General features: G+C 71.8%; 50 protein-coding genes (2 of these 50 cut by a window edge). 13 read left to right on the top strand and 37 right to left on the bottom strand.

Features of this window, described 5'->3' with window-relative positions; genetic code table 11:
• From AB0M59_RS20150 to AB0M59_RS20125, 6 genes are all read right to left on the bottom strand, one after another.
• Positions 1-918, bottom strand: the 5' portion of a protein-coding gene (locus tag AB0M59_RS20150; protein WP_364617009.1) for a BadF/BadG/BcrA/BcrD ATPase family protein. It extends 51 nt beyond the left edge of the window; 918 of the gene's 969 nt are visible here — the first part of the coding sequence; its start codon is at positions 916-918; its stop codon lies off the left edge, out of view.
• Positions 915-2,180: a 6-phospho-beta-glucosidase gene (locus AB0M59_RS20145; RefSeq protein WP_364617007.1), complete on the bottom strand. Its 1,266-nt coding sequence runs from the start codon at positions 2,178-2,180 to the stop codon at positions 915-917. The genes AB0M59_RS20150 and AB0M59_RS20145 overlap by 4 nt, the downstream gene beginning before the upstream one ends.
• Positions 2,177-3,067: a carbohydrate ABC transporter permease gene (locus AB0M59_RS20140; RefSeq protein ID WP_364617005.1), complete on the bottom strand. Its 891-nt coding sequence runs from the start codon at positions 3,065-3,067 to the stop codon at positions 2,177-2,179. Before AB0M59_RS20140 ends, AB0M59_RS20145 begins: the two co-directional genes overlap by 4 nt.
• Positions 3,064-3,951, bottom strand: coding sequence for a sugar ABC transporter permease (locus AB0M59_RS20135; RefSeq protein WP_155549517.1), 888 nt, complete (start codon positions 3,949-3,951; stop codon positions 3,064-3,066). Before AB0M59_RS20135 ends, AB0M59_RS20140 begins: the two co-directional genes overlap by 4 nt.
• Before the next feature lie 140 nt (positions 3,952-4,091).
• Positions 4,092-5,453, bottom strand: coding sequence for an extracellular solute-binding protein (locus tag AB0M59_RS20130; protein WP_364617003.1), 1,362 nt, complete (start codon positions 5,451-5,453; stop codon positions 4,092-4,094).
• A gap of 24 nt (positions 5,454-5,477) precedes the next feature.
• On the bottom strand, positions 5,478-6,719 hold the full coding sequence (locus AB0M59_RS20125) for an ROK family transcriptional regulator (protein ID WP_364617140.1): 1,242 nt from the start codon (positions 6,717-6,719) through the stop codon (positions 5,478-5,480).
• A 232-nt stretch (positions 6,720-6,951) separates the two neighbouring features.
• On the opposite strand from AB0M59_RS20125, the gene AB0M59_RS20120 reads away from it, so the two are divergent.
• Positions 6,952-7,425, top strand: coding sequence for a hypothetical protein (locus tag AB0M59_RS20120; RefSeq protein ID WP_364617001.1), 474 nt, complete (start codon positions 6,952-6,954; stop codon positions 7,423-7,425).
• On the opposite strand, the gene nudC is transcribed toward AB0M59_RS20120, so the two are convergent.
• From nudC to AB0M59_RS20095, 5 genes are read right to left on the bottom strand one after another with little or no spacing between them, the layout of a single operon-like run.
• Positions 7,397-8,416, bottom strand: a complete 1,020-nt coding sequence (gene nudC / locus AB0M59_RS20115) for an NAD(+) diphosphatase (protein WP_364616999.1) — start codon at positions 8,414-8,416, stop codon at positions 7,397-7,399. The genes AB0M59_RS20120 and nudC overlap by 29 nt on opposite strands.
• On the bottom strand, positions 8,416-9,795 hold the full coding sequence (locus AB0M59_RS20110) for a pitrilysin family protein (protein ID WP_364616997.1): 1,380 nt from the start codon (positions 9,793-9,795) through the stop codon (positions 8,416-8,418). Before AB0M59_RS20110 ends, nudC begins: the two co-directional genes overlap by 1 nt.
• Complete coding sequence (locus AB0M59_RS20105; protein WP_364616995.1) at positions 9,792-11,084, bottom strand: pitrilysin family protein; 1,293 nt, start codon at positions 11,082-11,084, stop codon at positions 9,792-9,794. Before AB0M59_RS20105 ends, AB0M59_RS20110 begins: the two co-directional genes overlap by 4 nt.
• A gap of 9 nt (positions 11,085-11,093) precedes the next feature.
• Entirely contained in the window at positions 11,094-12,692 is a 1,599-nt protein-coding gene (locus AB0M59_RS20100) for a DUF2207 domain-containing protein (RefSeq protein ID WP_364616993.1), read from the bottom strand.
• 2 nt (positions 12,693-12,694) lie between these two features.
• Positions 12,695-14,425, bottom strand: a complete 1,731-nt coding sequence (locus tag AB0M59_RS20095) for a DUF2207 domain-containing protein (protein WP_364616991.1) — start codon at positions 14,423-14,425, stop codon at positions 12,695-12,697.
• A 780-nt stretch (positions 14,426-15,205) separates the two neighbouring features.
• Between AB0M59_RS20095 and AB0M59_RS20090 the strand changes: the two genes are divergently transcribed.
• Positions 15,206-16,093, top strand: coding sequence for a neutral zinc metallopeptidase (locus AB0M59_RS20090; RefSeq protein ID WP_364616989.1), 888 nt, complete (start codon positions 15,206-15,208; stop codon positions 16,091-16,093).
• 97 nt (positions 16,094-16,190) lie between these two features.
• On the opposite strand, the gene AB0M59_RS20085 is transcribed toward AB0M59_RS20090, so the two are convergent.
• Positions 16,191-17,210 carry an RDD family protein gene (locus tag AB0M59_RS20085; RefSeq protein WP_364616987.1) on the bottom strand — a complete coding sequence of 340 codons (1,020 nt, stop codon included), beginning with the start codon at positions 17,208-17,210 and terminating at the stop codon, positions 16,191-16,193.
• Positions 17,211-17,243: 33 nt separating this feature from the next.
• On the opposite strand from AB0M59_RS20085, the gene AB0M59_RS20080 reads away from it, so the two are divergent.
• Positions 17,244-18,251, top strand: a complete 1,008-nt coding sequence (locus AB0M59_RS20080) for a stage II sporulation protein M (protein ID WP_364616985.1) — start codon at positions 17,244-17,246, stop codon at positions 18,249-18,251.
• Here AB0M59_RS20080 and AB0M59_RS20075 read toward each other — a convergent pair.
• Genes AB0M59_RS20075 through AB0M59_RS20050 form a run of 6 tightly spaced genes read right to left on the bottom strand, consistent with a single transcriptional unit; the run spans position 18,243 to position 24,282 of the window.
• On the bottom strand, positions 18,243-19,001 hold the full coding sequence (locus AB0M59_RS20075; RefSeq protein WP_364616983.1) for an RICIN domain-containing protein: 759 nt from the start codon (positions 18,999-19,001) through the stop codon (positions 18,243-18,245). The genes AB0M59_RS20080 and AB0M59_RS20075 overlap by 9 nt on opposite strands.
• A 48-nt stretch (positions 19,002-19,049) precedes the next feature.
• A complete protein-coding gene (locus tag AB0M59_RS20070; RefSeq protein WP_364616981.1) occupies positions 19,050-20,342 on the bottom strand; it encodes a DUF58 domain-containing protein in 1,293 nt (430 codons plus the stop codon).
• A gap of 1 nt (position 20,343) precedes the next feature.
• Positions 20,344-21,315, bottom strand: a complete 972-nt coding sequence (locus AB0M59_RS20065; RefSeq protein WP_364616979.1) for a MoxR family ATPase — start codon at positions 21,313-21,315, stop codon at positions 20,344-20,346.
• On the bottom strand, positions 21,312-22,451 hold the full coding sequence (locus tag AB0M59_RS20060; RefSeq protein WP_364616977.1) for a DUF4350 domain-containing protein: 1,140 nt from the start codon (positions 22,449-22,451) through the stop codon (positions 21,312-21,314). Before AB0M59_RS20060 ends, AB0M59_RS20065 begins: the two co-directional genes overlap by 4 nt.
• The gene (locus AB0M59_RS20055) at positions 22,448-23,089 is read right to left on the bottom strand and encodes a DUF4129 domain-containing protein (RefSeq protein WP_364616976.1); all 642 of its coding nucleotides are present in this window, start codon (positions 23,087-23,089) and stop codon (positions 22,448-22,450) included. Before AB0M59_RS20055 ends, AB0M59_RS20060 begins: the two co-directional genes overlap by 4 nt.
• Entirely contained in the window at positions 23,083-24,282 is a 1,200-nt protein-coding gene (locus AB0M59_RS20050; RefSeq protein ID WP_364616974.1) for a hypothetical protein, read from the bottom strand. Before AB0M59_RS20050 ends, AB0M59_RS20055 begins: the two co-directional genes overlap by 7 nt.
• 250 nt (positions 24,283-24,532) lie before the next feature.
• On the opposite strand from AB0M59_RS20050, the gene AB0M59_RS20045 reads away from it, so the two are divergent.
• Positions 24,533-25,549, top strand: a complete 1,017-nt coding sequence (locus AB0M59_RS20045) for a neutral zinc metallopeptidase (RefSeq protein WP_364616972.1) — start codon at positions 24,533-24,535, stop codon at positions 25,547-25,549.
• On the opposite strand, the gene AB0M59_RS20040 is transcribed toward AB0M59_RS20045, so the two are convergent.
• From AB0M59_RS20040 to AB0M59_RS20025, 4 genes are all read right to left on the bottom strand, one after another.
• Positions 25,542-25,970: a hypothetical protein gene (locus AB0M59_RS20040; protein WP_364617138.1), complete on the bottom strand. Its 429-nt coding sequence runs from the start codon at positions 25,968-25,970 to the stop codon at positions 25,542-25,544. The genes AB0M59_RS20045 and AB0M59_RS20040 overlap by 8 nt on opposite strands.
• A 104-nt stretch (positions 25,971-26,074) precedes the next feature.
• Entirely contained in the window at positions 26,075-27,154 is a 1,080-nt protein-coding gene (locus tag AB0M59_RS20035; RefSeq protein WP_364616970.1) for a potassium channel family protein, read from the bottom strand.
• Positions 27,155-27,422: 268 nt separating this feature from the next.
• Complete coding sequence (locus AB0M59_RS20030) at positions 27,423-30,665, bottom strand: ATP-dependent DNA helicase (RefSeq protein WP_364616968.1); 3,243 nt, start codon at positions 30,663-30,665, stop codon at positions 27,423-27,425.
• Between the two features lie 76 nt (positions 30,666-30,741).
• Positions 30,742-33,915 (bottom strand): ATP-dependent DNA helicase, encoded by a 3,174-nt coding sequence (locus tag AB0M59_RS20025; protein ID WP_364617136.1) that lies wholly within the window; start codon positions 33,913-33,915, stop codon positions 30,742-30,744.
• 173 nt (positions 33,916-34,088) lie between these two features.
• Here AB0M59_RS20025 and AB0M59_RS20020 point away from each other — a divergent pair, with 173 nt between their 5' ends.
• The 6 genes from AB0M59_RS20020 (at position 34,089) to AB0M59_RS19995 (ending at position 38,132) form a co-directional block, all read left to right on the top strand.
• Positions 34,089-34,412 carry an MGMT family protein gene (locus AB0M59_RS20020; protein WP_364616966.1) on the top strand — a complete coding sequence of 108 codons (324 nt, stop codon included), beginning with the start codon at positions 34,089-34,091 and terminating at the stop codon, positions 34,410-34,412.
• A gap of 28 nt (positions 34,413-34,440) precedes the next feature.
• A complete protein-coding gene (locus AB0M59_RS20015; protein WP_364616964.1) occupies positions 34,441-35,298 on the top strand; it encodes a siderophore-interacting protein in 858 nt (285 codons plus the stop codon).
• 70 nt (positions 35,299-35,368) lie between these two features.
• On the top strand, positions 35,369-35,803 hold the full coding sequence (locus AB0M59_RS20010) for an SRPBCC domain-containing protein (RefSeq protein ID WP_364616962.1): 435 nt from the start codon (positions 35,369-35,371) through the stop codon (positions 35,801-35,803).
• Positions 35,800-36,123, top strand: a complete 324-nt coding sequence (locus AB0M59_RS20005) for a metalloregulator ArsR/SmtB family transcription factor (protein WP_364616960.1) — start codon at positions 35,800-35,802, stop codon at positions 36,121-36,123. The genes AB0M59_RS20010 and AB0M59_RS20005 overlap by 4 nt, the downstream gene beginning before the upstream one ends.
• A gap of 18 nt (positions 36,124-36,141) precedes the next feature.
• Positions 36,142-37,473: an MFS transporter gene (locus AB0M59_RS20000; RefSeq protein WP_364616958.1), complete on the top strand. Its 1,332-nt coding sequence runs from the start codon at positions 36,142-36,144 to the stop codon at positions 37,471-37,473.
• Positions 37,473-38,132 carry a DUF899 family protein gene (locus tag AB0M59_RS19995; protein WP_364616956.1) on the top strand — a complete coding sequence of 220 codons (660 nt, stop codon included), beginning with the start codon at positions 37,473-37,475 and terminating at the stop codon, positions 38,130-38,132. The genes AB0M59_RS20000 and AB0M59_RS19995 overlap by 1 nt, the downstream gene beginning before the upstream one ends.
• Before the next feature lie 130 nt (positions 38,133-38,262).
• Here AB0M59_RS19995 and AB0M59_RS19990 read toward each other — a convergent pair whose 3' ends face one another.
• Positions 38,263-39,084, bottom strand: coding sequence for a uroporphyrinogen-III synthase (locus AB0M59_RS19990; RefSeq protein ID WP_364616954.1), 822 nt, complete (start codon positions 39,082-39,084; stop codon positions 38,263-38,265).
• Positions 39,077-40,045: a YafY family protein gene (locus AB0M59_RS19985; protein WP_364616952.1), complete on the bottom strand. Its 969-nt coding sequence runs from the start codon at positions 40,043-40,045 to the stop codon at positions 39,077-39,079. The genes AB0M59_RS19990 and AB0M59_RS19985 overlap by 8 nt, the downstream gene beginning before the upstream one ends.
• 63 nt (positions 40,046-40,108) lie before the next feature.
• Between AB0M59_RS19985 and AB0M59_RS19980 the strand changes: the two genes are divergently transcribed.
• Both AB0M59_RS19980 and AB0M59_RS19975 read left to right on the top strand, forming a co-directional pair.
• Complete coding sequence (locus AB0M59_RS19980) at positions 40,109-40,504, top strand: DUF3224 domain-containing protein (RefSeq protein ID WP_364616950.1); 396 nt, start codon at positions 40,109-40,111, stop codon at positions 40,502-40,504.
• 9 nt (positions 40,505-40,513) lie between these two features.
• On the top strand, positions 40,514-41,611 hold the full coding sequence (locus tag AB0M59_RS19975) for a crosslink repair DNA glycosylase YcaQ family protein (RefSeq protein ID WP_364616948.1): 1,098 nt from the start codon (positions 40,514-40,516) through the stop codon (positions 41,609-41,611).
• 127 nt (positions 41,612-41,738) lie between these two features.
• On the opposite strand, the gene AB0M59_RS19970 is transcribed toward AB0M59_RS19975, so the two are convergent.
• From AB0M59_RS19970 to AB0M59_RS19920, 11 genes are all read right to left on the bottom strand, one after another.
• Complete coding sequence (locus tag AB0M59_RS19970; protein WP_364616947.1) at positions 41,739-42,836, bottom strand: uroporphyrinogen-III synthase; 1,098 nt, start codon at positions 42,834-42,836, stop codon at positions 41,739-41,741.
• On the bottom strand, positions 42,833-43,174 hold the full coding sequence (gene nirD, locus AB0M59_RS19965; protein ID WP_364616945.1) for a nitrite reductase small subunit NirD: 342 nt from the start codon (positions 43,172-43,174) through the stop codon (positions 42,833-42,835). Before nirD ends, AB0M59_RS19970 begins: the two co-directional genes overlap by 4 nt.
• Positions 43,171-45,678, bottom strand: coding sequence for a nitrite reductase large subunit NirB (gene nirB, locus AB0M59_RS19960; RefSeq protein WP_364616943.1), 2,508 nt, complete (start codon positions 45,676-45,678; stop codon positions 43,171-43,173). The genes nirD and nirB overlap by 4 nt, the downstream gene beginning before the upstream one ends.
• 1 nt (position 45,679) lies before the next feature.
• A complete protein-coding gene (locus tag AB0M59_RS19955; RefSeq protein WP_364616941.1) occupies positions 45,680-47,071 on the bottom strand; it encodes a nitrate/nitrite transporter in 1,392 nt (463 codons plus the stop codon).
• Positions 47,068-48,495: an FAD-dependent oxidoreductase gene (locus tag AB0M59_RS19950; RefSeq protein WP_364616939.1), complete on the bottom strand. Its 1,428-nt coding sequence runs from the start codon at positions 48,493-48,495 to the stop codon at positions 47,068-47,070. The genes AB0M59_RS19955 and AB0M59_RS19950 overlap by 4 nt, the downstream gene beginning before the upstream one ends.
• Positions 48,492-50,540, bottom strand: a complete 2,049-nt coding sequence (locus AB0M59_RS19945; RefSeq protein WP_364616937.1) for a molybdopterin-dependent oxidoreductase — start codon at positions 50,538-50,540, stop codon at positions 48,492-48,494. The genes AB0M59_RS19950 and AB0M59_RS19945 overlap by 4 nt, the downstream gene beginning before the upstream one ends.
• A 195-nt stretch (positions 50,541-50,735) precedes the next feature.
• On the bottom strand, positions 50,736-50,906 hold the full coding sequence (locus AB0M59_RS19940) for a hypothetical protein (protein WP_364616935.1): 171 nt from the start codon (positions 50,904-50,906) through the stop codon (positions 50,736-50,738).
• 52 nt (positions 50,907-50,958) lie between these two features.
• A complete protein-coding gene (locus tag AB0M59_RS19935; RefSeq protein ID WP_364616934.1) occupies positions 50,959-51,756 on the bottom strand; it encodes a TIGR02569 family protein in 798 nt (265 codons plus the stop codon).
• Between the two features lie 155 nt (positions 51,757-51,911).
• Positions 51,912-53,087, bottom strand: a complete 1,176-nt coding sequence (gene moeZ, locus AB0M59_RS19930) for an adenylyltransferase/sulfurtransferase MoeZ (protein WP_364616932.1) — start codon at positions 53,085-53,087, stop codon at positions 51,912-51,914.
• A 100-nt stretch (positions 53,088-53,187) separates the two neighbouring features.
• On the bottom strand, positions 53,188-54,333 hold the full coding sequence (locus AB0M59_RS19925; protein ID WP_364616930.1) for a DUF3152 domain-containing protein: 1,146 nt from the start codon (positions 54,331-54,333) through the stop codon (positions 53,188-53,190).
• A 79-nt stretch (positions 54,334-54,412) separates the two neighbouring features.
• Complete coding sequence (locus AB0M59_RS19920) at positions 54,413-55,390, bottom strand: alpha/beta fold hydrolase (protein ID WP_364616928.1); 978 nt, start codon at positions 55,388-55,390, stop codon at positions 54,413-54,415.
• A 114-nt stretch (positions 55,391-55,504) separates the two neighbouring features.
• Between AB0M59_RS19920 and AB0M59_RS19915 the strand changes: the two genes are divergently transcribed.
• Complete coding sequence (locus tag AB0M59_RS19915; RefSeq protein WP_086670799.1) at positions 55,505-56,131, top strand: TetR/AcrR family transcriptional regulator; 627 nt, start codon at positions 55,505-55,507, stop codon at positions 56,129-56,131.
• A 36-nt stretch (positions 56,132-56,167) separates the two neighbouring features.
• Here AB0M59_RS19915 and AB0M59_RS19910 read toward each other — a convergent pair whose 3' ends face one another.
• Together AB0M59_RS19910 and AB0M59_RS19905 are read right to left on the bottom strand one after the other, a co-directional pair.
• Positions 56,168-57,076 carry an alpha/beta hydrolase gene (locus tag AB0M59_RS19910; RefSeq protein WP_364616926.1) on the bottom strand — a complete coding sequence of 303 codons (909 nt, stop codon included), beginning with the start codon at positions 57,074-57,076 and terminating at the stop codon, positions 56,168-56,170.
• A protein-coding gene (locus AB0M59_RS19905; protein ID WP_364616924.1) for a diiron oxygenase crosses the window boundary here: on the bottom strand, positions 57,073-57,671 show its 3' portion. 310 nt of this gene lie beyond the right edge of the window; the window shows 599 of its 909 coding nt (coding positions 311-909); the start codon falls outside the window, past its right edge — the gene reads right to left on this strand; its stop codon occupies positions 57,073-57,075. Before AB0M59_RS19905 ends, AB0M59_RS19910 begins: the two co-directional genes overlap by 4 nt.

Here is a 57,671-nt window from a genome sequence, read left to right as displayed (position 1 = left end):
GCCCAGCGTGTCCAGTCCGAACAAAGCCGCGCCCACCACGGGGTTCACGTCGACGACGCGGACCACCGCGCGCGGCGCGACCTTGAGGCACCGGCGTTCGATCTCCGCGATCACCGGCGCGCCGACCCCGGTCAGCACCCCGCCACCGAGGACGATCTCCGGTGCTTCCGCCGTCAGGTCGAGGTTCCGCAGGATCACCGCCGCGAAGACGCTGACCTCTTCGACGAACCGGGTGACGATGTCCGACGCGACCTCGTCGCCCGCCGCCGCCACCTCGAACAGCAGCGGGCACAGCCCGTGAATCGAGGCGGCAGGGATTTCTTCGAAGTGCAGGCCCTGCACGACGTCCAGCAGCGTCGGTTTCCCGAAGTACGCCGCCACCGCCGGCATCAACGCGGTCCGCGGGCCGCGGCCGTCTTCGGCGCGCACCGCCCACCACAAGGCCTCTTCGCCGAGCCGGTAGCCGCCGCCCCAGTCGCCGGAGATCTTCCCCAGCGCGGGAAAGCGGTGCACGCGGCCGTCCGGGCCGACGCCGGCGCCGTTGATCCCGGCACCGCACACGACCGCGACGCCCACCCCCGCGCTGCCCGCCCGGAGCAGCGCGAGGGTGTCGTTGCCGACGGTCAGGGTGTCGCTCCAGCCCCGGGCCGCCAGCGCCGCGTGCAGCGTCTCCTCCTCGCGCGGGAAGTCCAGCCCGGCCAGGTAGGCGGAGGTGTGCACCGCGAACGGCTTCTCCCCGAAGGCCGGGTAGGCCTCCAGAACCAGGCCTTCCAACGCCGTGACGCACGCCGCGACGCCGATGTTCTGCGGCGACGCGCCGGGGCCGCGCGACTTGCCCAGCACGACGCCGTCTTCCGAGATCACCAGGACCTCGGTCTTGCTGTTGCCGCCGTCGATCGCGATGACAGCGGGCCTCATCCGCGCGCCCAGGGCAAGTACTCGCGGTTGATCTGCACCAGCGAATCGGCCAGCGTGTCGGCCTTCGTGTACTGCCCGACCAGCGGGTGCGCCAAGAGGGCATCCGCCACGCGGTCGCGGCCGCCCTTGACCGCCGCTTCCAGCGCGAGGAACTCGTACGCCGTCGTCGCCGAGATGAGCCCCGAGAACTGCGGCTCCACCGTCGGCTGCGGGATCGGCGTCGCGCCGGAAGAGTCCACAGTGGATCGTGACTCGATGACGGCGTCGTCCGGCAGGAACGGGAAGGTCCCGTCGTTGCGGACGTTCACGACGTGCTCCTCGGCCGGCCCGCCCGCGGTCAGCGCGTGCACCAGCTGCACCGCCGCCTCGGAGTAGTACGCCCCGCCGCGCTTCTCCAGCGACTCCGGCTTGGTGTTCTGCTCCGGGTCGAGGTAGATCTTCAGGAGCTCTTCCTCGACGTCGGACACGACGTCCGCGCGCGGGCGTTCGGTGCGCTGCTTGGTGACCTGCTCGTCGTGCGCGTAGAAGTACTTCAGGTAGTACGACGGCACGACGTTCATGCGCCGCAACCACTTCTCCGGCACGCTCACCTCGTTGGAGAGGTAGTCCAGGTGCTGGTCCAGCAGCTCCGGCAGCCGGTCGACGCCGTCGACGAGCGCGCCGCGCTCCCAGCTCAGGTGGTTGAGCCCGGTGTGGACGAGCTTGACGTCGTTCGCACCGACCCCCAGCAGCTTCCCGAACTGCCGCTGCAGGTTGATCGCGACGTTGCACAGCCCGACCGCGCGGTGCCCCTCGTTGAGCAGGGCGCGGGTGACGATGCCGACCGGGTTGGTGAAGTTGACGATCCACGTGTCGTCGCCGGCGATCTTGCGGACGCGCTCGGCGATGTCGAGCACCACCGGCACCGTGCGCAGCGCCTTCGCCAGCCCGCCGGCGCCGGTCGTCTCCTGGCCGACGCAGCCGCAGGCGTGCGGGAACGTCTCGTCGGAGCGCCGTGCCCGCTGCCCGCCGACGCGCAGCTGGATCAGCACCGCCGACGCGCCGTCGACGCCCTCTTCCAGCGACTGCGTGGTCCGCACCTGCGCAGGGTGGCCGGCGTGCGACAGGATCCGCTGGCTGAACCCGCCGACGGCCTCGACGCGGTAGGCGTCCGGGTCGACCAGCACGATCTCGTCGACGTCCAAAGTGGAGCGGCGGCCGGCGATCCCGTCGATCAGCTCCGGCGTGTAGGTGGACCCGCCACCGACGACTGCCAGCTTCATCCCTTGACTCCCGTGAATGTGATGCCCTTGACGAACGACTTCTGGGCGAAGATGAACAGCACGATGACCGGCGCCATGATCAGCGCGGTCGCCGCCATCGTCATGTTCCACTCGACGTGGTGCATGCCGCGGAAGGACGCGATCGCCAGCGAAAGCGGCCAGTGGTCCTGGTTCTCCCCGGTGTAGAGCAGCGGCCCGAAGTAGTCGTTCCAGGTGAACAGGAAGCAGAACATCGCGGTGGCGGCGATCCCCGGCTTGGCCATCGGGATCAGCACCCGGTACATCGCCTGGAACTCGTTGCAGCCGTCGATCTTCGCGGCTTCGAGGTAGTCCTTCGGAATGGTGAGGAAGAACTGCCGGAGCAGGAAGATCGAGAACGCGTCGAAGAAGAAGTAAGGCACGATCAGCGGAACGAGCGTGCCGGTGAGCCCCATCCGCACCCACAGGTCGTACAGCGGCACGATGGTGACCTGCGGCGGCAGCATCATCGCGGCCACCGTGAGCATGAAGAACAGGTTCTGCCCACGCCACCGCAGTTTCGCCAGCGCGTAGGCCGCCGGGATCGCCGAAAGCAGCGCGCCGATCGTCGCCAGCGCCGAATACAGCAGGCTGTTGCCGAAGTACTCGAGCAGCGGCGCCTTCTTGAACACCGTCACGAAGTTCTCGAAGTGCCATTCGGTCGGCCACAGGCTCGCCGTCATCGCCTGGTCGCTCTTCATCACCGCGGTGAGGAACACGAACAGCAGCGGCAGCATGAAGATCACGCCGAGCGCGATCCCGGTCGCGTGCAACGCGATCCAGGACAGCCGCTTGTCCCACGTCCGCTTGAACCGCACCCGCGGCGGGACGCCCGCCGGTTTCTGCGGCGCTTCGGCCAGTGCGGTCATGCCCCCTCCTCCTGGTGCTGGGACTTGCGCAGCTGCCTGACGAGGATCCAGGTGAAGCCCGCGCTCACGATGAACAGCAGCACCGCCATCGCCGCCGCGTAGCCCATGTTGAAGTAGCGGAAGCCCTGGACGTACAGCCAGATCGGGTACGTCAGCGTCGAGTTCTGCGGCGCGCCGATGAGCTTCGAGTTGCCGGCGACGTCGGCGGTGCCCGCCGAGGCGGACGCGGCCACAATCGCCTGCGTGAAGAACTGCAGCGCGTAGATGATCGAGTTGACCACGCCGAAGAGCAGCACCGGCGAGATCGAGGGCAGCGTGACGTGCCAGAACCGGCGGACCGGGCCGGCGCCGTCGAGCTCGGCGGCCTCGTACTGCTCGGTCGGGACGTCCAGCAGCGCGGCCAGGATGATGATCATCAGCTCGCCGGAGCCCCACAGCGCGAGCAGCGTCAGCGCGGGCTTCGACATGGCCGGGCTGTTGAACCACAGGCCGCCGTCGATGCCGATGAGCCGCAGGAACCGGTTCACCGGGCCGAATTCGGGGTTGAACACGAAGACGAACGCCAGCGTCGCCGCCGCGGGCGGGGCCAGCGTCGGCAGGTAGCACAGCGTCCGGACCAGGCCGACGCCCGACTTGAGCCGGGAGATCACCGACGCGATGCCGAGCGAGAACAGCACCCGGCACGTCGTCAGGATGACCACCAGCCACAGCGTGTTGTACGCCGCGACGCCGACGAGCGGCTCGGTGGTGAACATCCGGACGTAGTTGTCGAACCCGATGAACTGCGGCGGGTTGATCAGGTCGTACTTGGTGAAGGAGTAGTAGACCGTGGCGATCAGCGGGTAACCGAAGAAGACCAGGAACCCGATGAGTGCCGGGGCCATGAAGAAGAAGACGGTCCGGCGGCGCTTGGCCCGGCGGGCCCCCGCCCGCGCCTTTGCAGGCGCGGCCGGGGTTCCGTCGGTTTTCTCGGAGAGGGTGCGGGGCGAGGCACTCTTTACCGCCGAGGCCCCATCGGGTGGAGTCATCCGCCCGCGCCCTTTTGCTTCAGTTCGTCGTTGATCTGCGCATCCACCTTCTTCAGGCCTTCGGTCAGATCGGGGATCGAGCCGGCCTGCCACTTCTCGGCGAAGTCGTTGACGGCCTTGAGGTGCGCGTCACCGATCGGCGTGGTCTGGTTCGACACGAGCTTGCCGCTGTCGTACATGTCGAGGAACGTCTTGAACTGCGGCTGCAGGTCGAGGCGCGGCGACGTCAGCGAGGCCTTCGTGCTGGGCACGTTCTTCAGGCCGTTGGCCATGTCGACCAGGGTGTCGGTGTCCAGGGTGACCTGCTTGATCAGCTCCCACGCGGCGCCGGGGTTCTTGGCGCCCTTGGGGATCGCGATGATCGTGCCGGTGGTGAAGGCACTGCCGTACTTGTCCGCCATGGTGGTGAGCACCGGGGCGGGCGCGGTGGCGTAGTTCAGGGTCGGCGCCTGGTCCTTGATGAACGCGGTGCGGAACTCACCGTCGTAGATCATCGCCAGCTTGCCCTTCTGGAAGCCGTTGTCGGCGGAGTACTCGTCACCGAGACCGGCCTTGAACTTCTCGACCTTGTCGTGGCCACCGAGTGCGTCGATCAGCTTCTGCTGGAACTCGAACATCGCCTTCCAGCCGGGGTTGCTGGCGAGGTCCGACTTGCCGTCCGGGCCGATGAACGGCGCACCGAAGTTGGGTGCCCAGTACTGGGCCTGGTTGGCGTAGAACGGCATCGACGGCAGGAAGCCGGCGACCTTGATCGAGCCGTCCGCGTTGTACTCGGTCAGCTTCTTGGCGTCCTCGAGCAACTCGTCCGTGGTCTTCGGCGGCGAGGTGACGCCCTTCGCCGCGAACATGTCCTTGTTGTAGTAGAAGCCGTAGACGTCGGCGAGCATCGGCATCGCGCACCGCTTGCCCTGGTACTCGGTGTAGTTGCGGACCGCCTCGGGGATTTGATCGAGGTCGATCTTGTCGCGGTCGATGTAGGGCTTCAGGTCCTGGAAGCTGCCGTTGGAGCACCAGGCGCCGAGGTTGTCGGTGTAGAACGAGATCGCGACGTCGGGCGGGTTGCCACCGCGGATCGACTGGGTGAGCTTGTCGTCGTCCTGGTTGCCCTCGTGCTTGATCTCGATGTTCGGGTACTTCGCCTTGAGCTTGTTCAGGCCCGCCGTCACCACGCCGTACTCGCGGTCGGTGAACTTGCTGTAGACCGTGATCGTGATCTTGTCGTCCTTGCCGGGCGCGGCGGCCGCGTCACCACCCCCACTGGGTGCGGCGGCGCCGGAACAGGCGCTGGTCAGCAGGACGGACGCCGCGGCCACGGCGATTAACGCTGCACCGCGACGGGTCCGGGTGGTAGGGGGCATGGCCCTCCTCCTCATCGGTTGGGGCTACTCGGTTGGGGACGGGGCGGAACGGGTGTTCGGGAGGGCCTCCGGGGTCTTGCCGAGTGGCTCTCCGACCGCGGGCCTGCGCGACCCGAGGAGTGTGGGGGTGACGACGCCGAAGACGTCCTCACGGGCGGTGGCCAGCGCGGACTGCAGCGCGCCGGCGCGGACGGCGTTGCCCTGCACCGAAGCGCAGCCGACAGGCGTGCGCGGCAGGACCAGTTCGTGGAGCTTTTCCTGCACCAGCGCGGCGAAGTTCTCGCCGCCGGCGCGGCTGGTGTCGCCGCAGAGGAGCACGAGCTGCGGATCGGCGACCGCGACGAGGTTGGCGATGCCGCCGGCGACGCGCCGCGCGAGATCGTCGAGGAAGGGGTGGCTCGTGCCGGCCTGGGTGACGGCGTCCCAGGCGGTTTCGGCGGTGATGCCGTGGGCGGCGGCGAGACGGCAGACGGCGGGCGAGTCGACGAGGTTGCCGAACCGGGCGCCGGCCTCGGGCCAGACGTCGCCGGTGTCCACGGTGGCCGGGTCGGGCACGCGCATCCAGTCGATCTCGCCGCCCCCGCCGGTGGCGCCGCGCAGCAGCCGTCGCCCGATGACGACCGCGCCGCCGACGCCTTCGGACAGCCACACCATGGCGAAGTCGTCGACGTCCTGGGCCTGCCCGACGCTCATCTCCTCGACGGCGACGAGGTTGACGTCGTTCTCGATGAGAACGTCGACGCCGAGGTCCTCGCTGAGCCTCTGCGGGACGTCGAAGCCGAGCCAGCCGGGGATGTGCGGAGCGGAGGAGAGCAGGCCGGTCCGCGGGTCGAACGCGCCCTGCGCGCCGATCACGACGTGGGCCAGCTGGTCGCGGGTGATCCCGGCTTCCCCGGCGACGTGGCTGAGGGCCTCGCCGAAGGTCCCGACGACGTCGGCGCCTTCGTGGACGGGCAGCGGGATCCGGTACTCGGCGAGCACGATCCCGGCGACGTCGGCGACGACGAAGTCGGCGAGGTGCGGGGTGAGGTCCACGGCGGCGACGAAGGCGAGGCTGCCGTTGGCCGCCCAGAGCTGCGCGCGGGGACCCCTGCCACCGCCTCGGACACCGGCCTTCATGACGAGGTTGTCCAGCTCGAGCCGGGTGATGAGCTGCGCGGTGGCGGGCTTGGAGAGCCCGATGGCGAGCTCGAGCTCGGCACGCGTCAGCCGGCCCTCACGCAGGAGGACCTCGATGGCGGCGCGATCGTTGATCTCGCGCAGCATCCGCGGGCTACCGGCTCGCACTCGTCCCTCCGGACTTAATTAGGATACTTTACAGACGGTTTCGCAGGACTGTAGTGAGCCGGGGCACAGTCGTCAACGGGCTCCGGAAACGGGGAGGTAACGCTTGGGGTCGCGCTGGGCCACGTGGCGGAAACACCGGTGAACGTGTTGCGCCGGGGCGCGGGGGCCTGGTCAGCGGATTTTCGGTTGCCTCGCCGAGGATGCTGGAGGCATGGAACCGCCTGAGGATGTGCTCGGCTGCCCGGTGCCGATCGCGCGGTTCGTCGCGCGGACACCGCTCGCGGTCGTCGCCTTGCAGCACGTGGTCGCTTACCCGGGTGGCTGCAGCTTCATCGTGCACCTGTCGGTGCGGCGGGGCTCGCTGGACTTTGCGACGTGGCAAAGCATCGACGTCACGCTCACCGGCGGCTATCCCGGCACCACCGAAACCGACCTGCGGTTCCGCGTCAGCCAGGGTTCCGTGGTCGAGGTCGGCGGCGGAGCGAGCTACGACGACCGGCGATACCGGGGTGACCGGCAGCTGTGGGTGTCGCCGCTGCCAGCCGGGCCGTTCGAATTCAGCGTCGAGTGGCGGAAGGTCGGCCTCGCCCGCACCGCCACCACGATCGACGGACAGGCCATCTCCGAAGCGGCGGCGCGGGCCGAGCCGTACTGGCCTACTCCTCCGCGTCCGCCCAAGCCTTGAGCATCACGCGGGCGATGGACGAGTTGCCCGGCAGGATGATCTCCGCCGCACCGTCGGCGATCGGCGTCGGCCGCGCGCCCTCGTTGCGCAACGAACTGTTCGCGAACGCGTCGCGGACCTCAGCGCGAGAAACCCACAGCGCTTCTTCGATCTCACCGTCAGCGGGCACCAAGGGAGCAGCACGATCCGCCCGGGCCGTGAACCCCAGCATGATCGACCGCGGGAACGGCCACGGCTGGCTCCCGAGGTAACGGACGTCCGATACGACCGCCCCGACCTCCTCGCGGATCTCGCGCAGGACGCACGCCTCGAGCGACTCCCCCGCCTCCACGAACCCGGCCAGCACCGAGTACCGCCCCGCCGGCCAGATCGGCTGGCGGGCCAGCAGCACGTGCGAACCGTTGACGCCCTCCTGCGAGTGGACCAGGCAGATCACCGCCGGGTCCGTGCGGGGGTACTCCTCGCGGCCGTCGTTCGTGCACTTGCTCGCCCAGCCGAACTGGATCAGCTCCGTCGGGTGGCCGCAGCGTGTGCAGAACTTCGCCTGGCGACGCCAGTTCCGCAGCGCCTGCGCCGTCGTGAACAGGCCCGCCGACGTGTCGTCCAGCAGGTCTCCGTACCCGCGCAGCTCGACCCAGATCTCGCCGTCGGCACTCGGGACCTCCTCGACGAAGCCCCAGCTGCCCGCCATTTTCACCGTGCCGGCGTCACCGGACGGCCCGCCCGGCAGCGACCAATAATCCGTGTCCTGCCACTCGCCGAGGAACACCGCGTCCGCCGGCGGCGAAGCGCCGAAGTCGACGGCCTTGCGGAACGCCAAGACCGACGCGCCTTCGGCCACCGGGGTGCGCCCGGCGTCGTCCAGCAGGACGACCCGGGCGTCGGCCCAGCGCGACAACAGTCGCGAGGGGTTGGTGCGCAACCCTTCCTGACGGTCCACAGTGGATCGTGACAGGGTGGGCAGGTCCTCCAGGGCGAACGGGACGGACATCAGGCCGGCTCGCCCACGACGACGTCGCCGAGGGACCGGAGCTTGCGTTCCAGGACGCCCGCGTCACCGACCACCACACCCGTGAACCGCTTGGGGGCGAAGAACTTCAGCGCTGCCTCGGCCACCTCGTCGGCGGTCACCGCCGCCACCCGCGCCGGGTGCTCGGTGAGCCACTCCAGCCCGAGCCCGGTCGAGGCCAGCGCCAGCACCTGGCCGGCCAGCCCGGACTGCGACGACGTCGACGTCAGCAGCGAGCCGATCGCGTACTGCCGCACGGACTCCAGCTCGTCGCCGACCGGCGGGACCTGGCCGAGGCGGCCCAGCTCGTAGCGGGTCTCCAGCAGCGCCGGCGCGGTCGCGTCGGTCGCGGTGTCCGCGTCGACGTTGACCACCGCGGTGCCGTCGGTGAACTCGAACCCGGAGTGCGCGGAGTACGTGTACCCCTTGTTCTCGCGGATGTTCTCCACCAGCCGCGACGAGAAGTACCCGCCGTAGGCCAGGTTCGCCAGCTGCAGCGCCGCGTAACCCGGGTCGGTGCGCGGCACGGTCTGCGCCGAAAGCCGGATCTGCGACTGCACGGCCCCGGCGCGCGGCACCAGCAGCACGTCCGGCCCGGTCAGGTCCGGCAGCGGCGGCAGCCGCACGGCGGAGCGGTCGGACGCCCAGCCGCCGAGCACCTTCTCCAGCTCGCCCACGACGGCGGCCGGGTCGATGTCGCCGACCAGCACCAGCACCGCGCCGCGCGGCAGCACCGACGCCCGGTGCAGCGCCCGGACCTGCTCGGGCGTCACGACCGCGACGTCCTCGGCCTTGGGCACCTCGCGCGTGGCCGGGTGGTCGCCGTAGCGGTGCTTCTGCAGCGCCTCCCGCGCGATCGTGCGCGGCTGCGTGCGCGAGACGGCGATCCGCTCGACCAGCCGTTCCTTCTCGCGCGCGATCTCTTCGTCGGCGTACGTCGCTCCGGTGAGGACGTCACCGAGCACGTCGAGGAACGTCGGCAGCTTGTCGGCGAGCGCGGATCCGGTCAGCACCAGGCGTTCCGGGTCGACGCCGGCGCCGATGTCGCCGCCGATCAGCGCCAGCTCGGCGTCGATCTCGATGCGGTTGCGGCGCGCGGTGCCGGTCAGGATCGTCTCGGCGAGCACCTCGGCCGTCGCCGGGTGCAGCGCGTCGTCGCCCGCGAACGGGATCCACAGCCGCGCCTCGACCATCGGCACGGTCGCCTTGCGCACGGCCAGCACGCGCAGGCCGTTCGGCAGCTCGGTGTCCACATGGGACAGATCGCCGGCGGCGCGCTGCTCGCCGAGCGGCGGCAGCGGGCGCGGCCCCCGCGTGGTGCGGCCGATCTCCTCGGCCGTGCGGTGCGTTGCAGAAGTCACTGCTCGTTGTTCCCTTCCGAAGCGGGCTTGACCACCAGCACGGCGCGCGCGTCCGGGCGCAGCGCCTTCGCCGCGGCCGACACGGCTTCCGAGGTGACGGCGGACATCCGGTCCGCGAGCTGGTGGACCAGCGACGCGTCACCGTAGAGCAGCTCGAACGAGCCGAGCGCGAGCGTCCGGCTCACCAGCCGGTCGTGCTCGGAGTGCAGGCTCGCCGCCCAGCGGGCGGTGACCTTCCGCAGCTCCTGCTCGTCCGGCGGGTTCTCGGCGATCTTCTCGAGCTCGTCGTCCAGTGCGGCGAGCACGCGCTCGCGCGGCACCTCGTGCGGGTGGATCAGGGTGATGGTGAACGTGTCGGGGTCGCGGGCCTCGAACGGGCCGAACAGCCCGGCGCCGGCGCCGATGTCGACGACCAGCGGCTCCTTGTGCACCAGCCGCTGCTGCAGGCGGGAGCCGTCGCCGTCGGTCAGGACGCCGGCGAGCACGAGGTAGGCCAGGTATCCGTCGACGTCGTTGATCGGGTCGGGCATCCGGTAGCCGATGCCGAGCGCGGGCAGCGGGGCGTGCGGGTCTTCGACCTCGCCGCGCAGCTCGGTGGTCGGCAGCGGCTCGGCGAACGACGGCCGCTGCGGCGCGGGCCGGTGCGGAACGTCGCCGAAGTGCTGCTCGATCAGCTCCTTGGCGGCGCCGATCTCGAAGTCGCCCGCCACGGTGAGCACGGCGTTCGCCGGCGCGTAATAGGTGTCGAAGAACGCCGCGCAGTCTTCGACCGTGGCGCTCTCGAGGTCCTCGAAGCCGCCGTAACCGTTGTGCGCGTTGGGGAACGTCGAGTACAGCACCGGCGGCAGGGTGATCCACGGGAACCCGCCGTACGGCCGGTTCAGCACGTTGAGCCGGATTTCTTCCTTGACGACGTCGATCTGGTTCGCCAGGTTCTCGGCGGTCAGCTTCGGCGCGCGCATCCGGTCGGCTTCGAGGAACAGCGCGCGCTCCAGCGCGGCGCTCGGCAGCACCTCGAAGTAGTCGGTGTAGTCCGGGTGGGTGGACCCGTTGAAGGTGCCGCCGCTGGACTGCACGTGCCGGAAGTGGGCGAGCTTTTCCAAGCTTTCGCTGCCCTGGAACATCAGGTGCTCGAAGAGGTGCGCGAACCCGGTGCGCCCCTCCGGCTCGGAGCGGAAGCCCACGTCGTAGTGGACGCTGACGCCGACCACCGGCGCGGTCGTGTCGGGTGCGAGGACCACGCGCAGACCGTTGTCGAGGGTGTATCGGACGAGCTCGGGATCGGCCATGGCCCCACCCTACGACGGCTCGGCGCCTCCTGGCTTCCCGGCTGCCGGGTGAGAACCGGTGTCCGCGGCCACCGTGGCGAGCAGGCGCCCGCGGCGGGCGCCGGCGAAGGTGCCCGCGAGCGCCGTCGCGAAGGATCCGGCCTGGTCAGGGCTGATGTCGCCGTCGTGCCAGTACACCGTCGGAGGGTGCTCGAGGCCGGCGAACGCGGCCACCCACGGGCCTAGTTCGCCCAGAGCTGACGCGTACGGCAGGCCGCGCGAGAACACCAGCTCACGCTGCGGCTCGTCGAAGTCCTTCGCCCGTACCGAGGCGAGTTCTTCCGCGACGCCGCGGAGCCGGCGCGCGACCTCGGCACCCGCGTGACGGCGCGCGGGCAGCGCGGCCGAGACGGCGACGGCGGCGGCCCCGGCCAGCGTGAGGATGACGCCGAGCTGGGCGTACCCGGCGGTCAGCGCGAGCAGGACGGTGAGGAACACGCCGTAGAGGACGACCCGGGCCCCGGCGCGCCCGAGCCGCCGTGTCGCGAACCAGCCGCGCCGGACGACGTCGGCGTCCAGCTCGGCCCGTGGGACTTCGACGTGCTGCTGCCGCAGTTCGGCGAGTGTCACCGTGTCGTCCCCGTCCTCCGGCAGGACGGCGTCGAAGACGGCACGTTCGAAGGGCGTCAGGTGCTCGTCGGCGGGGTTGCGGCGGGTCAGCCGGGAGCCGTCGCTCACCCAGAGGTAGTTGCGGACGGCGAGGTCCAGCACGGTGGCGGCCAGGTCGGCGGGCCCGGCGCGGCCGTGCAGCAGCACGCCGACGTGCCCCGGCAGCACGCCGGCGGGCGACGTGAACTCACCCGTCGCTTTCACGTGAAAGCTCCCACCTGAGGGCGCCGCTTCCACGGGAAAGCGGCGCCGACGGGCGAGGAGCACCCACGCGGCCGCCGCCAGCAGGAGCACGCCGAAGCCCACCCAGGCCCAGCCGACCGGGGCGGTGAGCACGAACGCGCCGGCGATCGTCTTGGCGGGAACGAGTTCCACGTTCTCCGGGACGGTGCCCGCGGGCAGCTCGACAGTCGTTGTCATCCGCTGGCCCGCGGCCAGGTTCTGCTGGCTGAACCGCGTCAGCCCGGCGTGGTCGATCTGCGCCGCGGCGCACGGGAAGTCGGAGTCCGGCGGCCCGGCGAGGCAGTCGACGGCGGTGGGGATCCGCGGCGCCGCGAAGGAGGCACGGATGAACTTGAGGTCGGTGCTCCAGCCGCCGGCCAGCTCCCACGTGACCCGGTCGCCGTCGACCGCACCGTCCACTGTGTACCGGACGATCGACGTGCCGGCGGTCAGGTGGACGGTGAACGCGTCCTGGTCGACGCTCGCCGTCCCGCTGCCTTCGAGGACGACGTCGCGGACGCCGTAGACGCGATCGCGGTGGTGCGGCGCCGCGACCCGCAGCGGGACGCGGCGGTCCATCGTCACGCCGTTGGGCACAGAGATCGCTTCAGCGACCGAAAGTTCGCCGTTTCGCTCGACTTTCAGCTGGATCTCGGCGCTTTGCGGCACGGTGGGCAGCGGCGGCTGGTCCACCGGCGCCGCGGCCAGGAAGAGCGCCAGCACCGCTCCGGCGAACACGGTCAGCGGGACGCGCGGGCGGACGCGGTGAGCAGCCCGTCGAGCGCCGTCAGGAACGACGGGAAGTGCGCGCCGAAGCGGCGCAGGTCGTGATCGGACTCCATGCCGCCGTACCAGTAGAGCCCGGCCGAGCCGTCCGATGCCGGGTTGAGCGCGGCGAAGGTGCCGAGCCAGCGTTCGGTGTCGCCCAGGACGACCGCGTACGGCAGCGAGCGCGAGAACACCATCTCGCGGTCGGCCGGCGGGATGTCCTCGGCCTTGGCGGTGTGCAGGTAGTCGAGCAGGCCGCGGACCTGGCCGACGAGCACCCGGCCGCGCGCGGTGCGCGAGGGCAGCAGCGCGGCCGCCGCGGCGACGGCCAGGCCGGCCAGCGCGACTGCGACGCCGAGCAGCGCTTCGCCGATCGTGAAGGTGAGGACCGCGGTGGCGACCGCGCCGAGCGCGAAGATCCCGGCGCCGAGCCAGGTCAGCCGGCTGCGGGCGGTGTCCGGACGGCGGGAGAACCAGCGCTTGGTGACGACGTCGGCGTACATCGCGTCGCTGATCTTGCGCAGGTCGAGGCGGCCGCGGTTGCGCAGCTGCGACACCAGCACGGCGTCGGTGCCGGCCGGCAGCAGCGTCTCGTAGACGGCGCGTTCGAAGTCGTGGAGGTGCTCGTCCGGCGGGTTGCGGCGGGCGATCTGCCAGTCGGGCCCGTTCGGTCCCGGCACTTCGGCGAGCCAGAGGTAGTTGCGGACGGCGAGGTCCACGACGGTGGCGCTGATGTCGACGACGTCGACGGTCTCGTCGACGACGGTGCCGACCTGGCCGGGCAGGACGCCGTCCGGACTGGCGAAGAACACGCGGTCGCCGTCGCGGAGCAGGACCTCGACCGGGCCGGTGGCGGTCGTGAGCGCGCCGGCGTCTTCCTTGCGGCGGCGCTGGACGAAGATCCCGCCGGCGATCAGGAAGACGAGGAGGAGCGCGAAGACGAGGCCGGTCAGCGGGGTGAAGGCGAAGGCGGTGGCGAAGAGGCCGACGTCGGCGAACTCGGCGTTGGCCGGGACGGTGTTCGCGGGGAGGCCGACGAGCAGGTCGACGCGGTCGCCGGGCTGGACGTCGTTCTGTTCGAGACGGACGACGCCGGTGTGGTCGAGCTCGGCGAGGGTGCAGCGCTGGTTCGAGCCGATCGGACCGGCGAAACAGTCCACAGGGGACAGTCGCGGCGACGGCGCGAGGAAGGAGGCGGTGAGCTTGGCGAGCGGGGTGTCGAAGCCGCTCGCGACCTGCCAGCGGGCTTGCTGACGGCCGCTCTGGTCGGCGATGGCGCCGTCGACGGTGTACGTCACGGTTCCGGTGCCGCCGGTGAAGGTGAGGACGAGCTGGTCGCCGGTGAGCTGGCTGCTGGCGGTGCCTTCGGTCTTGATGTCCCGGGCCTTGAAGACGCGGTCCTGGTCGTCACCGGCCGAGACTTTCAGCGGGACGCGCGAGGTGAGCTGCTTGCCGCCGGGGACGGTGACCTTCTCGGTGACCTGAAGGGTGCCGTCGCGCAGGACTTTGAGGGCGACGTCGGCGGTGGCGCCTTCGGGCGGCTGGACGTTTTGGCCGTCGAGCTGCTGGGGCTTCTTGACCTGTTCGGACGGCGCGTTCGGCAGGACGGGCCCGGCGGAAGGGCCTTGCGCGGCGGCCGGTCCGGCGGTCAGCACGGTCGCCACCGCGGCGACCGCGGCCACTGTCCCCCATTTGCTCAACACAGCACCACACCCTAGAGCACCCGCTCTATGCTGACGCCCGGAACGGCGAGATCTCCGCAGGTACGCCGGTTCCGACGGGGAAATCGCACGGGGGGTTCCGCTTTCATGACGCAAGGCCCGCAGGGTCCTGGCTCCGGTCCCGGCTCTGGTCCTGGCCCACACGACCCGCGGCGGCCGCCACCCGGGCGTGGTCCGTTGCCGCCGCCGGGGGTCCGGCCGCTGCCACCGCCCGGGGTTCGGCCGTTGCCGCAGGGGCGGCCGGGGCAAGGCCCTGGGCCCGGTGGTCCGCGGCAAGGGCAGGCGCCCGGTGGGCCGGGGCAAGCGCCGCAAGGCACGCCCGGGCCGGGGCAAGGCGGCGCACCGCACGGCCGGCCCCACCTGCCCGGGCAGCCGCCCCTAGCGCCCGGCCAGAGTCCGCAAGGACCCGCCGGCGCACCTGGACGGCCGCCGCAAGGTCCGCAGTTCCCCGGCCGGCCGCCCCAGGGTCCGCAAGGCACCCAAGGCTTCCCCACCCACGGCCCGCCGTCCGGTCCCTACCCCCGCCCGGCCGGTGCGCCCCTCCCACCGCCTGCCGCCGCCGCTCCGCCCGTCTTCACCCCGACCTACGCCGGCCCACCCCCGGGCGCGCCCTTCGGCCCCCGGTTCGCGCCCGGCTACCGGCCCTACGTCGCCAAGAAGTCGAACACCGGGGTCATCGTCGCCGTCGCGATCATCGGGATCGTCGCCGTCGTCGGGGGGCTCGTCGCGGCCGTCGCGCTGATCGGGGGCAACACTCGCCACGTGGCCGACGCCGGGTACTCCAGCACCTACCCCTCGGACACCTACGAAACCACCTCCGCCGACGAGACCACCGAAACCACGTCGTCCACCGAAGAGACGACCACCAGCAGTACCACCGAGCGCGAGACCCGCACGTCCGAGACCCCGAGCGGCCCCCGTTCGGTCGTCGCCACCGGGAACAACCCCCTGTTCGCCGGCGCCGACTACGGCCTGCAGAACATCCCCTGCTCGCTGAGCCGCTGGGCGACCGACCAGAACAGCGCCACCCGCTTCTTCCAGTCCGGGATCGCCTGCCTCGACGCGATGTGGTCGCGCATGCTCGGCGGTGTGAACCTGCCGTTCCGGTCGCCGAACCTGTCGGTGCCGCGGTCGTTGTCGGAGTCGTCGACGCCGTGCGGCAGCGGCGGCACGACCACCGGCGTCACGCCGTTCTACTGCCCGTCGAACGACACGATCTACATGCCGATGGACCGGATCGAGATCGACGTCTGGGGCAACCACCCCGGCCCGTACCTGTCGATCCTCGCCCACGAATACGGCCACCACGTCCAGAACTTGGCCGGCATCAGCGAGGCGTACGGCAATCAGCGCTACGACGCGGGCGCCGACTCGGCCGCCGGCTTGGAGCTGTCACGGCGGATGGAGCTCGAGGCGCAGTGCTTCTCGGGCATGTTCCTCGGCTCGGCGTCGATCTCCGGCGGATCGGTCGACAAGAACATCTACAACGAGGCCTGGAACGCCCAGGACCGCGGCGACGACTACGCCCGCAACGGCAAGCGCGACCACGGCAGCGCCAAGCACAACATCTCCTGGTGGCAGCACGGCGCGACCAAGAACCGCAACCAGCAGTGCAACACGTGGCTGTCGGCGTCGGGAGACGTGTCCTAGCGCCCCAATGTGGCCTTGGTTGCGTTCAACGCACCCAAGGGGCCCTTCGGTGCGTTGAACGCACCGAAGGCCACATTGGGGCGCTGGAGAAACCGGGTCAACCCGGCGGGGCGAACGGGTTTTCGGCGGGAGGCACCGGAGTGCCGGACGGCGGGGTCGGCGCATCCACGTCGGCCGGGGAACCGGCCGCGGCGGCCGACCAAGGCGAGGGCGCGACCGGCTGCCCGCCCGTGGCCATCGACCCGAGCTGAGCGCTCGCCGAGTACCCGGCCTGCAGGAACCCCGGCTGGTCCGGCCCGGGCGCCGGCGAGGACGGGATGTGCCCCCGCGCCGCCGCCACCTGCGCCGCGTAAGCCTGGACCGCTCGAGCGTGGTCCCGGTTGCGCCGTTCCGCCAGCACCGCCGCCAGGAACGCCCACGGCGGCACCCCGTTCGGCACCGGCGTGCCCAGCGCGTTGCCCACCTGCTGCGCGAGCTTCCAGCCCAGCGCGTGCGACGCTTCCGGCGCCAGCTGGCTGAACCGCGCCAGGAACTGTCGGCTCGCCAGCGCGAGGTCGTCCGGGAGCCGCGTCAGGTCGAGCTGGGCCGCCCAGCTTTCGAGGCCCTGGGGCATGCCGATCGCCGGGTAGCCGACGCTTTCCGGCGCGCGGTCGCGGATCACCAGCGTCCCGGCGAGGAAGTCGCCGACGCGGCGGCCGTCGGACGAGCACAGCGACACGATCACAGCCACCGCCCCGAACACGCCGAGCGCCCAGAAGTCGATGACGAACCCGGCGAGCCCGCGCGTGAGGGCGTGGCGGAAGCGGATCGGCCCGCCGTCGACGCGCACCACGCGCAGCCCCACCGCCATCTTGCCCAGCGAACGGCCGCGCGAGAGCGTCTCGAACAGCACCGGGTAGCCGACCAGGATCAGCACCAGGAACACCAAGATCAGGGTCAGCGCGAGCGACTCGTCGTCGCCCGGCACGGTGAGCGTGAGCACGAAGAACGCGCCCAGCAGCAGCGCGAACTGCACGAGGAGGTCCAGCACCATCGCGAGCGCCCGGCTGGCGAGCTTGGCGACGCGCAGGTCCAGGACGACGGCTTCGCCGGTGACCAGCTCGGATTCCTCGTGCACACGGCCCAGCGTAGCGACGGATAGGCTGACCCCGTGGATGTGGACGTCTTCGTCGCGACGCACTCGGCGGAGTGGACCCGGCTCGGCGAGCTGACCCACCGCGGCGGCAAGCTGACGGGGGCGGAGGCCGACGAGCTGGTGACGCTCTACCAGCGGACCGCGACCCACCTGTCGATCGTCCGCTCGGTCGCGCCCGACCCGGCCCTGGTGAGCCGGCTGTCCGGGCTGGTCGCCCGCGGCCGGAGCGCGATCTCGGGGTCGCACAACCCCGCGTGGCGCGAGGTCGCGCTGTTCTTCACGCGCCGCTTCCCCGCCGCCGTGTACCTCTCGCGGCGCTGGTGGATCCCGGCCGCGCTGGTGTCGATCGCGGTGATGGTCGTGATCGCCGTCTGGGTCGCCGGCGACCCGCACGTGCGCGCGTCGATCGGGAGCGCGGACGAGCTCAACCAGCTGACGAAGCCCGGCGGCGAGGCCGAGAACTACTACTCGACGGGCCCGGCGACGTCGTTCGCGGCGCGGGTGTGGACGAACAACGCCTGGGTGGCGGCGACCTGCCTGTTCCTCGGCATCGCGCTGGGCCTGCCGGTGATCGGCGCGCTGTGGATGAACTCGCTCAACGCGGGGCTGATCATCGGCGCGATGAGCGCGGCCGGCCGCGGCGACGTGATGATCGGGCTCCTGCTCCCCCACGGTCTCCTGGAGCTGACGGCGGTGTTCATCGCGGCGGGCACCGGGCTGAAACTCGGCTGGACGGTGGTCGACCCCGGCCGCCGCTCCCGCACGAAAGCGCTGGCCGAACAGGGCCGCTCGGTCGTCGTGATGGCGCTGGGGCTGGCGTGCGTGCTGTTCGTGTCCGGGCTGATCGAGGCGTTCGTGACGCCGTCGGGCTGGCCGACGTGGGTCCGCGTCGGCATCGGGGTCTTCGTCGAAGTGGCTTTCCTGGTGTACGTCTTCACGCTCGGAAGGCGGGCGGCGAAGCAAGGCGAGGTCGGCGACCTCGACGCGCGCGACGCCGGGGACGCCCTGCCCGAGTCAGCATAGGCACGAGCCCTCGAAGGCGATCGACGATCCGTCCTCGAGCCCCGCGGTTCCGACGAACCGCGCCTCGAACTCACCCGGCTCGGTCAACGTCAGCTTCGGACTGGACGCCGTCCCGTCCGCGCCCGTCTTGACCGACACCGTTTCGCTGCCCCCCTCGAAGACCAGGACGTTCTTCGGCCGAGCAGCCCGAACATAGAAGTTCACCGGGACGTCCGCCGCCGGCTGGCCGTTCTCGCCGATCACCCGGACCACGAACGGCGCGCCCGGGTCCTTCGACGCCAGGCGCTGGCCGTTGCCGGACAGGATGGCCAGGGTCCGGCCGCCCGCCGCCCACGTGTTCGCGATGCCCGTCAGGGAACAGACTTCCTGGTACAGCCGGGCGCCCGCGGTCGCGTCTTCGGCGGTCAAACACCGTGCCGTGGCGACGTTCGCGATCTCGACCAGCCCCGGCAGCCCCGCCACCCGCCGCCACGCCTGGTGCTTGTCCTTGTCGTCGCAGGCCGCCAGTTTCACCGCCACGCCGTCGACCGGGCTGGCCGCCGCCAAGCACTGTCCACTCTGGACATTGGTGAAACGCTGCGAGGCGTACGTCCACTTCGCGCCCGCCTCCCCCGCGTCGGCCAGCACGGGCTTCCCGTCGACCACCGCGAGCGAGAGCTTGCCGCCGCCGTCGGCCAGGTAGACCGGCGCACCGTCCGCCGGCGCAGGCGCCGAAACGATCGCCAGGGCCACGACCATGAGCTTCCACATGCATCGGGCTTAACAGCCCGAACGGACGTTCACCACCGGAGCCACCCGTTAGAGCCGGCCGGCCGCCTTCAACGCCAGATAGCGATCCGCCAACGCCGGCGGCAGCTCTTCCGGCACCGCGTCCACCACGCCGACCCCGTGCCGCGCCAGGCGTTCCGTCACCCGCTGCCGCTCCGCCGTCGTCCGCGACGCCGCCGCCGCGTCGTACACGGCTTCCGCGTCGCCCCGGCCGGAGAGCATCTCCGCCACCCGCGGGTCCGCCACCGACGCGACGATCAGCTCGTGCCGGGCGGTCAGCGAGCTCAGCACCGGGAACAAGCCTTCCTCCAACGGCGCCGCGTCGAGGCCGGTCAGCAGCACCACCAGCGAACGGCGGCGGGTGCGCTGGAGCACCTCCGCGACCATCCCGCGCGCGTCCGTCTCGACGAGCGAAGGCTCGATCGGCGCCATCGCGTTCACCAAGGACGTCAGCAGCGCGGCCCCCGACGAACCCTGCACCGCGGCCCGCAGCCGGCGGTCGTACGCCAGCAGGTCGACGCGGTCGCCGGCCCGGGAAGCCAGTACTGCCAGCAGCAACGCCGCGTCCATCGCCGCGTCCAGGCGCGGGGCGTCGCCGACGCGGCCCGCCGACACGCGGCCCGTGTCCAGCACCAGCACCACGTGCCGGTCGCGCTCCGGGCGCCACGTCCGGACCATGACGTCCGCCGCCCGCGCCGTCGCGCGCCAGTCGATCGACCGGACGTCGTCGCCGATCACGTACTCGCGCAGCGAGTCGAACTCCGTGCCCTGCCCGCGGATCAGCACCGCGCTGCGGCCGTCGAGCTGCTGCAGCCGCGCCAGCCGCGACGGCAGGTGCTTGCGGCTGTGGAACGGCGGCAGCACGCGAACCGTCCACGGCACCTCGTGCGAACCTTGCCGCGCGGCCAAACCCAGCGGACCGACCGACCGGACCGTCACCCGCGCCGCCGTCCGGTCACCCCGCCGCGACGGCCGCAGAGAAGTCACCAGCGCCCGCCGCTCCCCCGCCGGAACGCGCAGGACGTGCCGGTCGTCGGCGCCCGCGCTCGGCGGCCACGCGTCACGCAGCTGTCCACGGACCGAGCGGCCACCGGGGTTCGCGACCACCAGCGTCACCTCGCACGGCTCGCCGAGCCGCACCGCGGTGTCGCCGGAGCGGGAGAACCGCAGCGGCCGCACGCTTCCGGCCAGCACGAGGTCGACGACCACGAGCAGCAGGAGCACGCCGCCGACGGCCAGGATCCCGGTGCGGGACGGCAGGAGCAGCCCGACCACCAGAGCGCCGAACAGCGCCAGCAGCCCGAGCCTTCCGGTGACCGCCATGTCAGCGCGGCACGGGCACGGACGCGAGCACGCGGTCGAGCACGCCGTCCGCGGTGACGCCCTCCAGCTCGGCCTCCGGCCGCACGTCGAGGCGGTGCCGCAAGGCGGGCCGTGCCAACGCCTTGACGTCGTCGGGGGTCGCGTAGTCGCGGCCGGCGAGCCACGCCCAGGCCCGGGTGACCGCGAGCAACGCCGTGGCACCACGGGGAGAAACGCCGATGCGCACCGACGGCAGCTGCCGCGTCGCCCGGCACAGGTCGACGACGTACCCGATCACCTCGGGTCCGATCGTCACGCGCGCCACGGCTTCCCGCGCGGCCGCCAGTTCCGTGGCACCCGCGACCGCCTTGAGGCCCGCCGCGGCCAGATTGCGCGGGTCGAAGCCCTGCGCGTGCCGCCACAGGATGCCGATCTCGTCCTCACGCGACGGCGTCGGCATGGTCAGCTTCAGCAGGAACCGGTCCAGCTGCGCCTCCGGCAGCGGGTAGGTGCCCTCGTACTCCACCGGGTTCTGCGTGGCGATCACGATGAACGGGTCGGGCAGCGGCCGCGTCTTGCCGTCGAGCGAGACCTGCCGCTCCTCCATCGCCTCCAGCAGCGACGACTGCGTCTTCGGCGGCGTCCGGTTGATCTCGTCGGCGAGCAGCAGGTTCGTGAACACCGGGCCCTCGCGGAAGGAGAACTCGCCGCTGTGCGCGTCGTAGACGATCGAGCCGGTGACGTCGCCGGGCATCAGGTCCGGCGTGAACTGCACGCGCGTGGTCTCCAGGTCGAGCGACGCCGCCAGCGCCCGCACGAGCAGCGTCTTCGCCACGCCCGGGACGCCTTCGAGCAGCACGTGCCCCCGGCAGAGCAGCGCCAGGATCAGCCCGGTGACCGCGGCGTCGTTGCCGACGACGGCCTTGCCGACCTCGGCGCGCAGCGCGATCAGCGCCTCCCGGGCCCCGGTCGCGTTTTCGGTACCGCTGCTCAAGTTCGCCCTGCCTCTCGTTCCACCCTGTCCAGTTCGCCGGCCAACCGGACCAGCGCGGGGTCGTCGGCCACCGGCGGGCCGTGGAGCACCGCGCCGACGTCGTTGGCCGGCCGGCCGGTGCGCGCGCTCACCGCGTTCACCAGCGCCGCCGCGTCGGCGTCGCGCGGCAGGCCCAGCGCGGTCCGCAGCCGGCTCCGCGTCGCCTCCCGCAACGTCTCGCCCGCATGTCCGGCGGCCTTCGCCCGGCGGTACAGCCGGGCGCGTCCTTCGGCGGTTTCGGCCGCGCGCACGACGATCGGCAGCGGCTCGGTGACCACCGGACCGAGCCGGCGCGCCCGCCACAGCGCCAGCAGCACCACGGCGATGAACGCCTGCGCGGCACCGAAGTACCAGCCGTCCGGGATCAGGTCGAAGATCGACTTGCGGGTGTCGTCCAGCGCCGGGTCCGTGGTGGACGGCAGGTACCAGACGAGCTTCGGGTGTCCGCCGAGCAGGTGCAGCCCCAGCGCCGCGTTGCCCTGGTCGGCGAGCCGCGAGTTGGTCAGCGGCGCCGACGAGCCGAGCAGCGTCGTCGTGCCGCCGGAGTCGGCGAGCTGCAGCAGCGTGCCACCGCCGTCTTCGCCGGGGTAGCACGAACGCGCGCCGGGCGAGGCGTAACCGATGCCGCCGAGGGTGACGTCGCCGGCCGCGACCGCCGCGGCGACCGTGCACTGCGGGCCCAGGGTGGCGAGATCGCTCTGGCCGACCGGGCGCACCAGCGTCAGCGAGTCGCGCAGCGTCGGCGCTCCCGGCGTCACGAGGACGACGTCCGCGGCGTGCTGGCGCAGCGCGTCGAGGCGCTTCCCCGGGACGAGGTCGGGCTGGGTGACCAGCAGCGTCGCGTCTTCGCTGATCGCGTCGTCGGCTTCGGCGGCGGTGTGCGCCGTCCGGACGTCGACGCCTTGGTCCCGCAGGAGCTGCGCGAGCGCGTGCGCGCCGCCGGGTTCGTACGAGCCGGGTTCGAGCGCGCCGTGGGTCTGCTCGCCGCGGCCGAGCAGCAGCAGGGCGCCGGCGGCGAAGATCAGCGCCACCAGGCCCAGCGGGATCCGCACGCCGCGCCAGATCCGGCGCACGTCCGGCGAAACGGAGGTGGTCACGAGCCCGCCATGGCGACCGGCCGTTCGCGACGGCAGCGTTCGTCCAGCTCGGTCAGCGTGGCGTAAGCCGCTTCGGTGCCTTCACGGCCGCCGTAGTGGACGTCGTCGAAGAGCCGCGCGCCTTCCCGCAGTTCCGCGGCGACGTTCGGCAGCAGCATCCCGGCCTCGGCGGCGGCTTCGTCCGCCGTCCGGCCGGAGCGGACGTCGAGCAGCGCGCGTTCCTCCAGGGCCCGCACGACGGCCCGGAAGCGGTCGCGGACGGCGTCGCCGTACCGCCCGCCCGCGGCGGCTTCGGCGGCCGAGCGGCGGTAGTCGTCGGCGCTCTGGCGCTTCCCGCCGAAGACCGTCCGATCGGCCCGGGACGTGCGGGCGATCTTGCCGGTGCGCAGCCGGACCACGACGACGAGCACGATCAGCAGGACGAGGACCAGCAGGACGCCCCAGATCCCGCCCGGGACCACCGAGGACACGCTGTTCAGCAGCTTTTCGAGCTGCTCGCCGAGCCACTGCCCGACCTGCTGCAGGAAGCTCGGCTGGGCGTCCCGGTACTTCGGGTCGGTCAGCTCTTCCGCGGCGGCGCGGCGGGCATCGTCCCGGTCGATGTCGACCGGGACGTCGATGAGGACCAGCGTCACCATGCCTGCGGCGGCTGCACGCCGGCCGCACGGGCCAGCTCGATGTCCATGCCCTCGCGGCGCATCCGCTGGTCGAGGTAGACGATCACGGTGACCAGCGTGACGAACGGGATCGCGATGGTGCCCGAGACGATCTGGCCGGCCGACTGCAGCAGCAGGTCACCCGTGCTGGGCAGCGTCACCTTGCCGGGGTTGAGCACCTGGTCGAAGAGGCCGGTGCCGAACGCGAACGGCAGCTGGATGATGTTCTCGAACAGCGACTGGATGACCCGCGCCAGCAGCAGGATGCCCAGCACCCGCCAGAACGCGCCGCTGACCAGCCTGAGCGACCGGCCGAACGCCTGGCGGAACGTCCCGCGCTCGAGCACGAGCGCCGGCGCGGCCAGCGCCCAGAACACCCAGGCCAGCACGCCGGGGATGATGCAGAGCATCAGGCCGATCGTCGTGACCAGCGAGTACACGAACGCCACGCCGATCAACGGCAGCAGCCGCGGCTGCAGTTCGCGCCACGCGATGCCGAAGGTGACCTCGCGGCCCAGCGCGGCGCGGCCCATCACGGTGGCCATCAGGCCGGTGGTGAGCGCCAGCAGCAGGGACGAGATCAGCAGCGTCGGGATCAGCACGAGGAAGAGGTCGCCGAAGGTGCCGAAGACGGCGTTGCGCAGCTCCTCCTCGGTGGCGCCCGGGCCGAGGGTCGCCGTCGAGGCGAGGTTCTCGAAGTCGGCGAGCACGTACTTCTGGACGAGGAAACCGATGCCGGCGTTGAGGATCGCCATCACCGCGCCGATGCCGAGGATGACCGCCGGGTGCCGGCGGATCGCGGTGATCGAGCCGTCGAGGATGTCGCCGATGTTGAGCGGCCGCAGCGCGATCACGCCGGGCTTGCCGAGCCCGTGCGGGCTCCAGCCTCGCGGCTGCTGGTACTGCTGCTGGTGCGGCGGCGGCCCGGAATACGGCGGCAGCGCACCCGGCTGCGGGCCGGACGCGTGCTGCCAGCCCGGCGGCGGTGTCGCCGGTCCCGGGGTCGCCTGGGCGTCCGGCGGCTGCCACCCGCGCGGCGGCGTCGCCGGTGACGCGGAGTGGTCTTCGACGGGCTTCGGATCACCCGATCCGGGGGGCGGAATCTGCGGGACACCCTGGCTGGGTGTCGGCGAGTCGTCGCCCTCGCCGCCGGGCGCGCCACCGGTGTCTGTCATCGAAGCCCCTCGCCTGCAGTACCTGCTTAGCGACACTCTCTCAGAGCCGGTTGCACCCGGCCAGACCTGGGGTGACGTCCGTGCGTGGTGACCGCGTGCGCACGGACGGGTGCGAGGGCCCCCGTTCCCCCGATATGCTGAACGGCGGGATCGGGTACCCCCGGTCCGTACCGAGACCCTTCGGGACTGCCTAGTGACGCAACCGCCCCACGGCCGGGTACCGCCTCGCGGAACCGTCCAGCCGCCGCCGGTGCCGGATGCGCAACCGGATCTTCCCTGGCTGGGCCGTCCGCACACCGTGTCCGCGCCGCGACGCCGGTCTCCGGCGGCGGTGATCGGGGTGTGCCTCGGGGCGGTGGCCGTGTTGGTGCTCGGGCTGGTCGCGATCGTGGTGCTCAACCGCAGCGAGACCCCGCTCGCCAACGCGAACTTCCGGGACACGCCGTCGTCCCAGGACCTCCCCTCGCAGCTGCCCGGCGGCGCGGGCGCCCCGGCCTCGGCGTCGAGCCCGCCCGCCGAGACTTCCGCGCCCAGCGCGACCGGCCCGCAGAAGGTCCTCAAGCTCGCCGACCACCCGATCCTGCAGGACCCGAACGCCGGTCTGCAGAACCGCGTCTGCACGCTGCCGACGTGGCAGAGCACGCAGGCGGGCGCGGAAGCGTTCTTCACCGCGGCCAGCAAGTGCCTGGACGCGGCGTGGGGCCCGTTCCTCGAGGCCTACCACCTGCCGTTCACACCGCCGGCGCTGCACTTCCCGACCGGCGCGAGCTTCGAGACCGAGTGCGGCACCATCCAGGTCGGCATCGCGACCGCCGCGTACTACTGCGAGAACAACCTGTACGTCCCGTTCCGCGGGCTGCAGACCGACCAGTACGGCAACAACCCCGGCGTCTACCTGGCCCTGTTCGCCCACGAGTACGGCCACCACGTGCAGGAGGTCGCCGGCCTGATGGACGCGGCCTGGCAGAAGATCTACGAGGCCGGCCAGAACAGCCCGGCCGGGCTCGAGATGTCGCGGCGCAAGGAACTGCAGGCCCAGTGCTTCTCGGGCATGTTCATGGGCGCGCACGTCGACCAGGGCGGCACGATCAGCCGCGACATGTACAACAAGGCCTGGAACGACCAGGAGACCCGCGGCGACAACACGTCCCGCAGCCACGACCACGGGACGAACGCGCACTACGCGTCCTGGTGGCGAGCGGGCGCGACGAGCAACCGGATCTCCGACTGCAACACCTTCGCGGCGCCGTCGTCCGAGGTCAGCTGACCTTCGCCGCCGGTTTCGGCCGCGCGGGGAGCCGCTGCACCAGGTGGACGTACATCCCGCCGGAGAAGCACGCGAAAACGAGCAGCGCGAGGCCCAGCGGCCGCCGCGCGTCCGACGCCCCGGCCGACGTGTCCGCGGCCTGGACGGTGACCGTGCCCTGGTCGGGCAGGTCCTCCGGCACGCCGACGTCGACGCGCTCGCCCTGGCCGTGCCCGCAGCCGTTGAGCGTGCCCTCGTGGGTCTTCCCGGCGACGGTGAACTTCACGGTCTCGACGGCGTCCGGCCGGTCGCACGGCGCGGGCTTGGTGACCTCGGCCGTCACCGGGGCGCCGAGGTCTTCGTTGGAGATGCCCAGCAGCCCCGGCCCGGCGAGCCAGGCGAGCAGCACGACGAGCACACCCGCCGCGGCGGGGATCGCCACCGTGGGCCACTTCGGATCGAGGGATCGCGGGGGCACTTCGCCATGGTTCCAGATCCGGCGGGCAAAACCCAGGCGGCCCGGTCCCGGTCAGCGGCGAACCGGACCTACCGCTCGATCTTCTCCGTCTGCGTCACCTTCTTGACGTAGAGCAGCTTGTCGCCGGGCTCGATGGCGTCGGCCTGCGGGGAGTCCACGCGGTACAGGACGCCGTCGCGGACCAGGCCGAGGACGAGGTCGGACAGGTGCCGCGGCGAGCCGCCCTCCTCCGCCGGCTCGACCGCGCGTTCGGCGATGGCCAGCCCGGACTCGGGGGTGAGCAGGTCCTCCATGATGTCCACGACCAGCGGCGTCGACGTCGCCATGCCGAGCAGCCGCCCGGCCGTCTCGCTGGAGACGACGACCTGGTCGGCGCCGGACTGCTTCAGCAGGTGGACGTTCTCCGCCTCCCGCACCGACGCGACGATGTGTGCCTTGGGCGCCAGCTCGCGGGCGGTGAGCGTGACGAGCACCGCCGTGTCGTCGCGGTTCGGGGCGACGACGACCGCGCGCGCGTGCTGCACCGCGGCGACGCGCAGGACGTCGGAGCGGGTGGCCGAGCCGTGCACGGCGACGAGGCCGAGCGCGCTGGCCGCGTCGAGGGCCTGCTGGTCGGTGTCCACGACGACGATCTGCCCCGGCGCGATGTTCTCGTCGCCGAGCAGCGCGTTGACGGCGGACCGGCCCTTGGTGCCGAACCCGACGACGACCGTGTGGTCGCGCACCTTCGTCCTCCACTTCTGGATCTTGAACGCCTGCCGGGAGCGCTCGGTGAGCACCTCCAGGGTGGTCCCGACCAGGACGATGAGGAAGAGCACCCGCAGCGGGGTGATCACCAGAACGTTCACCAGGCGGGCGGACGAGGTGGCCGGCGCGATGTCGCCGTAGCCGGTGGTCGAGAGCGAGACGGTCGCGTAGTAGAGGCTGTCGAGCAGGGACAGGCCGTCACCGTTGGCGTCGCGGTAGCCGTCGCGGTCGAGGTACACGATGATCACGGTCAGCAGCAGCGCGAGGGTCGCGCCGATGACCCGCTTCATGATGGAGCGGAGGGGACTGACCGTCAGCTCGGGCATCCGCAGGACGCCGACGAGCTCGTGATCCGGCCGATCGGTGAGACTGCCCAGCGGCAACCGCCTCAGGGCCTTCATGCACCGGCTCCCCGTGGCTGGTGTCGAGCGTCACTCACGCCCGGAGGATAGCCGAACCGGGTGGCGCGCCGCCGCGTGGAACGGCGTCCGAGCTGACCGTGGGGTCGCGATGCCCTGGGCCCGGAAGGTCCGCGACCCCGCCTGACCCGTGATCAGGGACGTGACTCGCGTGATCCAAGCCGGAACTCGCGTGATTGGAGACGGAACTCGCGAGTTACGGCCTCAATCACGCGAGTCACGTCCCCGATCACGCGGGTTACGCCGCTGATCACGCCTCGGGGATGTCCCGCAGGATCCGTCGCAGGCCTTCCGGGTCCAGGAGGTCGGCCGGGCGGATCGTGCGGTTCGCCCGGACGTAGTGGAACGCCGCCCGGACCTCCTCCACCGGGACGTCCTTCAGCGCCGCCCACGCCATCCGGTACGCCGCCAGCTGGACCGACAGCGCCGGCAGCCGGGACTCCGGCGGGACCGCGCCCGTCTTCCAGTCCACGATCTCCCAGTAGCCGTCGGGGTGCCGGAAGACCGCGTCCATGCGGCCGCGCAGGGTGATGCCCTCGACGTCCGCCGAGAACGAAACCTCCACCGCGACCGGCACCCGGGACGCCCACTCGCTCTTCTCGAACTCCGTCTGCAGCTCCTCGAAGTCCGCGTCGGGCGCTTCGCCGAAGTCGGCCGCGCCCGGGAGGTCGTCGATCTCGATGAGCTGGTCGCCCGCGAACCGGCGCTCCAGCCAGCCGTGGAACTCCGTGCCGCGGCGGGCGAAGCTGTTGGGCTCCATCGGGAGCGGACGGCTCAGGTCCGCCGCCAGCTTGCCGGCGTCGTCGGCCAGCGCGACCAGCTGGCTCACCGAAAGCCGCGACGGCAGCGGGACACGCCTGACCCGGTCGTCCTTGCGCGCCCACTCTTCGAGCAGGACGTCGGTGTCGGTCAGCCAGCCGTCCGGATCGTCCTCTTCGGACTCGTCGTCCAGTGAGTCCACAGTGGACAGTGCCTCGGACACCAGCTCCACCCCGGTCTGCACGCCGGTGCGGCGGTCGGCCAGCGGATCGACGGGCCAGCGCCCCTTCCGCGAGTCCGACACCAGCGGGTTCTCGTCCTCCGCGGCCGGCTCCGGCGCCCACTCGGCGAGCTGTCCGACACCCGTCTCGCGCAGGACGTCACCGATCTCCGTCAGGAACTCCGACGGCCCCTTGAAGCGGCTGCTGCTCTCGTTCCACCAGTGCCCGGACACGATCAGCGCGTGCTCGGACCGCGTCAGCGCGACGTAGCAGAGCCGCCGTTCCTCCGACTGCTCCCGCTCGACGAACCCGGCTTCGTGCAGCTCCAGTCCTTCTTGGACTTCCTTGCGGTCGTAGCCGTCGGCGATCCGCAGCTCCGGCAGGTCCTGCGAGTCACCGCGCAACGCCGCGGGCAGCGACGTCGCCGTCCGCAGCCACGACGACGAGCGCCGCCGGCCCGGGAAGACGTCCTGCACCAGGTGCGGGACGGCGACGACCTCCCACTCGAGGCCCTTCGCCGAATGCACGGTGAGCACCTGCACGCGGTCCGGCACGACCTCGACCTCGCCAGGGGTGAGCCCGTCCTCGGCGTGCGCGGCGGTGTTCAGATAGTCCACAAAGGACAACAGCGTCGCCGTCGGCGCCGTCTCGGCGTAGTCGGTGACGACCTCGGCGAACGCGTCCAGGTGCGCGCGCCCCGCGGATCCCGGTCGTGCCAACGACTCCACGTCCAGGAGCATCGTGCGTTCGACATCGGCGACCAGCTCGGGCAGCGACTGGTCGAGCCGCCGCCGCAGCGCCGACAGCTCCCAGCCGACCCGGCGGATGCGCTTGTAACCCTCTTCGGAATACCGGTCCGGCGCGCCGGGCTCGTCAATGGCGTCGATCAGCCCGGCTTGTTCGACGCGCTCTACGACCAGCTCCGGGCCGTCCGACTTCTCGGGGCTGGAAAGTTCCCCCGCGCGCCGCCACAACGCGGCGACGTCGGCGGCCGCGAGCCGCCAGCGCGCGCCGGTCAGCAACCGGGCCGCCGCGCTGCCCGACAGCGGATCGGCGAGCACCTTGAGCGTCGAGACGAGGTCCGCGACCTCGGGCTCGTCCAGGAGTCCGCCGAGCCCGACGACTTCGACCGGCAGCCCGCGCGCCCGCAGTTCGGCGGCGATCGGCGCCATGTCGGCACGCCGCCGTACGAGTACGGCGGCGGTCGGCGGCTTGCCGGTCTGCTCCTGGGTGGCGTACCAGCGCCGGGCGAGGGCGTCGGCCACCCAGTCGCGTTCGGCGCGGATATCCGGCAGGAGCGCGCACGCGATGTCCGCGGGCCCGGCGCCTTCGCGCGCCCGCAGCCGTTCGACGCCGAGACCGCGTGCCCGCAGCGGTTCGGCGATGGCGTTGGCGAGGTCGAGGATCTCCGGCGGGTTGCGGAAGCTGGTCAGCAGGCCGAAATCCCCGGCGGGCACGAGCGTTTCGCTGTCGTGACGCGGGAAGTCCGTGGTGAACCGGGGCAGGTTGGCCGCGCTGGCGCCGCGCCAGCCGTAGATCGCCTGGGCCGGGTCGCCGACCGCGGTGACCGGCATCGGCTGGTTCTCGACGCCGCCGAACAGGGCCCGCAGCAGGACGCGCTGGGCGTGCCCGGTGTCCTGGTACTCGTCGAGCAGCACCGCGCCGAAACGTTCGCGCTCGCCGCGCACGACCGACGGGTAGTTGCTCGCCAGCTGCGCGGCCAGCGACATCTGGTCGGCGAAGTCGAGCGCGCCTTCGTTGCGCTTGCGCCGGTGGTACTCCTCGACCAGCGGCAGCAGCGCGAGCCGGAAGTGCTGCGCCGCCATGATTTCCGTGAGCTTCTGCGGCAGCGCGGCCCGCTGTCCCTTGGCGCGCGGGGCGTTTTCGATGACGCGGCACATCCAGGTCGTGTACTCGGCGAGCTCCTCGACGGAGATCAGGTGCTCGCCCAGCTCACCGGCGAGCTGCAGGACATCCGCGGTGACGGTCGGCGGGACGCGGTCGGTGTCGAGCTCGTTGTCCCAAGTGGACACGACGCGGTGCGCGATCTGCCACGACGACGTCTCGGAGAGCAGCCGAACGCCGGGCTGGACCGGCAGGCGGAGGCCGTGTTCGGACAGCAGGCGCCCGGCGTAGGCGTGGTAGGTGAGGACGGTCGGCTCGCCGGCGACCACAGTGGACCGGAGGCCGCCGGAGGGGTCGAGCCGGTCGAGCAGCCCGGACCCGGCGAGCCGCCGGAGTCGCGCGCGCACGCGTTCGCCGAGCTGGCGCGCGGCTTTGCGAGTGAAGGTGAGGCCCAGGACGCGATCGGGGCTGACGATGCCGTTGGCGACGAGCCAGACGACGCGCGCGGCCATGGTCTCGGTCTTGCCGGCGCCCGCCCCGGCGACGACGAGGGAGGGTTCGACCGGCGCGGCGATGACGGTCGCCTGTTCGGGAGTCGGCCGGTGCAGGCCCAGCGCGTCGGCGAGTTCGGCGGGCTCGACGGGGTTGGCGATGACGAGCGGACTCACGCACGCCTCCCGGCCGGTCGTGAGTGAGAAACAGGGTTAGAACACTGTTTCTCACTCACGACGTCTTCGCGACGGCTCACGGGCCCGGCACCTGCCTGCCCTCGGGCCGCAGCGGGCAGCACCCGCGGGCCGGGCAGCGGTCGCAGTCCGGGTTCTCCTGCGCCTGGTAGTCCGGCCCCGCCGCCGACGCCGCCGCGTCGCGGACCAGCTCCAGCCACTGCTTGCCGCCCACCTCGTCGAGCGGAGGCTGGGACCGCTCGGTCGAACCCGTCTTGTTGTTCGCCTTGGCCACGTACACCAGCCGCGCGCCGCCGGGCTCGTTGCTGCCCTTGATCGCGCCCAGCAGCACCGCCAGCTGGTACGCCGCCAGCTGCGGGTGCTCCTCCGCGTCCTTGCCGGACACCGGGACCTTGCCGGTCTTGATGTCGACGATCACCGGACGGCCTTCGGAGTCCAGCTCGACCCGGTCGACGCGGCCGCGCAGCAGTACCCGGACCTCGTCGGCGCCGCCCGCCGGCAGCTCGACCTCGATGTCCTGCTCGACGCCCGCCGCCTTGAGCTCCGCACGGCTGCGCTCCAGCCACGTCACGAAGTTCTGCAGCATCTGCTCGACCCGCCGGCGCTCCCGCCGGGAGAACCACGGCGCACCCGCGTCGACGCGCACCCAGGCCTCGTCGAGCGCGGCCTGCAGCTCGGCGTCGGTCTTGCCCGACGCGACCGACTCCGCCAGCCCGTGCACCAGGGTCCCGGTCACCGCGGCCAGCTGCGCGGGGTCGCTCCCGCCGTGGCGCTCGATCATCCAGCGCAGCGGGCACTTCGTCAGGATTTCCACTGTGGACGGTGAGATCCGGATCAGGTCGCCGGGGCGGTGCACCGGCTCGTCGGTGGACGCCGGGAGCAGCCCGTACCAGGTCGAAGGGTGCGCGCCCGGCACCTTCGCCTCGGCCAGCCGCGCGAGCTGCTTGGCCGCCCGGCGCCGACGTGACGGCTCGGCCTTGTCGTCGCAGACGACCTCGCGCAGCTCCCCCACCAGCTCGGCCAGCACCAGCGACCGGCCCGGCGGCTTCATCCGGGAGTCGAGGCCGCCGTCGTCGGCGCCGTTCTCCTCGAGGTCGTCGAGGAAGCGCGACGGCTGTTCGTCCTCTCCGGACACCGCGGTGACCAGCAGCGTCTGCTTCGCGCGGCTCATCGCGAGGTAGAACAGGCGCCGTTCTTCGGCGAGGATCGGCGCGGTCGCGGAGACGGCGTCATCGTCCACACCGGACATCAGGTCCTTCAGCCGTTCCACGCCCAGCACGGATCCGCGCAGCCGCAGGTCCGGCCACGCGCCCTCCTGGACCCCGGCGACGGCCACGACCGTCCACTCGCGACCGGCGGCGGCGTGCGCGGTGAGCAGCGAGACGCCGTCGGACGGGACCGCCGCCGGCGCGAGGGTGTCGCCCGCGATCTGTTGCGCACCCAGGTAATCCGCGAAGGACGCGACGCTCGCGCGGGGCAGCCGATCGACGTACCGCCCGGCCGCGTCGAACAGCGCGACGACGGCGTCGAGGTCGCGGTCGGCCTGCGCGCCCAGCGACCCGCCGCGTTCGACCTGCTTCAGCAGCTTGTCCTGGAGGCCGCTTTCCCGCCACAGCTGCCACACCACCTGCTCGACGCCGTCGCCGCGGGCGACGGCCTGGTGCGTGACGCGCAGCAGCCCGCCGACGCGCCGCACCGGTTCGGCCTCGGCGTCGGCGAGCCCGACGAGGATGTCCCCGCCACGCAACGCTTCTACGAGCAGTTCGTCGCTCGACCGCTGCCCGCCGCCGGCAAGTTCGAGCCGGCGCAGGCCGCGGCGCAACCGCCGCAGCGCCAAGGGATCCGCGCCGCCGAGCGACGACGACAGCAGCATCTCGGCGAGGTCGATGTCGAGCAGATCGGGCTGAGGCGCGAGCTTCAGCACGGCCAGCAGCGGCCGCACCGCGGGCTGGCGAGCCAGCGGCAGCTCCTCGGTCGCAGACCCGATCGGGACCCCGGCCGCGCGCAAAGCGCGTTGCAGCACCAGGAAGGTCCGGGCCGGCGACCGGACGAGCACGGCGATCTCCGACCACGGCACGCCGTCGACGAGGTGGGCGCGGCGGAGCTGGTCGGCGATCCAGCTGGCCTCGGCGGCGGGTGTCGGCATCACGCGCACGCGGACGTTCCCGCCGGTCGCCCCCGCGGGCGGGACGATCTTGCGGTGCTGGGACAACCCGGGCAACGTCGCGCCGATCTTCGCCACCGCCAGGCGGACGGCCGGGGCCAGCCGGTGCGACGTCGTGAGCGTGACGGTCCGGCTGCCGTCCGGGTCGGCGTCGGCGAACAGGCTCGCGTCGGCGCCGCGGAAGGAGAACACGTTCTGGTCGGGGTCGCCGGCGACGACGAACTCGGCCGCGGTGTGGCCGATCATCCGGACCAGGCTGGTCTGCAGCGGGTCGAGGTGGTGGGCGTCGTCGACGAAGAGGTGCCGCACGCGGGTGCGCTCGCGTTCGCGCAGCTCGTCGTCGTCCTCCAGGGCGAGCAGCGCGGAGGTGACCAGCTCGGCGGCGTCGAGGGCGGGCGCGCTCGCCACGCCGAGCGCGTTGCCGCCCGCGCCCTGCAGCTGCGTGACTTCTTCGTACTGCGCCCAGAACTGCCCGGCGGCGATCCACTCCTCCCGGCCGCGGCGGCGGCCCAGCTCGGCGAGGTCCTCCGGGCCGAGCCCGCGCTCGGCGGCCCGCATCAGCAGGTCGCGCAGCTCTTCGGCGAAACCGGGGACCATCAGCGCCGGCCGCAGCTGCTCGGGCCAGTACCCGGCTTCCTCGTCGAGGTCACCGGCCAGGAGTTCGCGGACGACGACGTCCTGCTCGGCGCCGGCGAGCAGCCGGGGCGGCGGGAGCTCCTCGGCCATCGCTTCCAGCCGCAGCAGCGAGTAGGCGTACGAGTGGACCGTGCGGACGAGGGGTTCGCGGACGGTCCGCGGCAGCGGCCGGGCCTGATCGGGGTCGGCGGTGAGCCGGCGGGTGATGTCGGCGCGCAGCGCGTCGGCGGCCTTGCGGGACGTCGTGAGGACCAGCACGCTCTCCGGGTCGGCGCCCTCGGCGATGCGGCGGGTGGCGGCCGACGCGAGCAGCGCCGTCTTGCCGGTACCGGGACCGCCGAGCACACGGCGGAAGCCTCCGGGTGCGGAGAGCACCCGCCGGGCGCCTTCGTCCCAGGTGAACGTGGGTGTGCCGGCGATCGGCGGGCGCACCAGCCGCGCGTCCGCCTGCGCCGTTCGCCTCGCGTTCACCCAGCGATGGAACCACGCCGGGTCCCCCGGGTGGTGCACCGGCACGGCTTGACGGCCGGTGAGTGCGGTGAAGGTGCCGGAGCGTGCGGCGGGCGGCAACGGAAAGTGTCGTACCCGTGCGGCAGAGTGGTGGCATGGACGACGTTCTGCACGAGCGCGTGCGGGAAATCATCGAGTCGGTGCCGGCCGGCACGGTCGCGACGTACGGCGACATCGCGGCGCTCGCCGGCGCGCCCTCACCGCGGATGGTCGGCGCCATCCTGGCCGAGGACGGGCACGACCTGCCGTGGCACCGGATCCTGCGCGCGAACGGGACACCGGCGCCGCACCTGGTGCACGACCAGCTCGAACGGCTGCGCGTGGAGGGCGTGCTGGCCGACGGTCAGCGCGTCGACCTGCGGAAGTACCGCTGGAAGCCTGACGGTGACGAAGATCCCGGTGAGGAGGGACTGTTCTGACGCCTGATTTTTAGGTTAGCCTCGCCTAATGACGACGCAGGTGGAGAGACCGGCCCTGACGTACCACCGGGCCCAGGTGACCGCGGTCCGGCCGGTGACGCCGCACATGGTGCGCGTGACGTTCGAGTCGGCGAGCTTCCGCGAAGTCCCGGCCGGGGCGCCCGACCAGTACGTCAAGGCCTTCTTCCCGCGGCCCGGCCAAGAAGCGCCGGAGCTGCCGGAGACGGGCTCCGACGTCCTGTCGTGGTACCGCACGTACCTGGCGATGCCCGACGACGTCCGCCCGCCGATGCGCACGTACACGGTGCGGGCGCACCGCCCGGCGTCGGCGGAGATCGACGTCGACTTCGTGCTGCACGGCGACACCGGCCCGGCTTCGGCGTGGGCGTCGCGCGTGACACCGGGCGACCGCGTGGCGTTCCTCGGCCCGCACGGCCTGTACGACCTGCCCGCCGAGGCCGACTGGCAGCTGCTGGTCGGCGACGAAACGGCGTTGCCGGCGATCGGCGCGATCATCGAGCAGCTCCCGGCCGGCACGCGCGCTTCGGCGTACATCGAGGTCTCGGAGCGCGAAGAGCGTCAGACGTTCGAGACGCGCGGAGCGGTCGAAGTCCACTGGCTGCTTCGCGGGTCGCGGCCGATGGGAGAGGCGCTGCTGGAAGCGGTACGGACAGCAACCTTCCCCGGCGGAGCGCCGTACGCGTGGGTGTCGGGCGAAGCGGGTGTCGTGAAGCTGGTGCGGCGGCACCTGGTGCGGGAGCGGGACGTCGACAAGCGGCGGATCTGCTTCACCGGCTACTGGCGCGCGGGGATCAGCGAAGAGGCGGCGAGCCGGGAGGCGGTCCGCGCGGCCGAAGCGGGCGAAGTCCCGGCCGACGAGGACTGAAGTGCAACCCTGAGGTTGCACCGCGCCCTCTGATGTGCAACTCTGGTGTTGCACATGAGAGGAGAACCTCATGATCAGTGACACCATCGAACGCGAGATCGTGATCGCCGCGAAGCCGGACAAGGTCTGGCCGCTGGTGGCCGAGCCCGGGTTCTGGGCGACCGACGACGAAACCGTCCGGGGCACCCTGGCCGAGGAAGGTCAGACCCTGGTCGTCCGGCACTCGGAACACGGCGAGTTCCCGTTGCGCGTGGAGAAGGTCGACCCGCCGCACTACCTGGCGTACCGCTGGGTGAGCGCGTTTCCCGGCGAGGAACTGCGCGAGGGCAACTCGACGCTGGTCGAGTTCACCCTGACTCCCGACGGCGACGGCACCCGGCTGCGCGTGGTCGAGAGCGGCTTCGCCGCGCTGCCGACGTCCGACGAGAACCGCGTCAACGTGGTCAAGGACCACACCGCGGGCTGGGCGCAGTGCCTTCCCGCGCTGGCCGCCCGCGCCGGATGACCGGCCACGACGTCGTCGACGGCGTCCTGGCCGCCCTGGCCGATCCGACGCGCCGCCGGCTGCTGGACCTGCTCGCCGCGCACGGCCAGGCCACCGCGACGACCCTGGCGGGCGGGCTGCCCGTGTCGCGCCAGGCGATCGTCAAGCACCTCACCGTCCTCGACGCGGCCGGGCTGGTGAGCAGCGTCAAGATCGGCCGCGAAGTCCGCTACGGCGTTCGTCCCGAAGCCCTCGACGCGACGGCCCGCTGGATGGCCGCACTCGCCGCCGACTGGGACCGCCGGCTGGCGAAGATCAAGCGAATCGCCGAACAAGGCTGAACCCCGTTGGGAGTTCTCATGTCTGTCGTTGCGCTACCCCCTGCCCGTTTCACGCCGAAGCAGCGCACCGCCCTGGTCGTGCTGCTCGGCGCGGGCTTCCTCCTGTCCATCGACTTCTCGATCTTGAACGTCGCGTTGCCGCAGGTCGGCGCGGGTGTCGGGCTCGACGTCGGCGCACTGCCCTGGGTCAGCACGGCGTTCGTGCTGCCCGCGGCCGGGTTCACGCTGGTGTGCGGCCGCCTCGCGGACCTGCTCGGGCGCCGCCGGTTGTTCCGGTCCGGCATGGCGCTGCTGGCCGCGGGGTCGCTGCTGGGCGGTTTCGCCGCGACCCCGGAACTGCTGCTCACGGCCCGCGCGCTGCAGGGCTTCGCCACCGCGATGACGCTGCCCGCGGCGCTGTCCCTACTGACCACGACGTTCGCCGAAGGAGCCGGGCGCGAGCGCGTCCTCGGTCTCAACGGCGCGCTGCTCTCCGGCGGCTTCACCGTCGGCGCCCTGGCCGGCGGCACGCTCGTCGACCTGCTGAGCTGGCGCGCGGCGTTCTTCGTCAACGTCCCGGTGGCCGCCGCGATCCTGATCGCCTCGCGAGTCGTGGCGGAGTCGACGCGGCCCGGGCGGACGCGGCCGGACCTGCCGGGCGCGGTGACGGTCAGCGGCGGTCTGCTGGCGCTCGTCTACGCGGTCATCGCATCGAGTCTCGTGGCGGCGATCACCGCGGTCGTGCTGCTGGTCGCCTTCGCGATGGTCGAACGACGCTCGCCCGCCCCGCTGGTGCCGCCGCGGATCCTGGCCCGCCGCACGGTGAAGTGGGGCAACTTCGGCGGCCTGGTCCTCTTCGCCGTAGAACCCGCGGTGATCTACCTGACCACGCTTTACCTGCAGCGGGTCCTGGGGCTGTCGCCGCTGGTCACCGGCCTCGTCTTCGGGGTCCCGGGCCTGGCCTCGGTGGCCGCCGGCGTGCTCGCCGGGCGGGCCGTCGGGCGCTTCGGCAGCCGGGTTCTCCTGGTCGCCGGGCTCGTCGTGCAGGCGCTGGCCACGCTGCCGCTGGTGTTCCTCGGCCCGGACCGCACGGCCTTGCTGATTCTGGTTCCCGCTCTGTTCGTGGGGTTCTTCGGGCACGTGTCCGCGATCGTGGCGTTCACGGTGACCGCGACGTCCGGGCTGCCCGACGAGGAGCAGGGCCTGGCCACCGGGCTGACGTCGATGACCCAGCAGGTCGGGATCACCGTCGGCATCCCGATTCTGAGCGCCGTCGCCGTACACGGCGGAACCCACCTCGCGCTGGGCGTCGCCGCGGCCGCGACGCTCGCGAGCGCCGTCCTGATCACCGTCAAGCTGAAGGAGCCGTGATGGACATCGTCGACCGATCCACCTTCCAAATCGAGCTGGATCGCTTGCGCACCAGGGAAAAGGCCCACACCCGCGAAGGCGACGCGATCGCCGCGGCCCGGCGGCGCCTGCCGGTCGTCGAGGTCGACGCCACGCTCGAGCTGCTCGGCCCCGACGGGCCGGTCACCCTGCTCGACGCGTTCGAAGGCCGCCGTCAGCTCATCGCGTACTACTTCATGTGGAACCCCGGCCGGCCCGCGGCGGAGCAGTGCGAGGGTTGCACGTTCTACGCGAACCAGGTCGCGGAACTGGCCAGCCTGCATTCGCGGGACATCACGTACGCGGTGTTCTCGCAGGGCCGCAACGTCTCCACCGAACCGGCCGACGCACGGACGTCGTACGCGGAAAGCTTGCGCTACCGGAGTTTCATGGACTGGCAGATGCCGTGGTACTCGGCGCAGCCGTCCCTGGACACGTTGCTGGTCGGGCGCGAGATCGGCTTGTTCCACCTCGTCTGCTACCTGCGGGACGGCGACCGCGTCTTCGAGACGTACTGGACGAAACGCCGTGGCGTGGAAGCGATGGACTACAGCTACGCGCTGATGGACCTGACGCTGTTCGGCCGTCAGGAGTCCTGGGAGGACTCACCGGAGGGGTGGCCGCTTCTGCCCACCCCCTAGGACCGACGCCCCGCCTCACCCAGGGGGGCGTGCCCTGCTCCAGTCTATCGGCCCACCCACCCACAAACGGGTGACGAGGCAAATCTGTGGATAGCCGAACCCGATGTGGACAACTCGCGCCGTAAGCCGCCTATTCGCTTGACAGCGACGCCCCGAGTGTCGTGACCAGAAGCTTCACCAAGGCGCCGAGGCGTTGCCGCTCCGGCTGCAGCGTCTCGACGCCGACGGCCTCCAGCGGCGCCGCCGTCACCGGGCCGACGCACGCGACCACGAGCGGGCCGCGCAACCTCTCCAGCAGCTGCTGGTAGCGGCCGGACGTGCGGGCCAGGGTCAGGAAGTTCGCCGCCGCCGGGGCGCTCGTGAAGGCGATCGCCCCCAGCTCGCCGGCCACGACCGCGTCGATCAGCTCGTAGACCGGTGTCACGTCCGGCGGCGACGTCCACCGGTACGGCTGCACCTCCACCAGCCAGGCGCCGGCCTCCACCAGCGGCGCCGTGAACTCCGGCAATGGCGTCCCGTGCAGCTGGACGGCCGTCCGCTGCCCGAGCACTCCCGCCGCCGCGACGGCCTCGAACAGCTCGGCGTTGGACTCCGACTCGGCCGAGAACGTCTCGCGCAGGCCGGCGCCGCGGACCGCGCCCACCGCCTTGGGCCCGCGCGCGTAGATCCGCGATTCCCGCAGGCGGTCGAGCAGCGGCTGCCGGAGTCCCCAGCCCTCGGCCGCGTCGAGCCAGCCGCGGAAGCCCGCGCCCGTCGTCACGACCGTGATGTCGACCGGAGACATCACGAGCTTCAGGGTGGCGTCCTTCAACTCGGGGTCGCCGTCCAAGGGCACGATGGTGATCGTCGGGGCGTGGCGGACGTCGGCGCCGTGGCGTTCGAGCGCTCCGATGAACTCCTCGGCCCGGCGCTCGGCCGTCACGCCGATCGCGATCCCGTCCAGCTCACCCATAGAACGCACCCATCCGCTCGATCGCTTCGGCCAGCTCCGCCCGCAGGTCCGCCGGTTCCAGGACCTCCAGGTGCGACCCGAACCGCAGCAGCTCGCCGATGGCCGGTTCGCCCGGCTCCACCGGCAGCTCCACGGTGAGCCAGCCGTCCGCGTCCGGCTCGCCGGTGGCCGCGCGCAGCGCGCGGGCGCCGACGGAACCCGCGTAGAACGGTACGAGAGCCTGCGCCCGCGGCGACAGCCGCACCACGGCGACGCGCGGGAACATCCGGCGTTCGAACTGCTCGGACCACTCCTGCCAGTACGCCGCCAGGTCGAACCCGGCGGGCCGCTCGAACTCCTCGCCGAGGTCGGTCAGCTCCAGCACCCGCGAGATCCGGTAGGTGCGGTCGGTGCCCTCGCAGCGGCCGGCGAGGTACCAGTTGCCCGCCTTCAGGATCAACCCCAGCGGCTCGACGTCCCGCTCGACGACGCGCTGGCCCCACCGTTCGTAGCGGATCCGGATCCGGTGCGACGACCACACGGCGTCGGCGATCGCCGACAGCGCCGGCAGGCTTTCGATGCCCCGGTGCCAGCCGGGGACGTCCAGGTAGAACCGCTCGGCGACGCGTCCCGCGCGGTCTCGCAGCTCCTGCGGCAGCGCCGCGTACAGCTTGAGCTGCGCCGCGGCCAGCACGGTGCCGAGACCCAGCTCGGCCGCGGCCACCGGCAGCCCGGCCAGCGACAGCGACTGGGCCTCCTCCTCGGTCATCCCGGTGAGGCGGGTGCGGTAGCCGTCGACCAGGCGATACCCGCCGGTCCGGCCGCGATCGGCGTACACCGGGACGCCGGACGCCGACAGCGCGTCGATGTCCCGGTAGACCGTCCGCACCGAGACCTCGAGCTCCTCGGCCAGCTCTTCGGCCGTCATCCGCCCGCGGTTCTGCAGCAGGAGGAGGACGGACAGGAGCCGGCTGGCGCGCATGAATGTCAGTTTGGCAGAAATACCTGACACAAGCTGACAGGTATGCCCGGCAGGGTGGTCCCCATGAACGCATTCACCATGAAGAACTGGGAAGAGAACATCGTCAGCGGCGCCTCGGATGGACCGCGGGTCGCGTACGCGCACGCCACGATGGCCTACGACGGCGTCATCGAGGGTGAGTCGATCTGCGATCTCCTGCTGTACTACGCGGGCGAAGGCTACGAGAGTGGCACGACGACGTCGCCGAGCTTCGAGCGCTTCGAGGGCAAGGTCGACGGTCGCGAAGGGACGTTCGTCGTGAAGCACGAGTTCACGTTCGACGCGCAGGGCATCGCGTCGACGTTCAGCGTCGTGCCGGGCTCCGGCACCGGTGCGCTGGCGGGACTCACCGGGAGCGGCACCGTCGGTGGCGCGATGGGTGAGGAGAAGATGGGGTACACCTTCGAGTACACGTTCTAGGAGTCGCACGTGGACCGTCGTCAGGTACTCGCCTACCGCATCGCCGAGCACGGGCTGCACCGGTCCGCGAAGGACGTCGCCGACCTCGCAGTCGTCCGGGCCGGGCTGCAGGACAGCATGCGCGACACCGCGCTGCTCGCTCTCGTGGCCCGGCTCGACGCACCCGCGGCGCCGGTCGACGACCCGCGGCTCGTGCTCGCGTGGACGTTGCGGGGCGCGCCGCACTACCACCTGGACCTCGCCGAGGTGACGCGAGCGCTGGTGCCCCTCGACGACGCGGACGCGCTGGCCCGGATGCTGTGGCAGCGCAAGGACCTGGCAGCGACCGGCCTCGCGGCGGCCGACGTGGTCTTCACGGCGGCCGCGGCCCTCCGTGCCGTCGTCACGAAGGAGATGACGAAGGGCGCGGTCAGCACGGCGGTGACGAAGAAGCTGCCGCCGGAGTTCTCCCGCTGGTGCCGCGGCTGCAACGCGACGCACATCCAGGAGCAGCTGATGCGCATCGCGGCGCCGCACGCGGGTGTCCGCCTGGTCGCCGGCGCTTCCCCGGCGACGTTGGCGCCCCTCGAGGGACGCGGCCGGATGCGTCGCACCCCCGACGTCGCCGCCGCGACTTCGGTGGTCGAGTCGTACCTGCGGCTCAACGGGCCGGCGTCGCCGGGGGAAGCGGCGGAGTTCGTCGGGACGGCGCGAGCGGTCGTGGACAAGACGTGGCCGTCGGACCTGGCCTCGGTCGACGTCGAGGGGAAGAAACGGTACCTGCCCGCGGACCGGCTGAAGGCCTTGGAGAACCCGTCGGAGCCGGACGTCGTGCGGTTGCTGCCGCCGCTGGACCCGTTCATCCAGGCGCGGGACAAGGCGCTGCTGGTCCCGGACCCCGCGCGGCGCAAGGAAGTTTGGAAGATGCTGGGCAACCCGGGAGCCCTGCTGGCGGACGGCGACATCGCGGGCACGTGGCGGACGAAGGGCAGCGGCGCGAAGCTGGCGTTCACGGTGACGGCGTTCGACCCGCTGCGCCCGGGAATCCGCGAGGACGCCGAGGCGGAGGCGGCCCGGGTGGCGGCGGCACGGGGATTCGAGAAGTACGCGGTCACCTGGGTCGGCTGACGCGGCCGACCCCCGCCCTCCCTGGGGGGGCGTGCCCTTGTCCAGCGTACCGCCGCGGCCGGACAAAAATGCGCGGACCAGCCCGGAGCCGCGAAGTTGTCCACATCCGGCGAAGCCTGTGTGCAACTCAGGCGTCCACGGCCAGTCGGTAGCCGCGCTTCACCACCGTCTGCACTACCCGCCCGCCTCCCAGGGACGTCCGCAGCCGGCCGATCGCCGTCTCCACCGCGTGCTCCTCCCCTCCGCCGGGCAACGCCGAGATCAGTTCGCGCCGCGACACCACCCGCCCCGGGGAAGCCGCCAACGCCCGCAACAACGCCATCGGCGCCGGGGCCACCTCGCGCCACTCGCCGTCCACCACCGCCGACTGGCCGCGCAGCTCGATCGACAGCCCACCCGCCGAGAACCGCGGCGACCGCGCCAGCAGCGTTTCCGACACGGTCCGGGCCAGCGCCCCGATCCGGGCGCGGTGCGGCTGCACCGTGGGCACCCCCAAAGCCGCCAGCGGGCCGGCCGTGATCGGGCCGACGCACGCCGCGACGACCGGGCCCGACAACGCCGAGACCAGCCCCGGCAGCCGGCCCGTGCGGCGGGCCAGCGCCACCAGCGAAGCCACCGCCGGGGCGCTCGTGAACGGCAACGCGTGGATCGACCCGTCGAGCACCCCGTCGAGCAGCCGATCCACCGGGCCGGGGTCCACCGGGCCGACCCAGCGGTACACCGGGACCTCGATGACCTCCGCCCCGGCCGCGCGCAGGGCGTCCACGAAGTACGGCAGCGGCTCGCCGTGCAGCTGCACCGCGATCCGCTTGCCCGAGACGCCCGAAGAAATCAAGTGCTGCAACAACTCCGCGTTGCTCTCCGACGCCGGCGAGTACGCCTCCGAAAGACCGGCCGCCCGAATCGCGCCAGTCACCTTCGGCCCGCGCGCCAGCAGCGCGGACGACGAAAGGTGCGACAGCAGAGCGTCGCCCAGACCCCAGCCCTCGGCCGCCTCGAGCCAGCCGCGGAAGCCGATGCCCGTCGTCGCCACCACGGCGTCCACCGGCGACTCGAGCAGCGCCGACGTCGCCGCGCGCAGCTCCGTGTCGTCGGTCAGCGGCACGATCCGGATCGCCGGGCCGTAGCGGACGCTCGCCCCCTTGCGCACCAGCAGCGCGCCGAGCTCGTCCGCCCGGCGCGCCGCGGTGATGCCGACCACGAACCCGGTCAGCGGCAGGATCACGGGCTCTCCACTTCGACCACGCCCTCTCGCACGCGCACCTCGTACACCGGAACCGTCACACCCTCGGCGTCCAGGCACTGTCCACTGTCGAGCGCGAACCGTTCCTTGTAGACGGGCGAGGCGACCACCGGAACCCCACCCGCGTCGCCGACGATGCCGCGCGAAAGCACCGCAGCGCCACTGCACGGGTCCCAATTGGACAGTGCGTACCAGCGATCGCCGGGCAGATGGAAGATCGCCACCTGCACGCCGCCGTCGAGCAGTGCCGCCACTCCCGCGTACTCGGGCACCGCGCCGGCGGCGCAGACCGCCGTCCAGGTCCGAACCGACGTCGTCATCGCCGCACCTCCGGAACTCCCAGCATCACAGGCACTTTCTGCTCCCGCTCCGAGCGGAACGAGATGGCCGGGTCGGGTGCGCCCGGCGCGTTGACGAACGAGGTGAACCGGGACAGCTTCTCCGGGTCCTCGAGGACGCCCTTCCACTCGTCGGCGTAGTTGTCGACGTGCTTGGCCATCGCCGCGTCGAGGTCTTCGCAGATGCCGAGCGAGTCGTCGACGATCACCGCGCGCAGGTGGTCGAGGCCACCGTCGAGCTCCTCGATCCACGGCGCCGTCCGCTGCAGCCGGTCGGCCGTGCGGACGTAGAACATCAGGAACCGGTCGATGGTCCGGATCAGCGTCTCGGTGTCCACATCGGACACGAGCAGGTCGGCGTGCCGCGGCGTCGTGCCGCCGTTGCCGCCTACGTAGAGGTTCCAGCCGTTCTCGGTGGCGATGATGCCGAAGTCCTTGCTCCGCGCCTCCGCGCACTCCCGCGCGCACCCCGACACCGCCGACTTGAGCTTGTGCGGCGACCGCAGCCCGCGGTAGCGCAGCTCCAGCTCGATCGCCAGCCCGACGCTGTCCTGCACGCCGTAGCGGCACCACGTCGACCCGACGCACGACTTCACCGTGCGCAGCGCCTTGCCGTACGCGTGCCCGGACTCGAACCCGGCGTCGACCAGCTTGCGCCAGATCAGCGGCAGCTGGTCCACGGTGGCCCCGAACAGGTCGATCCGCTGACCGCCGGTGATCTTGGTGTACAGCCCGAACTCCTGCGCCACCTGGCCGATGACGATCAGCTTCTCCGGCGTGATCTCGCCGCCGGGGATCCGCGGGACGACCGAGTACGTGCCGTTGCGCTGCAGGTTCGCCAGGTACCGGTCGTTGGTGTCCTGCAGCGTCATCTGCTCGCCGCCGAGCACGTGCCCGTTGCCGAGGGTGGCCAGGATGGACGCGACCGCCGGCTTGCACACCGCGCAGCCGCTGCCCGAGCCGTAGCGGCCGATCAGCTCGCTGAACGTCGTGATCCGGGCGGCCTGGACGATCTCGAACAGCTCCGCGCGCGACTGCGGGAAGTGCTCGCACACGGCCTTCGACTGCTCGACGCCGCACGCCGTCAGCAGCTTGCCGAGCAGTGGGACGCACGAGCCGCACGCGGTGCCGGCGCGGGTGCAGGCCTTCAGCTTCGGGACGGTGTCGCAGCCGTCCTCGTGGATCGCGCGGGTGATCGCCCCCTTGGACACCGCGTTGCACGAGCAGATCTGCGCTGCGTCCGGCAGCGCGTCGACGCCGACCGCGGCACCGCCGCCGGCCGGGGCGAGGATCGCGCCCGGCTCGGCCGGCAGCGGACGGCCGACCAGCGCACGCAGCGTGTTGTACTCGGTCGCGTCGCCGACGAGCACGCCGCCGAGCAGCGTCTTGCCGTCGTCGGTGACCACGAGCTTCTTGTACGTGCCGGCGACGGCGTCGTTGACGGCGACTTCCAGCGCGCCTTCGGTCTGCGCGTGCGCGTCCCCGAAGGAAGCGACGTCGACGCCCATCAGCTTCAGCTTCGTGGACGTGTCCGGCTCCGGGAACTCCCCGGACCCGCCGGTGAGCTGGGCGGCGACGATCTCCGCCATCGCGTAGCCGGGCGCCACGATGCCGTACACGCGACCGTCGACGGCCGCGCACTCGCCGATCGCGTACACCGCCGGATCGCTGGTCCGGCACGAAGTATCGGTCAGCACCCCGCCCCGCGGGCCGACGGCCAAACCGGACTGCCGGGCGAGGTCGTCGCGCGGCCGGACACCGGCGGAGAACACGACCAGGTCGACGTCCAGCTCGGTGCCGTTGCCCAGCTTGGCCAGCAGCCGGGAGCCGTCGGCCTCGATCGCGTCCGTCGACGTTCCCGTGTGGACGGTGACGTCCAGCCCGCTGATGAGCCGCCGCAACAGCGAGCCGCCGCCTTCGTCGACCTGCAAGGGCATCAGCCGCGGCGCCATCTCGACGACGTGCGGCGAGAGTCCCATGTCCCGCAACGCCTTCGCGGCCTCCAAGCCGAGCAGGCCACCACCGATGACGACGGCCGAGCGCCGCCCGCGTCCCGGCTTGTCGACGGCCGCCGCGCGGATCGCGTCGAGGTCCTCGATGGTCCGGTAGACGAAGCAGCCGGGCAGGTCGTGGCCGGGCACCGGCGGCACGAACGGCCGCGAGCCGGTGGCCAGCACCAGCGCGTCGTAGGACACCGACGCCCCGGACGCAGCGGTGACCGTGCGAGCGTCCCGGTCCACCGAAACGGCCAGCTCGCCTAGCCTGAGGTCGACGTGCGGGTCACCCGCGTAGTCCGATCCGGGCAGCGCCAGCGCGGCCGGGTCCCAGGTGTCCACATAGGACGTCAAGGCCACCCGGTCGTACGCCGGGCGCGGCTCTTCGGACAGGACGACGACCTGCCAGTTCCCCGAAGGGTCTTCCGCACGCACCGCCTCCACGAGCCGGTGGGCGACCATGCCGTGTCCGGCGACGACCAGGGTGGGCATCTCAGACCTCCGCTCCCGCGAGCGCCAGACCGCGCTCACTCGTGGGCTGTTCGGCGGGCTTGCGCAGGTAGACCGCCCAGGTGACGGCGAAGCACAGCCCGTAGAAGACCAGGAACCCGACGAAGGCGGGCACGCCGCTCTTCGCGTCGGCGAACGACTGCCGGAACGCGAGGTTGATGAACAGGCCGCCCTCGGCGCCGATCGCGCCGGCCAGGCCGATCAGCGCACCCGACAGCCGTCGCGCCTTGAGCAGCTCGGCCGCCTCTTCGGCGCCGTTCGCGATCGCCGTGCGGGCTTTCGCGCGGAAGATCGCCGGGATCATCTTGTACGTCGAGCCGTTGCCGACGCCGGTGAGCACGAACAGCACGATGAAGGCGACCGTGAACAGCGTCAGGGACTTCGACGTCGACGCCAGGATCAGCACGACCGTGGCCAGCGCCATCCCGATGAACGTGAAGAAGGTGATCTTGCCGCCGCCGATCCGGTCGGCCAGCCACCCGCCCGCCGGCCGCGAGAGCGAGCCGAGCAGCGGGCCGAGGAACGTCACCGCGGCGGCTTGCAGCGGGGTGCGGCCGAACTGGTTCTGCAGCACCAGGCCGAACGCGAAGCTGTAGCCGATGAACGAGCCGAACGTGCCGACGTAGAGGAACGACATCACCCAGGTGTGCGGGTCCTTGACGACCTCGCGCATCGCCTTGGTGTCGCCCTTCACCGTGGCGAGGTTGTCCATGTAGAAGTACGCGCAGAGCGCCGCGACCACGATCAGCGGGACGTAGACGTAGAGCACGATCCGCGGCGCGGTCGCGCCCGCGGTGCCGATCACCAGGAGCCCGACCAGCTGGATCGCGGCGACGCCGAGGTTCCCGCCGCCGGCGTTGAGGCCGAGCGCCCAGCCCTTGTGCTTCTCCGGGTAGAAGGTGTTGATGTTCGTCATCGACGACGCGAAGTTGCCACCGCCGACCCCGCCGAGGGCCGCGACCAGCAGGAACGTCCCGAGCGACGTCCCGGGGTGCAGGACGATGGCCGCCAGGGTCGTCGGGATGAGCAGCAGCGCCGCGCTGACGACCGTCCAGTTGCGACCGCCGAACTTCGCCACGGCGAACGTGTAGGGCAGCCGCATCAGGCCGCCGATCAGCGTCGGCGTCGAGACGAGCAGGAACTTGTCGGCCGCGGAGAACCCGTACTGCGGCCCCATGAACAGGACGATGACCGACCACAGTGTCCAGACCGAGAAGCCGATGTGCTCGGCCAGCACGGAGAACCAGAGGTTGCGGCGGGCGATCTTCTTCCCGGTCGCTTCCCAGAACTCCTCGTTCTCCGGTTCCCAGTGCTCGATCCAGTGCTTGCCTTGGTGCGCCACGGTGTTCTCCTCAGTGCGGGTCGGTTCGGTCATTGCGCCGCGAGCCAGTTCGCGATGCCGCCGACGGTGTCCGTGCACCCGCCGCAGCCCGTCGTCGCTCGCGTGGCCCGCGCCAGTGCGGGAGTGTCGGTGGCCCCGGCTTTCCAGGCTTCGATCAGCCGGCCCTTGGTGACGTTGTTGCAGCGGCAGATCACCGCCGCCGCGGGCAGGTCGGCCGGGCTGGCCGCCGGGGCGCTGCCGGTCGGCAGCGCACGGCCCAGCAGGACCGCGAGGCGGTCGTCGGGCAGCAGCGTGCCGCGGTCGTGGAACTGGGTGATCGACGCGGCCGCGTCGGGCAGGCCCAGCAGGATCGCGCCGGTGACGCGGTTTTCGCGGACGACGAGCTTGCCGTACCGCCCGCCGGTGGGGTCGTTGAAGGTCAGCACCTCGACGTCCGGGGCGCCGGCCTCGAGCTGCGTCTCGCCCAGCGCGGCGAGGTCGATGCCGCGGGCCTTGAGCCGGGTGACGGCCGTCGTGCCGCGGTAGCGGGCGGCCGCGTTCGTGCCGGTCAGGACGTCGGCGAGCACCTCGGCCTGCTCCCACGCCGGCTGGATCAGCCCGGCCGGGGCCCCCGGGTGGCGGGCGCAGTCGCCCAAGGCGTGGATGCGGCCGTCGCTGGTGCGCAGCACGTCGTCCACGAGGATCCCCATGTCGACGTCGAGGCCGGCGTCGGCGGCCAGGCTCGTCTCGGCGCGGACGCCGGCGGCCACCACGACCAGGTCGGCCGGGACGAGCGTGCCGTCGTCGAGCTTGAGGCCGTCGCCGGGCAGGTAACGGGCGGCGGTGGCACCGAACCGGAACGTCACACCCATGTCGGTGAGCTGCCGGGCCAGCACGTGCCCGGCGGCCGGGTCGAGCTGGCGTTCCATGACGTGCCCGAGCGGGTGCACGACGGTCACCTGGTTACCGCGCCCGGCCAGGCCGCGGGCGGCTTCGAGGCCGAGCAGGCCGCCGCCGAGCACCGCAACCGGCGCGCCGAAGCGAGCGGCGTCGAGGATCTTGGCGCAGTCGTCGAGGCTGCGGAAGGCGACCACGCCCGGCCCGGCTTCGAGGCCTTCGACGGGCGGGATCCACGGGTTGGCGCCGGTGGCCAGCACGAGCGCGTCGTAGTCCACGGTGGAACCGTCGCCGAGTTCGACGCAGCGCTTCTCGCGGTCGATCCGGGTGACGTCGACGCCGAGCCGCAGGTCGATGTTGTGGCGCGCGGCCCATTCGTCGTCGTGCAGGCGGACGCTTTCCGCGCTCATCCCCCCGGCGACGACGGCGGACAGCAGCACCCGGTTGTAGGCGGCGTGTTTTTCGGCGCCGAGCACGGTCAGGCGGACCCGCTCGGCGATCGGGTCGCGACGGCGGATCTCGTCGGCCAGCCGGGCGCCGGCCATGCCGTACCCGACGATGACGACTTCACGGGGGCTCATGCGGCACCATCCACAGTAGACAGGGAAACGGCACACACCTTGAACTCCGGCATCCGGCTGACCGGGTCGAGCGCCGGGTTGGTGAACAGGTTCGCGCGCTGCTCACCGGGGAAGTGGAAGGGCAGGAAGACGAGGTCGGGCTTGAGCGACTGGACGAACCGGACGCGTGCGACCGTCTCGCCACGGCGCGACCGGACCTTCGCCTGGTCGCCTTCTTCGAGCCCCGCGCGCTTGGCCGTGTCGGGGTGGACCTCGACGAACGCCTCCGGGACGACGTCGTTCAGCTCTTGGATGAGCCGCGTCTGCGCACCCGACTGGTAGTGCTGCAACACGCGTCCGGTCGTGGCCTGCAGCGGGAACTCGTCGTCCGGCAGCTCGGCGGGGCCGGTGTGCTCGACCGGCACGAACCGCGCGCGGCCGTCTGGGTGGGCGAAGGCGTCGAGGAACATCCGCGGGGTGCCGGGGTGGTCGGTCTCCGGGACCGGCCAGTGCAGGGCCTCTCCGTCGCGCAGGCGGTCGTAGCTGACACCGGAGTAGTCGGCGATCCCGCCCTTGGACGCGACCCGCAGCTCGTCGAACACCGTCTCCGCGTCGGTCGGGAACCGACCGGCCGGTTGCCCGAGCCGCTCGGCGAGTCCGTTGAGGACGTCCAGATCGGACCGAACGCCGACCGGCGGGTCGATGGCTTTGCGTCGCAGCAGGATCCGGCCCTCGAGGTTGGTGAGCGTCCCGTCCTCCTCGGCCCATTGCGTGACCGGCAGGACGACGTCGGCCATGGCCGCGGTCTCCGACAGCACGAAGTCGGCAACGACCAGCAAGTCCAAAGCGGACAGCCGATCTTGGACGCGTTCCGACCGCGGCGCCGAGACGACGACGTTGCTGCCGAACACCATCAGCGCCTTCGGGCCCTCATCGGTGCCCAGCGCGTCCAGCAGCTCGGTGGCACTCCGGCCGGGTCCGGGCAGGCTGTCCGGGTCGACGCCCCAGACGCCGGCGACGTACTCGCGCGCGGCCGGGTCGTCGAGCTTGCGATAACCGGGCAACTGGTCGGCCTTCTGGCCGTGCTCGCGGCCGCCCTGGCCGTTGCCTTGGCCGGTGAGACAGCCGTAGCCGGAACCCTCGCGGCCGGGCAGGCCCAGCGAGAGGGCGAGGTTGATCCAGCCGCCGACGTTCGCGGTCCCGGTGGCGTGCTGCTCGGTACCGCGGGCGGTGAGGATGTAGGCGTTACGGGCGTTGGCGAGCTTCGCGGCGGCGAGGCGCATGTCGGCGGCCGAGACGCCGGTGACGCGCTCGGCGCGTTCCGGCCACCACGACGCGGCGATCCGCCACATGGCGTCGAAGTCACCGGTTCGCTCGTCCACATAGGACTGATCGAGATAGCCGCCTTCGACGACTGCGTGCAGGATGCCCAGCGCCAGCGCGAGGTCCGTGCCCGGCGCAGGGGCCAGGTGGAGGCTCGCCAGCTCGGCGGTCGGGGTGCGCCGCGGGTCGACGACGATGAGGTCGGCGCCCCGCAGGTGCTGGGTGAACGGCGGCATCGTCTCGGCCGGGTTCGCCCCGGCGAGCAGCACGACGTCGGCGTTCTTGAGATCCGTGACGGGGAACGGCATCCCGCGGTCCGCGCCGAAGGCCTTGATCCCCGCCGCGGCGGCCGAGGACATGCAGAAGCGGCCGTTGTAGTCGATCTGCGAGGTGCCGAGCGCGACCCGGGCGAACTTGCCGAGCAGGTAGGCCTTCTCGTTGGTCAGCCCGCCGCCGCCGAAGACCGCGACCGCATCGGGCCCGTGGTGTTCCTGCAGGTCGGCGAGCTTCCGGGCGACGAAGTCGAGAGCGAAATCCCAGCTGACGGGCTCGAGCGCGCCGTCGACGCGGATCATCGGGGTGGTCAGCCGCCGCGGCGAGCGGAGGAGAGACCCGGAGGTCCAGCCCTTCTGGCACAGGCCGCCGGCGTTCACCGGGAAGTCCCGCGGCGTCACGCGGACGCCGTCGAGGCGCATCCCGCACTGCAGCGCGCAGTACGGGCAGTGGGTGTCGACCTGCGGCACGGGCACCTCCTCGGCGGTTCGGGGATTGCCCTGACGCTAAGGAGGCCGTGTTACTCGGAATCGACCGAATGTTTCAGGCAGTTGACATTACGGCGGTGTGTCCGCCGCCCGCCCGGTGAGATCCGCGTCCACGGACCGGGACCCAGGAGGTCAGCGGCGCTTTGCCCGAGGTGACGCCGGACCTTGCGACGTCGGTCACAAGGGTCCCCAGCCGAGAATCTCGCCGGGCCGCAGCCCGGCGTCCACTTCGGCGAAGGCGAGCTGCCGCAGGGCGCGGCGGGAGAGGTAAGGGATCTTGGCCGGCGGCGGCCCCGCGACGTCGAGTCGGCGGGTGCGGCGCAGGCTTCCGGGGCGCCTACGCGGCATGGCCCTTTCGGTAAGTGATCACGCGGCCATCATCCCGGAGTGGGTGCGTCGGTCACAAGACCCCGGACACCTCGCGCGCGGCGGCGCGCAGGCCGTCCAGCGACGCCTGCGTCGACCGCGGGTTCAACGCGTTCGACGCCAGCCGGAACAGGACCGCGCGCAGCAACAACTGCGGCCACTCCGGCAAGTGGGCCCACCGCTCCAGCAGCTCCCGCGTCGCTCCACCCCACACCAGCGCGTCCACCGCCACGATCGCCGCGCCGTACTCGCCCGGGCGGTAGTACGGCACGAAGTCGACGACGCCCGGGGCCGCGTCGCCGTCGAAGAGCAGCCCGGCCAGCAGCTCGCCGTGGGCCACCTGCAGGGGCAGCTTGATTGGGCGGCGGGCACCGGCCAAGACCTCGAACCAGCGGCCGCCCTTCGTCTCTTCGAGGGGGACCTCGAGCTCTTCCCACGCGACGCGGTCGGCGATCGCGTCGACGTCGCGACGGCCGGCGAGGAAGTCCGGCCGGGGCAGGCCGATGGTCGCGCGGTGCAGCTTCACCGCCGCCAGCACCGACGCGTCCCCGCGGTGCTCCGGAGTACCCGCCACGAAACGGGAAGCCGTCCAGCCGCCGACGATCCAGCGGCCGTCGGTCGAGCGGACCGGCTTCGCGACGCGCAGGCCCGGCTCGTCGGCGTAGTCGAGCGCGCGGGCTGTCCACAGCGTCTTGGCTTTGTCGGTGACCGGCTTGAACACGAGGTCACCGCTGCGCCACGCCGTCGAGTCCGGCATCGGCTCGCTGCCGTCGTCGAGGCCGCCGAAGGCCGCACAGACGTGCGCCGGAGGACGTTCGAGGGTTGTCCGCACAACTGCCGACGGTACCTGGCCGAGTGGTCCACGATCGAGAAGACGCGCTGGTCACGCAGTGTTTTAGAACCTCAGCACGACTCGGACGAAACGCCATGAAGGGCACCCGCATGGCTCTGAAAGCCAGGAGGGTGCCCTTCAGGGAAGAGCGACTGTCAGTAGGTCGGCAGGCTCGGGTCGATCTGCTTGGCCCAGGCCAGCACGCCGCCGCCGAGGTGCGTCGCGTCCTTGAAGCCGGCCGCGTGCAGCGCGGCGAGCGCCTCCGCGGACCGCGCGCCCGACTTGCAGTGCAGGACGATCGGCTTGTCCTGCGGCAGCTCGGCCAGCGCCTCGCCCGAGAGGATCCGGTCCTTCGGGATCAGCGTTGCGCCCTTGATGTTGACGATCTCGTACTCGTGCGGCTCGCGGACGTCGATCAGCGCGAAGTTCTCGCCGCTGTCGAACTTGGCCTTGAGCTCGGCGGGCGTGATCGTGCTGCCCGTCGCGGCCTGGGCGGCCTCGTCGGACACCACGCCGCAGAACGCCTCGTAGTCGATCAGCTCGGTGATCTTCGGGGTCTCCGGGTCCTTGCGGATCTTGACCTCGCGGTACTTCATCTCCAGCGCGTCGTAGCTGATGAGCCGCCCGAGCAGCGTCTCGCCGATGCCGGTGATGAGCTTGATCGCCTCGGTCACCATGATCGAGCCGATGGACGCGCAGAGCACGCCCAGCACGCCACCCTCGGCGCAGGAGGGAACCATGCCCGGGGGCGGCGGCTCCGGGTAGAGGTCGCGGTAGTTGAGGCCCTTGCCGTTCGGCGCGTCCTCCCAGAACACGCTGACCTGGCCCTCGAACCGGAAGATCGAGCCCCAGACGTACGGCTTGCCCAGCAGCACCGCGGCGTCGTTCACGAGGTAACGCGTGGCGAAGTTGTCGGTGCCGTCCACGATCAGGTCGTACTGCTCGAAGATCTCGAGCGCGTTCGACGAGTCCAGCCGGTCGGTGTGCAGGTGCACCTTGACCAGCGGGTTGATCTCGGCGATCGACTCCTGCGCGGACGCGGCCTTGAGCTTGCCGACGTCGGACTGGCCGTGGATGACCTGGCGCTGCAGGTTCGACTCGTCCACGACGTCGAAGTCGACGATGCCGAGCGTGCCGACCCCGGCCGCGGCCAGGTACAGCAGCGCGGGGCTGCCGAGGCCGCCGGCGCCGATGACCAGGACCTTCGCGTTCTTCAACCGCTTCTGCCCGGCCACCCCGACGTCCGGGATGATCAGGTGACGGCTGTACCGGGCCACCTCTTCCTTGGTGAGCTCGGCAGCCGGCTCGACGAGCGGCGGCAGTGCTGACATCGGGTCCTCCATCTCGCGCGGATCGCGTCCATCCCACTATGCACAACGCGCGCTGGCAAATAAGCCTTCCCACGTCCGGATGGTGGGACGGACGGACCTGCTAAGGCGTGGGATTCGGCCAGGAGTTGGTCTTGCAGACGCGGCCGTCCTTGGCCACCTTGCCCTTGTCGCCGCCGGGGATGTCGTTGAGCATCGACACGTAGTCGTCGGCGACGCCGAAGGACTGCTGCATCATCACCGGCGCCGGCTGGTCGGTGCCGCCGCAGCCGACGTGCTGGTTGCCCAGGGCGTGCCCGACCTCGTGGTTGATGGCGTACTGCCGGTACCCGGTCATGTCGGCGCCGTAGGCCTTCGCGCCGCGCACCCAGCGCGCCAGGTTGATCAGCACGCGGCCCATGCTCTTGCGGTAGCAGGAGGCCTCGAACTTGATCTGGAACCCGCAGGCGTCCGCGCGGTGGGTGGTCTCCGGCGTGGTGAGGCTCACCTTGAAGGACGGGTTCGGGAAGTTCTTGTCGACCCGCTGCAGCGCGATCTTGCCGTCCCAGGTCCAGCCTTGGGCCGGGTTGGACAGCGTGCCTTCGACGGCGGCGGCGAAGGCGTCGTCACCGGCGTAGCTGCCCGGGTCGATGCCGTCCTCGACGTCGACCGTGTACGTGTACAGCTTCCCGGTGCCGACCTTCGGCCCGCTGCCCGGCACGGTGTGCCAGTTGCCGGTGCCGGCCTGCGTGAACGGGATGCCGTTCGGCAGGTCCGCGGTCGGCACCTTGAGGTCGACCGGGGTGGCCGGGTTCTCCGGGATGGCCTGCTCGCCGTTGCCGTCGATCGCGCCGCCCGCGGCGTCGCCGCCCGCCGACTCGACGCCGGAAGTGGCGCCCTGTTCGGCGATCGGCTCGGCCGGGCTGTTCGCGGTGTTGACGACGACGAGCACGGTCAGCACGACGAGGATCGGCAGGGCGTAGACGCGCCAGCCGTAGGTCTTGGTGAACTTCGCGAGGCCGGCCTTCGGCGGCTCCGGCTTCTCGCGCGGAGTCTCGACGTGGGGCTTCCAGGAGGCGCTCAGCGGCTCGGCGCTGGTCCGCCGGCCGCCGGGGCGGTAGCGGTCCTCGTCGACGCGCTGGGCCTGCTGCCGGGCCGGGCGGTACTGGCCGGTCCGCGGGGAGTCTCCGGGGTCCGGCGTGCGGCGGGCGGACGCGCGGTGGGGAGCCCGCCGATCTTCGCCTCGCGCGTCGTGCTTCACCCGGTCCACCGCACCAGGGTGCCACAGCGCCACCGAACCGTTATCGGCGACTGGCGGTCCACCCGGGGATTGTTGTCACCCGATCGGGCTACCAGGTCCCGGCTTCGACGTGCTCCCACATGCCGAGCACGGCTTTCGCCACGACGATCGGGCGCTCCATCTGCGCCACGTGGCCCGTCCGCGGCAGGACGAGCAGCCGGGCCGTCGGGATCACCCGGGCCGTCCGCAGGGCGCGTCGCACGGAGATGACCCGGTCCTCGCGGCCCCAGACCACCAGCGTCGGTGCCTGCACGCGCGGCGCCGACGACCACAGGGACGCCTTCCCGAGTGTCGACCACGCCCGGAAGATCGCGAACGTGCTGCGCGCCATGGCCGGCCCGGCCCAAGTGAATCCGGCACGGGCGCCGTGCTCCTCGGCCAGCTCGTCCAGCCGGCTCTCCGGGAACCGCGACGGGTCGGCGAAGCACAGCTTGATCACCTGCGCGGCGCGTTCGCGCGGCCCGAGGGCGGCCAGCTGCGCCCGCACGCGCGCCCCGACCAGCGGCAGGTACGCCAGCGCCATCCGCGGGTCGGACAGCCGCCGAGGGTCGAGACGGCGGTCCGGCATCGCGGGCGAGACGAGCGTCAGCGTCTTCACCAACTCGGGACGGCGTTCGGCGATGAGCAGCGCGATCGCCCCGCCCATCGAGTTGCCGAGCAGGTGCACCGGCGCGCCGACGTCCTCGATGTGGCGCGCGACGACCTCGGCGTGCGCCTGGAGGCTGAAGTCGAAGCCCGCCTCGGGCTCGGAGTAGCCGAAGCCGGGCAGGTCGGGGGCGGTGCCGCCGGCGACCGGCGCGAGCAGCGCGGCCAAGTCCGTCCAGTTCGTCGACGAGCCGCCGAGGCCGTGCACGTAGACCGCCGGAACGCCGTCCGGGCCCGGCGTGCGGCGGACGTTCAGGCGGGCCGTGCCGACTTCTTCGAAATTCGCCGGCCAGGGCGGGAGTATCGGCTCGAGGGACGGCAAATCCCTGGTCGACAGGGGCACGTGGGTCAGGGGCGCCCGCGTGGTCACGGCGGTGTTCACGCATCCAGGATGCCCGACACTTGGCAAGGCATACATACCGGCGAGTAATCTTCAGGTCGACTTCACGCGGTGGCGACCCCGCCCGTCGAAGGTGTGAAGACGGGAGGATGGGGCATGACGGAGATGACACGGCTGCAGCAACGTGGGGTGCGGTTGCCCCGGACGGAGCGCCGGGCCCAGCTCCTCGCCGCGGCGCAGCGGGTCTTCGCCGAGAACGGCTACCACGCCGCCGCGATGGACGAGATCGCCGAAGTGGCCGGCGTCAGCAAGCCGGTGCTCTACCAGCACTTCCCCGGCAAGCTCGACCTGTACATCGCGCTGCTGGAGAGCCACGTCGACGAGCTGGTGAAGCGCGTCCAGACGGCACTGGACTCGACGACGGAGAACCGCCAGCGCGTCCCGGCGACGGTCGGCGCGTTCTTCGACTTCGTCAGCGAGGACGCGGGCGCGTTCCGGATGGTGTTCGAGTCCGACCTGCGCGGCGAGCCGGCGGTCCAGGAAGCGGTCGACCGCGCGACGTCGGCGAGCGTGGACGCGATCACGGAGACGATCACGGCGGACGCGGGCCTCGACGAGGACAAGGCGCGGCTGCTGGCGGTCGGGCTGGTCGGGATGAGCCAGGTCAGCGCGAGGTTCTGGCTGCAGCACCACCAGTCGATGAGCCGCGAGGAAGCGGTGGCCCTGACGGCGAACCTGGCCTGGCGCGGCATCGGCGGCGGCTTCCCCCTCAAGGACTCCTGACACCGAAGGCGGAGCTTTCACGTGAAAGCTCCGCGGTCAGCGAGCGGCGAGCCGGACCAAGGCGCTGATGCGGCGGGCGACCTCGAACGGGCGCTCCTGCGGCAGCATGTGGCCGGCTCCCGGGAAGCGGACGAACTCCGCGTGCGGCAGCTCGTCCGCGATCACCTTCGCGTGCGCCAGGGGGCAGAGGCGGTCCTTCTCCCCGGCCAGCACCACCGACGGCACGTCGCAGAGCGCGCCCAGCCCGCCGACGCCGCGGTGGGACGCGATCGCGTCCAGGAACCGCCCCGCGCTCGCCGGGTGCGCGCTCAGCAGCTGCTCGACGACGCTGTCGACCTGCGCCCGCCCCGGCCGGTCACCAAAGACCAGACGGCGCGCTCCGGACCGGACCATCCCCGGCCGCAGCCGCAGCCTGTCCGACCGCAGCCGGGCCAGCAGGCGAGCGAGCCGCGGCTCGAAGCGCGTCACGCCCCGGCCGACCAAGCCCGGGAAACCCAACGTCAGCTGGTCCATGTCCCCCGACGACGTCGCGACGAACGCCGCGCCCGCCAGCCGGTCGCGCACGAGGGCGGGGTGCCGTTCGGCGAGCACCATGAGCGTCATGCCGCCCATCGAATGCCCGGCGAGGACGAGCGGCCCGGAGGGGACGCGCTCGGCGATCAGCTCGGCCAGGTCGTCGGCCAGCCGGGAGATCGTCGCCGAGCCCGGGCGGGCGTGCGCCGAACCGCCGTGGCCGCGCAGGTCGTAGCGCAGGACGCGCACGCCGGGGTCGAGGTGCGGCAGGACGAAGTCCCACGTCCGGTGGTCCTGCGTCCAGCCGTGCACCAGCACCAGCGTCACCGAGGAGTCGTCCGGCCCGGACTCCGCGACGTGCAGCGCGGCGCCGTCGCTCTCGACGAACCGGTGCTCGATCGACGGGTTCCGCAGCCGCGACGCGGTCGTCATCGGCCCGCCGGGAGCAGGAACGACTTGCGCCAGAAGTACTTCCCGGGCAGCCCGACCAGGCCGGACTCCTCCAGGAACGGCATGATCTTCTCCCCGGCCCACGCGATCGTCCCCTGCCAGTGCGGGTTGGTCAGCGCCGCCTCGACGCCGTCGCGCGGCCGGATGCCGACCGCCTTGTAGACGTTCGGGTTGATGAACGCCCGCGTCACGAAGTACGAGATGAGCGCGATGATGAACTGCTGGTAGCCGATCTCGGCCTTCGACAGCTTCGCCATCCCGCGCGTGACTTCCTCGCGGGCGAAGGTGACGTGCCGCGCCTCTTCGAGGACGTGGATCCGGTTGACCATCCGGACCAGCGGCTGGACGCCCTCGTCGTTCATCTGCTCGCGCTGCAGCCGGTCGAGGACCTCCTCGGCGACCAGGATCGCGCCGTAGCGCGCCGGACCGTACGAGATCGACGGCATCAGCTTCGCGAGCTTCCGCAGCCACGGCACCGGGCCGTAGGCGGGGCAGCCGATCCGCGACGCCATCCGCGCGAACATCGTCGAGTGCCGGCACTCGTCGGCGATCTCGGTGAGGGCGAACTGCGCGTGCG

The sequence above is a fragment of the Amycolatopsis sp. NPDC051371 genome (assembly GCF_040682155.1).
GTDB lineage: Bacteria > Actinomycetota > Actinomycetes > Mycobacteriales > Pseudonocardiaceae > Amycolatopsis.
This window is presented reverse-complemented; position numbering and strand designations above follow the sequence as displayed.

Bases quoted from the DNA above. Each gene is read 5' to 3' on its own strand.
- AB0M59_RS20145 (WP_364617007.1), bottom strand. From the start codon at position 2,180: ATGAAGCTGGCAGTCGTCGGTGGCGGGTCCACCTACACGCCGGAGCTG.
- AB0M59_RS20140 (WP_364617005.1), bottom strand. From the start codon at position 3,067: ATGACCGCACTGGCCGAAGCGCCGCAGAAACCGGCGGGCGTCCCGCCG.
- AB0M59_RS20135 (WP_155549517.1), bottom strand. From the start codon at position 3,951: ATGGCCCCGGCACTCATCGGGTTCCTGGTCTTCTTCGGTTACCCGCTG.
- AB0M59_RS20130 (WP_364617003.1), bottom strand. From the start codon at position 5,453: ATGCCCCCTACCACCCGGACCCGTCGCGGTGCAGCGTTAATCGCCGTG.
- AB0M59_RS20125 (WP_364617140.1), bottom strand. From the start codon at position 6,719: ATGCTGCGCGAGATCAACGATCGCGCCGCCATCGAGGTCCTCCTGCGT.
- AB0M59_RS20120 (WP_364617001.1), top strand. From the start codon at position 6,952: ATGGAACCGCCTGAGGATGTGCTCGGCTGCCCGGTGCCGATCGCGCGG.
- nudC (WP_364616999.1), bottom strand. From the start codon at position 8,416: ATGTCCGTCCCGTTCGCCCTGGAGGACCTGCCCACCCTGTCACGATCC.
- AB0M59_RS20105 (WP_364616995.1), bottom strand. From the start codon at position 11,084: ATGGCCGATCCCGAGCTCGTCCGATACACCCTCGACAACGGTCTGCGC.
- AB0M59_RS20075 (WP_364616983.1), bottom strand. From the start codon at position 19,001: ATGTGGAAGCTCATGGTCGTGGCCCTGGCGATCGTTTCGGCGCCTGCG.
- AB0M59_RS20070 (WP_364616981.1), bottom strand. From the start codon at position 20,342: ATGGCGGTCACCGGAAGGCTCGGGCTGCTGGCGCTGTTCGGCGCTCTG.
- AB0M59_RS20055 (WP_364616976.1), bottom strand. From the start codon at position 23,089: ATGGTGACGCTGGTCCTCATCGACGTCCCGGTCGACATCGACCGGGAC.
- AB0M59_RS20050 (WP_364616974.1), bottom strand. From the start codon at position 24,282: ATGACAGACACCGGTGGCGCGCCCGGCGGCGAGGGCGACGACTCGCCG.
- AB0M59_RS20035 (WP_364616970.1), bottom strand. From the start codon at position 27,154: ATGAAGGCCCTGAGGCGGTTGCCGCTGGGCAGTCTCACCGATCGGCCG.
- AB0M59_RS20020 (WP_364616966.1), top strand. From the start codon at position 34,089: ATGGACGACGTTCTGCACGAGCGCGTGCGGGAAATCATCGAGTCGGTG.
- AB0M59_RS20015 (WP_364616964.1), top strand. From the start codon at position 34,441: ATGACGACGCAGGTGGAGAGACCGGCCCTGACGTACCACCGGGCCCAG.
- AB0M59_RS20010 (WP_364616962.1), top strand. From the start codon at position 35,369: ATGATCAGTGACACCATCGAACGCGAGATCGTGATCGCCGCGAAGCCG.
- AB0M59_RS20005 (WP_364616960.1), top strand. From the start codon at position 35,800: ATGACCGGCCACGACGTCGTCGACGGCGTCCTGGCCGCCCTGGCCGAT.
- AB0M59_RS20000 (WP_364616958.1), top strand. From the start codon at position 36,142: ATGTCTGTCGTTGCGCTACCCCCTGCCCGTTTCACGCCGAAGCAGCGC.
- AB0M59_RS19995 (WP_364616956.1), top strand. From the start codon at position 37,473: ATGGACATCGTCGACCGATCCACCTTCCAAATCGAGCTGGATCGCTTG.
- AB0M59_RS19990 (WP_364616954.1), bottom strand. From the start codon at position 39,084: ATGGGTGAGCTGGACGGGATCGCGATCGGCGTGACGGCCGAGCGCCGG.
- AB0M59_RS19985 (WP_364616952.1), bottom strand. From the start codon at position 40,045: ATGCGCGCCAGCCGGCTCCTGTCCGTCCTCCTCCTGCTGCAGAACCGC.
- AB0M59_RS19980 (WP_364616950.1), top strand. From the start codon at position 40,109: ATGAACGCATTCACCATGAAGAACTGGGAAGAGAACATCGTCAGCGGC.
- nirD (WP_364616945.1), bottom strand. From the start codon at position 43,174: ATGACGACGTCGGTTCGGACCTGGACGGCGGTCTGCGCCGCCGGCGCG.
- nirB (WP_364616943.1), bottom strand. From the start codon at position 45,678: ATGCCCACCCTGGTCGTCGCCGGACACGGCATGGTCGCCCACCGGCTC.
- AB0M59_RS19955 (WP_364616941.1), bottom strand. From the start codon at position 47,071: ATGACCGAACCGACCCGCACTGAGGAGAACACCGTGGCGCACCAAGGC.
- AB0M59_RS19950 (WP_364616939.1), bottom strand. From the start codon at position 48,495: ATGAGCCCCCGTGAAGTCGTCATCGTCGGGTACGGCATGGCCGGCGCC.
- AB0M59_RS19940 (WP_364616935.1), bottom strand. From the start codon at position 50,906: ATGCCGCGTAGGCGCCCCGGAAGCCTGCGCCGCACCCGCCGACTCGAC.
- moeZ (WP_364616932.1), bottom strand. From the start codon at position 53,087: ATGTCAGCACTGCCGCCGCTCGTCGAGCCGGCTGCCGAGCTCACCAAG.
- AB0M59_RS19915 (WP_086670799.1), top strand. From the start codon at position 55,505: ATGACGGAGATGACACGGCTGCAGCAACGTGGGGTGCGGTTGCCCCGG.
- AB0M59_RS19910 (WP_364616926.1), bottom strand. From the start codon at position 57,076: ATGACGACCGCGTCGCGGCTGCGGAACCCGTCGATCGAGCACCGGTTC.